The organism is Vibrio sp. IB15 (assembly GCF_016406055.1).
Lineage (GTDB): Bacteria > Pseudomonadota > Gammaproteobacteria > Enterobacterales > Vibrionaceae > Vibrio > Vibrio chagasii.
The window spans coordinates 1-57,439 of record NZ_JAEFCE010000017.1 but is presented as its reverse complement, the minus strand read 5'-3'; the positions used below and the strand labels follow the sequence as shown (position 1 = coordinate 57,439).

General features: G+C 45.0%; 59 protein-coding genes, 1 tRNA gene and 1 riboswitch (1 of these 61 cut by a window edge). Of the genes, 27 read left to right on the top strand and 33 right to left on the bottom strand.

All coding sequences use genetic code 11. The annotated features are described in order from the left end of the window. The 3 genes from cysN to cysC all read left to right on the top strand — a co-directional run. Positions 1-288, top strand: the final stretch of a protein-coding gene (gene cysN / locus JC606_RS08690) for a sulfate adenylyltransferase subunit CysN (protein ID WP_061033918.1). Its footprint begins 1,143 nt before the window's first position; only the last 288 of its 1,431 coding nucleotides appear in the window; its start codon lies off the left edge, out of view; it ends in the stop codon at positions 286-288. A gap of 65 nt (positions 289-353) precedes the next feature. Next, positions 354-2,078, top strand: coding sequence for an SLC13 family permease (locus tag JC606_RS08685; RefSeq protein WP_198778441.1), 1,725 nt, complete (start codon positions 354-356; stop codon positions 2,076-2,078). 24 nt (positions 2,079-2,102) lie between these two features. Further along, on the top strand, positions 2,103-2,723 hold the full coding sequence (gene cysC / locus JC606_RS08680; protein WP_102423962.1) for an adenylyl-sulfate kinase: 621 nt from the start codon (positions 2,103-2,105) through the stop codon (positions 2,721-2,723). Between the two features lie 146 nt (positions 2,724-2,869). On the opposite strand, the gene JC606_RS08675 is transcribed toward cysC, so the two are convergent. The 7 genes from JC606_RS08675 to JC606_RS08645 form a co-directional block, all read right to left on the bottom strand. Beyond that, positions 2,870-3,778, bottom strand: coding sequence for a TIGR03899 family protein (locus JC606_RS08675; protein WP_137407620.1), 909 nt, complete (start codon positions 3,776-3,778; stop codon positions 2,870-2,872). 426 nt (positions 3,779-4,204) lie between these two features. Continuing rightward, positions 4,205-4,720 (bottom strand): DUF3299 domain-containing protein, encoded by a 516-nt coding sequence (locus JC606_RS08670; protein ID WP_102423961.1) that lies wholly within the window; start codon positions 4,718-4,720, stop codon positions 4,205-4,207. A 14-nt stretch (positions 4,721-4,734) separates the two neighbouring features. Beyond that, positions 4,735-5,994 carry an ABC transporter permease gene (locus JC606_RS08665; RefSeq protein ID WP_198778440.1) on the bottom strand — a complete coding sequence of 420 codons (1,260 nt, stop codon included), beginning with the start codon at positions 5,992-5,994 and terminating at the stop codon, positions 4,735-4,737. Further along, positions 5,991-6,707: an ABC transporter ATP-binding protein gene (locus tag JC606_RS08660; RefSeq protein WP_198778439.1), complete on the bottom strand. Its 717-nt coding sequence runs from the start codon at positions 6,705-6,707 to the stop codon at positions 5,991-5,993. The genes JC606_RS08665 and JC606_RS08660 overlap by 4 nt, the downstream gene beginning before the upstream one ends. A 140-nt stretch (positions 6,708-6,847) precedes the next feature. Further along, complete coding sequence (zrgA, locus tag JC606_RS08655; RefSeq protein ID WP_198778438.1) at positions 6,848-7,645, bottom strand: zinc uptake protein ZrgA; 798 nt, start codon at positions 7,643-7,645, stop codon at positions 6,848-6,850. A gap of 41 nt (positions 7,646-7,686) precedes the next feature. Continuing rightward, a complete protein-coding gene (locus JC606_RS08650; protein WP_061033914.1) occupies positions 7,687-7,977 on the bottom strand; it encodes a DUF2607 family protein in 291 nt (96 codons plus the stop codon). 90 nt (positions 7,978-8,067) lie between these two features. Beyond that, positions 8,068-8,619, bottom strand: coding sequence for a YtfJ family protein (locus tag JC606_RS08645; protein ID WP_137407599.1), 552 nt, complete (start codon positions 8,617-8,619; stop codon positions 8,068-8,070). Positions 8,620-8,871: 252 nt separating this feature from the next. Here JC606_RS08645 and JC606_RS08640 point away from each other — a divergent pair, with 252 nt between their 5' ends. Beyond that, entirely contained in the window at positions 8,872-9,072 is a 201-nt protein-coding gene (locus tag JC606_RS08640; protein ID WP_008220470.1) for a DUF1107 family protein, read from the top strand. Between the two features lie 110 nt (positions 9,073-9,182). On the opposite strand, the gene msrA is transcribed toward JC606_RS08640, so the two are convergent. Beyond that, entirely contained in the window at positions 9,183-9,812 is a 630-nt protein-coding gene (msrA, locus tag JC606_RS08635; RefSeq protein ID WP_198778437.1) for a peptide-methionine (S)-S-oxide reductase MsrA, read from the bottom strand. Between the two features lie 193 nt (positions 9,813-10,005). Between msrA and tamA the strand changes: the two genes are divergently transcribed. From tamA to JC606_RS08620, 3 genes are all read left to right on the top strand, one after another. Beyond that, positions 10,006-11,718 carry an autotransporter assembly complex protein TamA gene (gene tamA / locus JC606_RS08630; RefSeq protein ID WP_102423882.1) on the top strand — a complete coding sequence of 571 codons (1,713 nt, stop codon included), beginning with the start codon at positions 10,006-10,008 and terminating at the stop codon, positions 11,716-11,718. Continuing rightward, entirely contained in the window at positions 11,715-15,473 is a 3,759-nt protein-coding gene (tamB, locus tag JC606_RS08625; RefSeq protein ID WP_137407602.1) for an autotransporter assembly complex protein TamB, read from the top strand. The genes tamA and tamB overlap by 4 nt, the downstream gene beginning before the upstream one ends. A gap of 74 nt (positions 15,474-15,547) precedes the next feature. Further along, on the top strand, positions 15,548-15,904 hold the full coding sequence (locus JC606_RS08620; protein ID WP_102423890.1) for a gamma-glutamylcyclotransferase family protein: 357 nt from the start codon (positions 15,548-15,550) through the stop codon (positions 15,902-15,904). 88 nt (positions 15,905-15,992) lie between these two features. Here JC606_RS08620 and fbp read toward each other — a convergent pair whose 3' ends face one another. Then, positions 15,993-17,003, bottom strand: coding sequence for a class 1 fructose-bisphosphatase (gene fbp / locus JC606_RS08615; RefSeq protein ID WP_008220458.1), 1,011 nt, complete (start codon positions 17,001-17,003; stop codon positions 15,993-15,995). A gap of 271 nt (positions 17,004-17,274) precedes the next feature. On the opposite strand from fbp, the gene mpl reads away from it, so the two are divergent. From mpl to thiQ, 5 genes are all read left to right on the top strand, one after another. Further along, positions 17,275-18,633, top strand: a complete 1,359-nt coding sequence (gene mpl / locus JC606_RS08610) for a UDP-N-acetylmuramate:L-alanyl-gamma-D-glutamyl-meso-diaminopimelate ligase (protein ID WP_137407603.1) — start codon at positions 17,275-17,277, stop codon at positions 18,631-18,633. Positions 18,634-18,670: 37 nt separating this feature from the next. Then, positions 18,671-19,294, top strand: coding sequence for a flavin prenyltransferase UbiX (locus JC606_RS08605; protein WP_004738720.1), 624 nt, complete (start codon positions 18,671-18,673; stop codon positions 19,292-19,294). A gap of 43 nt (positions 19,295-19,337) precedes the next feature. Continuing rightward, a riboswitch (TPP riboswitch) is annotated at positions 19,338-19,457 on the top strand. Positions 19,458-19,510: 53 nt separating this feature from the next. Beyond that, complete coding sequence (gene thiB, locus JC606_RS08600) at positions 19,511-20,503, top strand: thiamine ABC transporter substrate binding subunit (RefSeq protein ID WP_198778436.1); 993 nt, start codon at positions 19,511-19,513, stop codon at positions 20,501-20,503. Positions 20,504-20,585: 82 nt separating this feature from the next. Beyond that, on the top strand, positions 20,586-22,181 hold the full coding sequence (thiP, locus tag JC606_RS08595) for a thiamine/thiamine pyrophosphate ABC transporter permease ThiP (protein ID WP_198778435.1): 1,596 nt from the start codon (positions 20,586-20,588) through the stop codon (positions 22,179-22,181). A 10-nt stretch (positions 22,182-22,191) separates the two neighbouring features. Continuing rightward, positions 22,192-22,896: a thiamine ABC transporter ATP-binding protein gene (gene thiQ / locus JC606_RS08590; RefSeq protein ID WP_198778434.1), complete on the top strand. Its 705-nt coding sequence runs from the start codon at positions 22,192-22,194 to the stop codon at positions 22,894-22,896. A gap of 79 nt (positions 22,897-22,975) precedes the next feature. Here the strand turns inward: thiQ and yjgA are convergent, their stop codons facing one another. Next, positions 22,976-23,500: a ribosome biogenesis factor YjgA gene (yjgA, locus tag JC606_RS08585; RefSeq protein ID WP_102423887.1), complete on the bottom strand. Its 525-nt coding sequence runs from the start codon at positions 23,498-23,500 to the stop codon at positions 22,976-22,978. Between the two features lie 118 nt (positions 23,501-23,618). On the opposite strand from yjgA, the gene pmbA reads away from it, so the two are divergent. After that, positions 23,619-24,962, top strand: coding sequence for a metalloprotease PmbA (pmbA, locus tag JC606_RS08580; RefSeq protein WP_105057617.1), 1,344 nt, complete (start codon positions 23,619-23,621; stop codon positions 24,960-24,962). Between the two features lie 95 nt (positions 24,963-25,057). On the opposite strand, the gene mgtE is transcribed toward pmbA, so the two are convergent. The 12 genes from mgtE to JC606_RS08520 form a co-directional block, all read right to left on the bottom strand. Beyond that, positions 25,058-26,413, bottom strand: coding sequence for a magnesium transporter (gene mgtE / locus JC606_RS08575; RefSeq protein WP_004738711.1), 1,356 nt, complete (start codon positions 26,411-26,413; stop codon positions 25,058-25,060). Positions 26,414-26,561: 148 nt separating this feature from the next. Further along, entirely contained in the window at positions 26,562-26,837 is a 276-nt protein-coding gene (locus JC606_RS08570) for an HPr family phosphocarrier protein (RefSeq protein ID WP_137407606.1), read from the bottom strand. Positions 26,838-26,839: 2 nt separating this feature from the next. Then, positions 26,840-27,709 (bottom strand): RNase adapter RapZ, encoded by an 870-nt coding sequence (gene rapZ, locus JC606_RS08565; RefSeq protein ID WP_137407607.1) that lies wholly within the window; start codon positions 27,707-27,709, stop codon positions 26,840-26,842. A gap of 1 nt (position 27,710) precedes the next feature. Continuing rightward, positions 27,711-28,172 carry a PTS IIA-like nitrogen regulatory protein PtsN gene (ptsN, locus tag JC606_RS08560; protein ID WP_004738707.1) on the bottom strand — a complete coding sequence of 154 codons (462 nt, stop codon included), beginning with the start codon at positions 28,170-28,172 and terminating at the stop codon, positions 27,711-27,713. Between the two features lies 1 nt (position 28,173). After that, positions 28,174-28,461, bottom strand: coding sequence for a ribosome hibernation promoting factor (gene hpf, locus JC606_RS08555; RefSeq protein ID WP_004738706.1), 288 nt, complete (start codon positions 28,459-28,461; stop codon positions 28,174-28,176). 61 nt (positions 28,462-28,522) lie between these two features. Continuing rightward, positions 28,523-29,983, bottom strand: coding sequence for an RNA polymerase factor sigma-54 (locus tag JC606_RS08550; RefSeq protein ID WP_105025877.1), 1,461 nt, complete (start codon positions 29,981-29,983; stop codon positions 28,523-28,525). 54 nt (positions 29,984-30,037) lie between these two features. Then, positions 30,038-30,763, bottom strand: coding sequence for an LPS export ABC transporter ATP-binding protein (lptB, locus tag JC606_RS08545; RefSeq protein ID WP_004738702.1), 726 nt, complete (start codon positions 30,761-30,763; stop codon positions 30,038-30,040). A 2-nt stretch (positions 30,764-30,765) separates the two neighbouring features. Further along, positions 30,766-31,260: a lipopolysaccharide transport periplasmic protein LptA gene (lptA, locus tag JC606_RS08540; protein WP_004738701.1), complete on the bottom strand. Its 495-nt coding sequence runs from the start codon at positions 31,258-31,260 to the stop codon at positions 30,766-30,768. After that, positions 31,241-31,804 carry an LPS export ABC transporter periplasmic protein LptC gene (lptC, locus tag JC606_RS08535; RefSeq protein WP_137407608.1) on the bottom strand — a complete coding sequence of 188 codons (564 nt, stop codon included), beginning with the start codon at positions 31,802-31,804 and terminating at the stop codon, positions 31,241-31,243. Before lptC ends, lptA begins: the two co-directional genes overlap by 20 nt. Continuing rightward, positions 31,801-32,358, bottom strand: coding sequence for a 3-deoxy-manno-octulosonate-8-phosphatase KdsC (gene kdsC, locus JC606_RS08530; protein ID WP_102425640.1), 558 nt, complete (start codon positions 32,356-32,358; stop codon positions 31,801-31,803). The genes lptC and kdsC overlap by 4 nt, the downstream gene beginning before the upstream one ends. Next, positions 32,358-33,329, bottom strand: a complete 972-nt coding sequence (kdsD, locus tag JC606_RS08525) for an arabinose-5-phosphate isomerase KdsD (protein WP_102425639.1) — start codon at positions 33,327-33,329, stop codon at positions 32,358-32,360. The genes kdsC and kdsD overlap by 1 nt, the downstream gene beginning before the upstream one ends. A 34-nt stretch (positions 33,330-33,363) precedes the next feature. Then, positions 33,364-34,329 carry a calcium/sodium antiporter gene (locus JC606_RS08520; RefSeq protein WP_008220425.1) on the bottom strand — a complete coding sequence of 322 codons (966 nt, stop codon included), beginning with the start codon at positions 34,327-34,329 and terminating at the stop codon, positions 33,364-33,366. A 265-nt stretch (positions 34,330-34,594) separates the two neighbouring features. Here JC606_RS08520 and mlaF point away from each other — a divergent pair, with 265 nt between their 5' ends. The 8 genes from mlaF (at position 34,595) to JC606_RS08480 (ending at position 40,056) form a co-directional block, all read left to right on the top strand. Next, the gene (gene mlaF, locus JC606_RS08515; protein WP_008220421.1) at positions 34,595-35,389 is read left to right on the top strand and encodes a phospholipid ABC transporter ATP-binding protein MlaF; all 795 of its coding nucleotides are present in this window, start codon (positions 34,595-34,597) and stop codon (positions 35,387-35,389) included. 1 nt (position 35,390) lies between these two features. Then, entirely contained in the window at positions 35,391-36,170 is a 780-nt protein-coding gene (mlaE, locus tag JC606_RS08510) for a lipid asymmetry maintenance ABC transporter permease subunit MlaE (protein ID WP_008220420.1), read from the top strand. A gap of 2 nt (positions 36,171-36,172) precedes the next feature. Continuing rightward, entirely contained in the window at positions 36,173-36,664 is a 492-nt protein-coding gene (gene mlaD, locus JC606_RS08505) for an outer membrane lipid asymmetry maintenance protein MlaD (RefSeq protein ID WP_102426034.1), read from the top strand. Positions 36,665-36,713: 49 nt separating this feature from the next. Further along, on the top strand, positions 36,714-37,328 hold the full coding sequence (locus JC606_RS08500) for an MlaC/ttg2D family ABC transporter substrate-binding protein (RefSeq protein ID WP_137407623.1): 615 nt from the start codon (positions 36,714-36,716) through the stop codon (positions 37,326-37,328). Beyond that, complete coding sequence (locus JC606_RS08495; RefSeq protein WP_102426036.1) at positions 37,328-37,636, top strand: STAS domain-containing protein; 309 nt, start codon at positions 37,328-37,330, stop codon at positions 37,634-37,636. The genes JC606_RS08500 and JC606_RS08495 overlap by 1 nt, the downstream gene beginning before the upstream one ends. Positions 37,637-37,649: 13 nt before the next feature. After that, complete coding sequence (gene ibaG / locus JC606_RS08490) at positions 37,650-37,904, top strand: BolA family iron metabolism protein IbaG (protein ID WP_137407609.1); 255 nt, start codon at positions 37,650-37,652, stop codon at positions 37,902-37,904. Between the two features lie 8 nt (positions 37,905-37,912). After that, the gene (gene murA / locus JC606_RS08485) at positions 37,913-39,178 is read left to right on the top strand and encodes a UDP-N-acetylglucosamine 1-carboxyvinyltransferase (RefSeq protein ID WP_198778433.1); all 1,266 of its coding nucleotides are present in this window, start codon (positions 37,913-37,915) and stop codon (positions 39,176-39,178) included. A gap of 152 nt (positions 39,179-39,330) precedes the next feature. Beyond that, positions 39,331-40,056, top strand: a complete 726-nt coding sequence (locus JC606_RS08480) for a 1-acylglycerol-3-phosphate O-acyltransferase (RefSeq protein ID WP_198778432.1) — start codon at positions 39,331-39,333, stop codon at positions 40,054-40,056. A 107-nt stretch (positions 40,057-40,163) separates the two neighbouring features. On the opposite strand, the gene JC606_RS08475 is transcribed toward JC606_RS08480, so the two are convergent. The 5 genes from JC606_RS08475 to arcA all read right to left on the bottom strand — a co-directional run bounded on the left by JC606_RS08475 (position 40,164) and on the right by arcA (position 44,741). Next, positions 40,164-40,553, bottom strand: coding sequence for a RidA family protein (locus JC606_RS08475; protein WP_004738682.1), 390 nt, complete (start codon positions 40,551-40,553; stop codon positions 40,164-40,166). 135 nt (positions 40,554-40,688) lie between these two features. Next, entirely contained in the window at positions 40,689-41,150 is a 462-nt protein-coding gene (gene pyrI / locus JC606_RS08470) for an aspartate carbamoyltransferase regulatory subunit (protein ID WP_137407611.1), read from the bottom strand. A gap of 12 nt (positions 41,151-41,162) precedes the next feature. Further along, on the bottom strand, positions 41,163-42,092 hold the full coding sequence (pyrB, locus tag JC606_RS08465) for an aspartate carbamoyltransferase (RefSeq protein WP_102425524.1): 930 nt from the start codon (positions 42,090-42,092) through the stop codon (positions 41,163-41,165). Between the two features lie 269 nt (positions 42,093-42,361). Further along, positions 42,362-43,363, bottom strand: a complete 1,002-nt coding sequence (locus tag JC606_RS08460) for an ornithine carbamoyltransferase (RefSeq protein ID WP_198778431.1) — start codon at positions 43,361-43,363, stop codon at positions 42,362-42,364. A gap of 157 nt (positions 43,364-43,520) precedes the next feature. Continuing rightward, positions 43,521-44,741 carry an arginine deiminase gene (gene arcA, locus JC606_RS08455; protein WP_004738676.1) on the bottom strand — a complete coding sequence of 407 codons (1,221 nt, stop codon included), beginning with the start codon at positions 44,739-44,741 and terminating at the stop codon, positions 43,521-43,523. 576 nt (positions 44,742-45,317) lie between these two features. On the opposite strand from arcA, the gene rraB reads away from it, so the two are divergent. Beyond that, on the top strand, positions 45,318-45,734 hold the full coding sequence (rraB, locus tag JC606_RS08450) for a ribonuclease E inhibitor RraB (RefSeq protein WP_004738675.1): 417 nt from the start codon (positions 45,318-45,320) through the stop codon (positions 45,732-45,734). A gap of 123 nt (positions 45,735-45,857) precedes the next feature. Next, entirely contained in the window at positions 45,858-46,652 is a 795-nt protein-coding gene (locus JC606_RS08445) for a glycosyl hydrolase 2 galactose-binding domain-containing protein (RefSeq protein WP_198778430.1), read from the top strand. Positions 46,653-46,660: 8 nt separating this feature from the next. Here JC606_RS08445 and JC606_RS08440 read toward each other — a convergent pair whose 3' ends face one another. From JC606_RS08440 to pepA, 5 genes are all read right to left on the bottom strand, one after another. Further along, positions 46,661-47,566: a bifunctional helix-turn-helix transcriptional regulator/GNAT family N-acetyltransferase gene (locus tag JC606_RS08440; RefSeq protein WP_137407615.1), complete on the bottom strand. Its 906-nt coding sequence runs from the start codon at positions 47,564-47,566 to the stop codon at positions 46,661-46,663. Between the two features lie 89 nt (positions 47,567-47,655). Further along, positions 47,656-48,054 carry a DUF2061 domain-containing protein gene (locus tag JC606_RS08435; protein WP_004738671.1) on the bottom strand — a complete coding sequence of 133 codons (399 nt, stop codon included), beginning with the start codon at positions 48,052-48,054 and terminating at the stop codon, positions 47,656-47,658. 232 nt (positions 48,055-48,286) lie between these two features. Further along, the gene (locus JC606_RS08430) at positions 48,287-51,160 is read right to left on the bottom strand and encodes a valine--tRNA ligase (protein WP_198778429.1); all 2,874 of its coding nucleotides are present in this window, start codon (positions 51,158-51,160) and stop codon (positions 48,287-48,289) included. A 102-nt stretch (positions 51,161-51,262) separates the two neighbouring features. Further along, positions 51,263-51,712 carry a DNA polymerase III subunit chi gene (locus JC606_RS08425; protein WP_102424476.1) on the bottom strand — a complete coding sequence of 150 codons (450 nt, stop codon included), beginning with the start codon at positions 51,710-51,712 and terminating at the stop codon, positions 51,263-51,265. Positions 51,713-51,811: 99 nt separating this feature from the next. Further along, positions 51,812-53,332: a leucyl aminopeptidase gene (gene pepA / locus JC606_RS08420; protein WP_137407618.1), complete on the bottom strand. Its 1,521-nt coding sequence runs from the start codon at positions 53,330-53,332 to the stop codon at positions 51,812-51,814. 192 nt (positions 53,333-53,524) lie between these two features. Here pepA and lptF point away from each other — a divergent pair, with 192 nt between their 5' ends. Continuing rightward, positions 53,525-54,625, top strand: a complete 1,101-nt coding sequence (gene lptF, locus JC606_RS08415) for an LPS export ABC transporter permease LptF (RefSeq protein WP_137407619.1) — start codon at positions 53,525-53,527, stop codon at positions 54,623-54,625. A 3-nt stretch (positions 54,626-54,628) separates the two neighbouring features. Continuing rightward, positions 54,629-55,699, top strand: a complete 1,071-nt coding sequence (gene lptG / locus JC606_RS08410; RefSeq protein ID WP_105025884.1) for an LPS export ABC transporter permease LptG — start codon at positions 54,629-54,631, stop codon at positions 55,697-55,699. Between the two features lie 60 nt (positions 55,700-55,759). Here the strand turns inward: lptG and JC606_RS08405 are convergent, their stop codons facing one another. Next, the gene (locus tag JC606_RS08405) at positions 55,760-56,236 is read right to left on the bottom strand and encodes an RDD family protein (RefSeq protein WP_198778428.1); all 477 of its coding nucleotides are present in this window, start codon (positions 56,234-56,236) and stop codon (positions 55,760-55,762) included. 194 nt (positions 56,237-56,430) lie between these two features. Between JC606_RS08405 and JC606_RS08400 the strand changes: the two genes are divergently transcribed. Continuing rightward, positions 56,431-56,515 (top strand) — tRNA-Leu (locus JC606_RS08400). A gap of 360 nt (positions 56,516-56,875) precedes the next feature. Beyond that, positions 56,876-57,283, top strand: a complete 408-nt coding sequence (locus JC606_RS08395; RefSeq protein WP_137409210.1) for a VOC family protein — start codon at positions 56,876-56,878, stop codon at positions 57,281-57,283. Positions 57,284-57,439: the final 156 nt, after the last annotated feature.

Sequence of the window (57,439 nt, the reverse complement as noted above, 5' to 3'; positions counted from 1 at the left end):
CACGAAGTCGATGAGTTGCCACTGAATGGTATTGGCTTGTGTGAGTGGTCATTGAACGAGACTGTCGCACTGGATAAATACCGTGAAAGTGCCGATACCGGTGGCTTCATCGTTATTGACCGCCTAACTAACGTGACAGTTGGTGCGGGTTTGATTCGAGACCGTTTGGACTCTGTTGAACAGCAAGTCGGTAACTTCTCTGCATTTGAACTTGAGTTTAATGCATTGGTTCGCAAGCACTTCCCGCATTGGGATGCCAAAGATTTAAGTCAACTACTGAAGTCATAAACGACTGAGTAACAGCTTATTGAATCAGGCGGAAACTGATCGTTTCCGCCATAAAGGACGGGTATATGTGGCAACAAGGATTTGTATTAGCGATTTTGCTCGGCATTATTACTTGCCTGCTCGTTACCCGTATTAAGCCAAGTTTTATCTTTGCTGGCGCGGCGTTTATAGCTTTTATGGGCGGGATGATCGACCTTTCGAGCTTAGCCAATAACTTCACTAACTCTTCGTTACTGACGTTAATTCTTTTGATCCTCGCATCGAGTGCGTTGGAGAAAACTCGCTTGATCAGCTGGGTTAGCCGTAATATCTCTGAAGGTAGGCTAGGCACTGTGGTGGCAAAGTTGGGGATCTCTACAGCGCTGCTTTCTTCCTTTACCAATAACACGGCTGTAGTGGTCTCTTTGATCGGTGCGATCAAACGTAATCAGCAGCACGCGCCTTCTAAGTTACTTATTCCTTTGTCATACGCCGCTATTTTGGGTGGAACACTGACATTGATCGGCACCTCAACCAACTTGATCATCAATAGCTTTGTTGAAGATGCAGGATTGCCGAGCCTAAACTTTTTTACACCAACTTTGATCGGTTTAGCGGTCTTGGCTGGTGGCGTGTTGATCCTTATTCCTCTGAGTTACTTCTTACCTAGCTACGATGATGGATCGCAAGATGATCTACCTTATTTCTTAGAAGCCAGAGTTGAGCCAGGCTCTCCGTTGGTTGGTCGTAGTGTTAGTGAAAACAACTTAAGAGCTTTGAGAAAACTCTTTTTGGCGGAAGTGATTCGTGACGGTAAAACCACCGCCTCGATTGACCCTGATTTTGTATTGCAGGCTCGAGATCGCTTGCTGTTTTGTGGTGATGTCGAGAGCGTGGCAACACTGCAAGAAATCCGAGGATTAACCCTGTTTGGTCAGCACCATTTGAACGGTCAGAGCTTTGTCGAAGTAGTGGTGAGCTCATCGGCAAGCTTCTGTAATAAAACACTGAAAACCAGCCAGTTCCGAGACCGCTTTGATGCTGTGGTGGTGGCGATTCGTCGCGGTCATGAACGCCTTGAAGGTGGCTTGGGTAACATAACGCTGACGGCAGGCGATACCTTGATTCTGGTACCTGGCAAACGCTTTGAAGAGCAGCGCCAGCAACACAACAAAGAGTTTGTGTTGATGAATGATTTGGATTCAAGCGCCAAGCTTGATGCAGATAAATCGGCACTCGTGCTACTCGGTTTCACCAGTGTGATTGGCTTAGCGCTGCTTGATATGGTGCCGATAATTAAAGGCTTAGCTGGTTTTTTATTATTGCTGGTGGCATTTGGCATCGTGCAGCTGAGTGAGCTTCGTCGCCGCTTTCCTGTTGATATCGTTGTGATTGTTGGCTCTGCACTCTCTATTGCTCAGCTGATGATTTCATCTGGCTTATCTGAACGTATGGGGCAGATGTTTATGGAGGCCTTTAATGGCTGGGGCGTATTTGGTGCCTTGGTCGCGACTTATCTGATGACTCTGATTCTGACAGAGTTAGTCACCAATAACGCCGCTGCGGCACTTTCGTTCCCGATCGGCTACAGCATGGCGGTAGGCTATGGCGTCGACCCAATGCCATTCATCATGGCGGTGTTGTTTGGTGCGAGTGCCAGTTTCATTTCACCATACGGCTACCAGACTAACTTACTTGTTTATAGCGTAGGTAATTATCACCTCACAGATTATCTGCGCATCGGTATCCCAATCTCGATTGTTTATTCGGGCTTGGTACTGACCCTAATTCCTTACTTTTTCCCATTTTAATGCTGTTTATTTAAAGGACTATTTATGACCGCAGTACTCAAACACAAAGATGAGAATGTTGTGTGGCATCAACACTCGATTGATAAAGCATTCCGCGCGGATCTGAAATCACAAAAGCCTGCCGTGCTCTGGTTCACTGGGCTGTCTGGTTCTGGTAAGTCGACAGTGGCAGGTACGCTAGAGAATCGTTTGGCGCAACTGGGTTACCATACCTATTTGCTGGATGGTGACAATGTTCGTCATGGCTTATGTAGTGATCTTGGCTTTTCTGAGCAAGATCGCCGAGAGAATATTCGTCGTATCGGTGAGTTAGCTAAATTGATGGCCGATGCTGGTTTGATTGTGCTGTCTGCGTTTATCTCTCCTCACCAAGCGGAAAGACAACTAGTACGCGATTTACTGCCTGAAGGAGAGTTTCTTGAAGTGTTTGTGAATACGCCATTAGAGGTTTGCGAACAGCGTGATCCTAAAGGTTTGTATAAGAAAGCACGTGCTGGAGAGATTCCTAATTTCACCGGAATCAGTTCTACTTATGAAGCGCCACAGAACCCTGAGATCGATCTACCTGCAGGAGAGAAGACGATCGATGAATTGGTCGAGCTGTGTATTGATGCGTTAGAGAAGCGTAACATTTTAGCTAATTGAGACCGCTGGTATGACTAAGGCTGCGCATGTCCGCTAAAAGCAGGGCAGCCTTACTCTACCGAGACAAGAAACCTATCCTCTAGATTATCTTCATTCTTCTCAATGCTTTTCAATTTTTACGCCGTCTACTTACTAGACTCTATTATCTAGACGGTGTAATTCACACTGCTTTTCACTTCGGTTTGTACCGTGAATTTCTGGCTCAATAGGGCAATCAATTGGTCGTAATAAGGCATGTTAGGTTTATTGCCTAGTAGCGCACATAGCTCATTGCCAGTAGGGCTGAATCGGTAGTACACCAACTTAACGCCTTTTGATAGCGGCGCCAGTGACATGCTCTTACCTTGATACGTTAGATGTAATGCCGGGTCGAAGTCGATCTCTCCAGACTCTAACTCTGTACCTAGGATGATGCCAAGTTCAATCAGGTGGAGAAGGCTAGAGTAGGGAAGGTTATGCCCACCAAGGTTAATGGTGTTTGTGGTGTCTCTTTTACCAAAACTGAACAGCCCTGCGTGAGACTTAAAACCAAGCAACAGCTTTTTACTGTTGTCACTACCAAAGCTACAACCCAGTGAAGCAGCTCTTTGCAAGGTCAGTGCTTCCTTTGGTGTCATATCTTTGAGGATTTGTAGCGCCTTCATCGACGTAGAGCCTGGGTTGGTGACTTCTCGTTTCAGCACCTGAGCCCACAGCCTTTGCATTGATGTGTTGTGGATCTCTTGTGCCATATCGAAAAAGCGGTACAGCCAGTCCTGATCTGGATCTCCAGCCGCTTCATCTTTACATGAAGAGTGGGCCAGTTTCAGGATCTGCTCTAGGTTCTTCTGGCGCAGCTCCCTACGTTTCTTCTCTCGCAATAACGCTCGCTCAATCAGAGTGCTAGCGGCTTTATCGTTCGTTTTTTCGCTATGACTAATTAAGGAATCTAAACCGAAGCTTTGGGCAATGTGCAGCATTCGACTGGCACTGTCGGCAATATGAGGCTTTTTCTCATGCTTGTGCTGTGTGTCGCTAGCATGCTCAATGATCACTGGCTGTTTGGTTTCTGACATAAGAGTACCGTTAGGAGACGAATCAATACCAATCGTAGTCATTGCTCTCAAGGCTTTTCCCTACGCTATTGCAGATCACTGACTTACTGCGATTGGTATAACTGTCTAAAATGTAACTCTTTATCTGATTGGTGGCTAGATTTTGCGTGCAGAGTTGAAGACTTCAACAAAATTTTACTTTTGATAATGATAATAAAATGTTAAATTTGTTGTAATTATCAAGGAGGAGTTATGAATCAAGTCAATGATAACAAGCTGAAAAAGCAGCTTGGTATAGGTTTATTACTCGCGACTTATGTGGGTGTGCTAGCTTATTTATCTAATTACATTGCGTAATTTAGAGGAACAATATCGGTATTAAACTGTTATTGAATAACTTGATTTATTCAGTGACGGCGGCCCATCGCTGAGCCACCCTCCAAACGACTACATGTCGTCGTATTCTTCAATTGCATTACCTTCAATCAGATAGCCCGTTTGCGCTAGATCGTGACTGATAGATTCTGTTTTCAGCGTACCTACCAAATAGATAACATCCCACAATTGCTGGATTGGCGCGCCCTTAGGGAACTTAACGTAAATAATTTGGTTCGGTGGCGGTGGTGGAACATGGATACATGCACCAAAGTACGGCACTAACAGAAACTCAGTGATCATATTCTCATCGCCTTCCAATGGAATCACAAATCCTGGGATCTTAACCTTACTGCCGTTTAACTCCGGACGAACCGCACCCAGTGTCGACTGTTGAGGCTTTTCCATACTGTTATGGTCAACCATCGGCATGCCAAACGAATCTAGTTGAGCACGCTCTGATTCTGGAATCAAATCAATCCATTCGAGTGTTAATACCGATTCCTCATTCTGAGGCGTTTCAGCGTGAGCTGTACTGATAAATGGGAACATCATTAGCCCAAGTATCAGTAGGAATTTGCGTTGCATCGTAGGTTCCTATTTTAGATTCGAATTGTCATGCCATCAGACAATGACTGACGGTAAGCCCTGAAAGCGGGAATGAAGCCGATAATGATTCCGGCAATTTGCACCAGCATAAGCAATTTCCACTCGTGTGGTGTAATCGCAGATATCGAGATGTTGATACCATAACTTTGTTGCACAATAGGAGCAACTACTGCGATCAGAGCAAACAACACTGCAACGCCCAATGTGATACCTAAGAAGGTCAGGGCACTGGCTTCACTAATCAATAGACCAAACACATGGCGAGGCCTTGCGCCCATTGCACGCAGGATAGCCATCTCGCGACGTCTTTCTTGCAAGCTCGTTAGTAGGCTACTGAGCATCCCCAGTAAACCGGCGACCACTACAAACCCTGAAACAATCAGCAATGCTTGTTCTGCTACGGCCATCATGCCCCATAATTCATGCAGAGCAATGCCCGGCATAATTGCGCTCAACGGCTCTTGACGGTAGTTATTGATTTCTCTTTGCAGTGCGAAGGTTTGAATCTTCGAGTTCAGTCCAAGCATCATCGCGGTGATTTGCTGAGGCTGGAAATCGTAGGTTTTCAAGGTTTCGGCATCTGGGGTATGCCCTAGGTTGGCACCCGACTCCCAACCAACGTGAATCGCTTCGATCGCTTCTAACGATACATGCACGGTTTTGTCTACTGGCGTTCCTGTTGGTGCGAGTATTCCGACAATCTTGAAGGGTAGGTTATCGTGTCGGCTGAACGCCACATCACTGATACCGTGTGCAAGAATGATTTGATCGCCAATCTTGTAATCTAACTTTTTCGCGACATCGGCACCAATCACCACATCAAATAGCTCATTAAACTCTTTACCTTGCTGAAAAGTAAGTGGTTGCTTACTTCCATAACGGTAGTTTTCAAAGTAGCTATGGTTAGTACCCATCACACGGAAGCCTTTATGAGAATCACCCAATGAAATAGGGAACGCCCATTTTACGGCTTTATGTTGGCTGAATTCTTGATAGCTTTTCCAGTCGATATTGTTGGTCGCATTACCGATTCTAAATACAGAGTAGAGTAGAAGGTTTACCTGGCCTGAGCGGCCACCAACGATAAGGTCAGTGCCTGAAATGGTGTTTGCAAAGCTGCTCTTGGCTTCGGTTCTAACACGTTCTACACCGAGTAATAGAATAACCGAGACTGCCACAGTAAGGATGGTGAGAATCGCCGTGGCTTTACGGTTGAGTACGCTTTTTAGGGCTAAGTGAGTAATTACTTTCATACGACAACCTTAGCTTGGTTAACGGTTTTTAGATCTATGGTTCGAGTGAACAGTTTTTCTAATGTTGGATCATGGCTGACAAATATCAGAGTAGAGCCTGCTTGATTGGCTTGTTCTAGTAATAGCTCGATAAAAGCTTCTCGGTTGTCATGATCGAGTGCCGAGGTAGGTTCATCTGCAATGATGATTTTAGGTTGCCCCATAAGTGCACGGGCAGCGGCAACACGCTGTTGCTGACCAATACTAAGTTCAGTCACTGGCTTATCCATTAAAGCTTGGGGTAGCTTCAATCGGAGCAGTAGTTCTTGAGCTGTTTCTTGCAAACTGTTGTTGCTATCAGTGACTTGCTGCTTACGTGTTTTTGAGAATTGGCAAGGAAGCGTGACGTTATCGATCACTGATAAATAAGGAAGAAGGTTAAATTGTTGGAAAATATAACCAATGTGATCGGCTCGAAACGTGTCTCTTTGGCGAGGTGTTAGCTGAGTCAGATCTTGACCCAAAATAGAGACTTCGCCTTGCTCTGCTTGGTTGATTCCAGTCAGCAGCCCTAGCAATGTAGATTTGCCACAGCCACTTGGCCCTTTTATGAAGAGGTGCTCTTGGGCTTGGATATGCAGAGAAGGGATCTCTAGAGTTGGGGGTAACTCTGGCTTCCAGCTAAAGCTGATATTTTCGAGTTTGACCACAAGTGATGAACTGTCAAAAGACATGCTAGCTCCAATAATTAAAGCGGTGTATCTACTGGACAGCAGTTCGCGACATAAATTCCCAGAGCACACCGATTTGAACAGCCAAGTAAGTAGCCACTTACTTGGCTGCTTGTTTTACGTTTAATCCGATCTAGGAGTGGTTAGAATCGAAAACTAATGCGCTCTGCGTTAAGAACTTCTTGTACTTGAGCGGTATTTGTTAGTAGGTTCACCGTCATTTTTTCAGTGTTGCTGAACTTAGAGAACCACTGAGTGTTAACTGTGTCTAGCTTAGCTACATCTGAACATTGGTAGTGGTACTCAACCGTGAACTCACCGTGGCCACCTTCAGAGTGGTCATGACCTTCATGATCGTGGTCGTCATGATCATGTTCAGCGTGGTCATGGTCTTTGTGGTCGTCATGATCGTGCTCAGCGTGGTCATGGTCTTTATGGTCATCATGATCGTGCTCAGCGTGGTCATGGTCTTTGTGGTCGTCATGATCGTGTTCAGCGTGGTCATGGTCTTTATGGTCATCATGATCGTGCTCAGCGTGGTCATGGCCTTCGTGGTCGTCATGATCGTGTTTAGCGTGGTCATGGCCTTCGTGGTCATGTCCTTCATGCTCATCATGATCGCTTTCTAACGTGTTCGACACTGATTTAAATTTCAGAGTACAGTTCGCGTTGTTAAAGCTAAATAGCTCGTCTGGCTTGTTTAGTTGCGCGATAGCTTGTTCAAACACTTTCTTTTGCTCTGCTGTTTCTGGAGCATGTTCAAAGCCAACTACGTCTGCACCCGGGGCTGTCACTTCAACAAGTAGTTCTTGTCCGTCTTGAGCAATGTTTACTTCAACCTGACCATGCACGTGTGCACCGTGAGAGCGGAACTCTTCGTTAGCTAGAACATTAGTAGAGACAGTCATGCCGATAACAACGGCTAAAATAGAAGGTTTCATGTTTTTTTCCTGAATAAAGGTTAATTAAAAAGTGGTGGTAATTAAATAGTTTTGACAGGAGGAGAGCGCGCTAGATAAGCGAAATACAGGCGCTGTAGTGAGGTTACTGACTCCGTGATAACAACAGTAAACTCTGAATGAAACTCTGGAACTTGTGGTAACGAGTGCGAGGTAATGAACTGATTTATGGAAAACAGCTCACAGTGGTGTGAGGTGTGATGCTCTGGGTCAATATCCACCATATGTGTTGCTGCCAACACGCTTAGCATGAGCATAAGCCCAAGCAAGAAGCCTGTTTTTCGTTTCACATTGTTGGGTGTGTCTTGCCACATCAGGATGATTAACCACAGAATTAAAAAAGGATACTGTTATAATATAACAATATCCTTTGATAAGGTCTCGAAAAAGACGCGAATATCTGATTAAAGGCTCGCTTTAATCAATTCAATAACTTGCGTTACCTCTGATTCGTTAAGTGCGCCTTCTTTCACAAACAAGATTTTACCTTGTTTGTCTTGCACGATAATCGCTGAGCTCTCTTCTTTTAGAGCCCATGACGAAGCAACGGTGCCATTTTCATCAAGAACCATAGACGACCATGGAAATTCTTCTTTGCTGCTTTCAGCTGATGATTTTACAAAAGAGCCTGTGCCCCAAATGGCATCATCTTGGTTGATAATGGTGGTAGTTTGGTAGCTATCTTCTGAAAATTTGGATGCTGTAATTGCTGCCATCAGTGGTGCATTGAGCTCTTTAGAGCTGCTGCGGCCTGCGATAGCTTGAACGACACGAACTTTACCCAGAAGATTCTTGGTTGCCCAAGCTTGATATTCTGTAGCTCCGTCTTTTAGAACGATCTCACCATAGTTGCTAACATCAACGGCAGGAAGAGTTGAACCTACAGATAAGTTGTGAGCATTGGCGAAGAGTGGAGAGGCTGCGGCTAATAAAGCCAGTAGAGTTTTGTTTTTCATTATATTTTTGTTCCGCTTGTTGGTTTGCATTGGAAGTATAATATGAAATCTGAAAAATGCCTCTTTAACTTTTTTATCGTACGACGTAGAAATAAGTTGCAGGCTTGTTACCAAAAGGTATAATGCAACAATATCAAGATAAACAACAGATTATCTTGCTGTTTGCTAAAGGAATTAGCGATTAAATGTGCTTCGAACTTGCCAGAGTTCAGGTGCGTGGCTGTAGTACTCAAATGGAATTGAGGTTGTAATATGTTAAGAAAATTTTCTACTTACCGCCCACATCAGGTGGCGCGTTTCGTTAAAGTCCTATTCAAAGGCCAGTTTGCCATCGAAGGTGTCGGAGAGTTCCGTTTTGACCATGGTAAAGTGCTGCTCCCTGAAGTTTCAGATAAACAAAAGCTCACTATTTTTAAAGAAGTTAACGGCACGATTGCTGCTATGCCGATGTAATTAAGCTTTATTGATTGGTCTTGCTTCAAATAGATTAACAGCGAAAAGGGCTTCCGAATGGAAGCCCTTTTTTATGGATATCGTTTAAGGTAGTACAGCCTAACTGCCCTTTATTGTGGTGGGAAGCAAACCCCTGTTCCGTCCAATCCACAGTAGCCGTTAGGGTTTTTGGCTAGATATTGCTGGTGGTAGGTCTCAGCAAAAAAATATTTCCCTGCAGGCAGAACTTCCGTTGTGATTTCGTTGCCTAAAGAATCGGTAATGGCTCTTTGGTAATCTTGGCGAGATTGTTCAGCAATGGCTTGTTGCTCTTCACTGAAGGTGTAGATAGCCGAGCGGTATTGTGTACCTAAATCATTACCTTGGCGCATCCCCTGAGTTGGGTCATGACGCTCCCAGAATGTCTCAAGTAGTTGTGCTAAAGACGTTTTCTCGCTATCAAAAATGACACGAACGACTTCAGTGTGGCCAGTTTGTCCGGTACACACTTGTTCATAGGTTGGATTCACTGTGTAGCCGCCTGCGTAGCCCACTGATGTAGATACCACACCGTCTAATTGCCAAAACAGACGTTCAGCTCCCCAGAAACATCCCATGCCTAACAACACTTCTTGTTGGGAGCCCACAGGGGCTGCTAGCAAGTCAGTTTGATTAACGTAATGGTGCTCTGTGATTTGAATTGGAGCAGCATTTCCCGGTAATGCGGTGGCTGCGGAAACCAGTTGTTGTTTGTTTAGCATGTCATATTCCTTTTCGCATACGTTGACCACGTTGGCTTTTGTGAACTGTGGGCGTATTAACGCTTGGTTCATATTAAATAAGTCTTTAAATTAGACCGTGTTATTGCAGGATTACTTACAGACTCAATGCCTTTTTAGCGGTATTATTTCTTTTTGATTATTAACGTATTGATAACTTCTTCACCAATTAAGCATGATAAGAAAAACTTTACCAGTTCTGATTGGCACTCTATTGTCATCGACGCTCGCTTTTGCTGACGTTTCCCTTGAAATTAAAGGGCTTGATGGAGCGCTTGAAGATAATGTAGATGCTTATCTAAGTGCTGTGCCTGAAGAAGAGTATGCGGTATCACTAAGATTCCAGTCTCGTTTGGAGTCTATGATTAAAGAAGCCCTCAATGCGTTAGGTTATTACCAACCCACCATTACTTTTTCCCACTCTGAAGATGAAACTGAGCTCACGGTGACGGTTGAGCAGGGAGAGCCTGTTCGTATCTATGAATCAGACATCGTACTGAGCGGTGAAGCCAAAGATGATCCAGACTTTTTAGCCTTAATTGCCAAGAGTAAGCTCTCTAAAGGCACTATTTTAAATCATGGTAATTACGACTCTTTGAAGTCTTCGATTCGTAATCTCGGTCTGGCTAAAGGTTACTTTGATGGCACATATGAAGTCAGTAAGCTAGAGGTTGCGCCTGAATTGAACCGTGCTTATGTTCGCCTTCATTACAACAGTGGTATTCGCTACCACTTTGGCAAAACCACAGTGACTGGAAGTCAAATCGAGGACGATAAGGTTCAATCTCTCAAGACCTTTGAAGATGGTGAGCCTTATTCGATTACTAAAGTGGGTGAGTACAACCAGAACTTGTCCAATACGGATTGGTTTTCTTCGGTTTTTGTTGCGCCTGATTTAAGCCAATTAGGTGAAGGTAGAGAAATTCCGATGAAGGTTAGCCTTGCTCCGCAAGCGCGTAACCAGATTGAAACGGGTATTGGTGTCTCTACCGACCTTGGTGTGAAAGGTACGCTCAAATGGAAGAAACCTTGGGTTAACGAACTTGGTCATAGTTTTAATAGTAGTTTGTCGATATCCAAACCTGAACAGACGATTACTGCGACTTATAAAATTCCACTAGATGATGTGCTCAACGACTATTACCAAGTTAAGTACGGGATGAAGAACCTCGATAATCGTGATACCAAGAGTTTGGAGTCGAACTTAGCGCTAGAGAGGTATTGGCGTCTTGATAACGGCTGGCAACGTACTGTCTTCATTCGATACTTGGTTGAAAACTATGAGCAAGGTTTACAAGACGATTTGGCGCAATTCGTCTTGCCGGGTATTTCGTTTTCACGAACTCGAACACGTGGTGGTTCGATGCCGATGTGGGGTGATAAACAAACCATCATGGTTGAAGCGGGTGATGACACCTTATTGTCGGAAACCAAGGTGGTACGTTTTCAAGGACGAACGGCTTGGATCAGAAGTATCGGGAACAATCACCGCGGTCTAACCCGCCTGCAGTTTGGTGGTAACTTTGCTGATGAATTTGAGAAACTGTCTCCCTCACTAAGATTCTTCGCCGGTGGTGACAACAGTATCCGTGGTTATGGCTACGAATCGATCTCTCCTCGTGATGAAAGTAACGCATTAACGGGTGCTAAGTTTATCGCAACCAGCTCGTTTGAATATCAATACCGTTTAGTTGGAAACTGGTGGGGAGCAGCCTTTTACGATATAGGTGATGCGTTCAACGATAAACCAGAGTGGAAACGTGGTACAGGTGTTGGTGTTCGTTGGGCGTCGCCTGTTGGGCCTGTCAGCCTTGACTTTGCATGGGGGCTAGATGCAGAGAAAGGTGACGAGTTCCAATTGCACTTTAGTTTAGGACCAGAGTTATGATCAAAGTGATGGGCAAATGCATAAAATGGACGTCGATTTCACTGACGTCCATTTTGCTGTTGTTAATAGCCCTGTTAGGTTTTGTATTGTTTACAAACCCTGGCTTAAACACTGTGTTGTGGGGCGCTGAAAAAGCTCTGCCACAACTTAAAGTGGGGAGCACAAAAGGTGCTCTGTTCCCGCACTTCACACTTAATAATGTTCAATTCAAAGATGATAGCCTCCATATCGATACCAAAGTGGAAAAACTGGTATTGGCTATTAATCCTCGTTGTTTGCTCGATCCTAAGTTGTGTGTTGATCGCATTGCAATTCAGGGGCTAGATTTTGCTTTTACGGAGCTTCCTCCTGCCTCTACAGAAGAGACTGAGCCAACGCCACCTCTTAAGTCGGTAAAAACGCCACTTCCAATCACCATCAATCGCATCGCTTTATCTGATATTAAGCTGAACATCTTGGGTAATGAGATTGAATGGAGCTTGTTCTCAACAGCTTTGAATATGCAAGGTGAAAGGCTGACAGTATCGCCAACCTTGTTCAATGACCTAAAAGTTAAACTTGCTGAATCAACTGAAGAGCAAAAAACAGAAGTCGTTGAGCCTGAACCTGCCGTTAAAACCGCGATAGAGCTGCCTGAGGTTTGGATTCCATTACAGGTTGTACTAGAGCGCTTTGATCTCAATCGTTTCACTTTAGAGCAAGAGACGCCCATCGTTGTTAATCACCTTGGGCTTGAAGTGCGAGCTGGAAAAAATACTGTTGATGTATCCACTCTTGAACTCGACATGCCACAGGCGAGCGCGAACCTTTCTACTAAGGTTGAGCTGAAAGATGGCTACCCATTAGAGCTTTCATTGGACGCTAAGGTGAAGGAAACCGACCTTGCTGGTCAGAAGTTATCACTGAAAGCACAAGGCAGTGTGGCCAAACTACAGCTCGACTCGCAGTTTTCTGACTTGATAGAAGCCAAACTCTCTGGAGAACTTCAACCTTTAGAGCCAACATTGCCATTTGATTTACTGCTAGAAGATGGGCAAGCGCAATGGCCTCTAACTGGTAAAAGCGATTATCAAGCCGAAATTGAACGCTTTAAAGCCGATGGTTCATTAGATGGCTTTAATGTTCAGCTTAAAGGTGAGGCGGACGGTAAGGAGATTCCAGCCCTAGCCATCGACTTACAGGGTAAAGGTACCACTGAACAAATAGAGCTTGAGCGACTGAAATTGAACACCTTGGGCGGTGAGCTCAACGGTACGGTCAAAGCTAACTGGGCAAAGCTTGTTAACTGGCAAGCGGATGTATCCCTAAAAGACATTCAACCTGGTCTACAGTGGCCTGAAGCGGAAGGTAAAATCAGCGGTAGCTTAGTGACCTCGGGTGAATTGACTGAGGCTGGCGGCTGGGCGATTGAGTTACCTAAGCTTGATATCGAGGGTATCTTGCGTGATTACCCTCTGGATATTGAAGGTCAGTTGTCGGCGTCCGATCGAAGTGCAAGTGGTGAGCCTAAACTGAAAACCAGTGGCTTGAGTTTGGCGCACGGTGTGAACTCGATTAAGGCTCAGGGGCAGCTTGATAAACAGTGGGATATGGGTGTTGATATTTATTTCCCTGAGCTGGTGAAAAGTGTTCCTGATTTGAAAGGACAAGTGATTGGTAACATCCAACTTAGCGGTCCAACTCAAGAGCCTAAGGTCGACCTGACACTGAATGTAAATAAGGTGGACTGGAATAACGAGGCAACGCTTGAGTCATTATCACTTAATGGTTCTGTGGTCCCACTTCCGTTACCCGAAGCGCAAGCTGACCTTGCTTTAAAGGCTAAAAATTTAACTTATCAAGAACAAAACGTAGAAAGCATCGACTTGACGGTAAGTGGCGGTGAGAAAAAGCACACTGTGACTCTAGATGTGATATCTGACATTGTCTCTACAAGCCTAGCAATTTCTGGCGAGTTGATTCAGAAGCCTTCTCTCATTTGGGATGGCTCGTTAGACCGAGTAAAAATCACGACTCAACAAGGCCCTTGGGTGCTTGATAAACCTGTCTCTATTAAGGCGGATGTCGACAAGCAGTTTGCTGATGTTCAAGCGCACTGTTGGAAGCAAGCTGGTTCGAGTGTGTGTCTGGACGAAGACATCCGTGCTGGGAAGTCGGGTGAGGCTAAGATTGCAATCAATCAGTTCGACTTCGATCAGATTAAAGCCTTTGTTCCAAAAGAGACTGAGCTACAAGGCTTAGTAAATGTTAAAGCTCATGCTAAGTGGTCGGAACAAGGCCAGCCAGAGGTAACAGTAAACCTTGATATGCCAAAAGGTCAGGCTGTACAGCAAGTGGGTGAACCAATCACAATCGGTTGGGAGAGCGTTGCCCTAAACGCTCAACTGAAAGACAACAAGCTAGATGCAGACTTCAAACTGGATGTTTCCGATAACGGTGACCTGTCTGGTACCGTGTCGCTGTCTGATGTTCTTGCACAAGATAAAATGGTCGATGCTGCGATTAAGTTGACGACCTTCCATTTGGATTTCTTACAGCCAATTTTAGGTGAATACAGCTTGTTGAAAGCCGACCTTGCGAGTGACCTGCAGGTGAAAGGTTCTTTGATGCACCCTCAAGTTTTTGGTCAATTCTCTGTGGATGGAATTCAAGTCAAAGGTGATGTAACTCCTATTGATGTGAAGGATGGCCGCATTGCTCTCGACTTTAATGGTTATAGCGCTAAGCTTGACGCTAACGTGGAAACACCAGATGGTCAGTTGGATATCGAAGGCTCTGGTGAGTGGCAAGATCTCCAAGCATGGCATTCGAATGTTAGGGTGTTTGCTGATGAGTTGATGGTGGTTGTTCCACCTATGGTCAAGGTTAAGGTCGTCCCTGATATGACCATAGACGTTACGCCTGAGCTTGCAAAAATTACTGGTGACATTGCATTACCGTGGGGCCGCATTGTCGTTGAAGACTTGCCACCGTCTGCAGTTGGTGTTTCTTCTGATCAGGTCATTTTGAATAAAGACCTGCAACCTGAAGGCGAATCGACCATTCCATTTAATGTGATGACCAATATTAATATCTCAATCGGTGATGACTTCAAATTGTCTGCTTTCGGCCTTGAAGGTGAATTGGTCGGTAAACTGAATGTGGCTCAAAAAGACCAAGGCCCGTTTGTGACGGGCGAGGTCAACATCGTTAACGGTACCTACCAATCGTTTGGACAAGACCTGCTTATCGAAGAGGGAAAAATCTTAATGAATGGGCCACCGGATCAGCCATACGTTGCGATCAATGCGATTCGTAATCCTGACAATACTCAAGATGATGTGACAGCTGGTATTCGAGTGACAGGCCCTGCGACAGAACCAGCTATTGAGATTTATTCTGATCCTGCGATGCCGCAAGCAAATGCTCTTTCATACATCTTGCGTGGTCAAGATATTGATGGCGAGTCGAATGGCTCAATGACAACGACCTTAATTGGCTTGAGCTTAGCGAAGAGCGGTAAGGTCGTTGGTGAGATTGGTGAGGCCTTTGGTGTACAAGATTTGCAACTGGATACCGCAGGCTCTGGCGACGACTCACAAGTCACGGTAAGTGGTTACATCCTGCCTGGTTTACAGGTTAAGTATGGCGTTGGTATCTTCAATTCGCTTGGTGAGTTTACCGTTCGTTATCGATTGATGCAGGATCTCTACGTTGAAGCCGTTTCGGGTCTCGACAGCGCGGTCGACCTTCTCTATCAATTTGAGTTCGAGTAGAGCTGTTTGAGTTCGATCGGCAATGTTTTAGCCATTCATTTAACGCGCTTGCGTGAATGGCTTGTGGGGGATTTATGAAGCATCTTGTTTTTGTTTATGGAACCTTGAGACAGGGTCAATCGAATCATCATTATTTGAAGGGCTGTGATTTACTTGGGCGATTTGATACTCCTGAGGAATACGCTCTTTTTGACCTAGATGCCTATCCCGCGATGATTTTTGGAAAGAAAAGTGTCGCTGGGGAGGTCTATATGATTAACGACGAAGTTTTGGCGTCGCTCGATCGGCTAGAAGATGTGCCTGTCGAGTATCGTCGCGAGCAAATAGAGACTATATTTGGGTTAGCATGGGTATATTTGTATCAGCTTGATCTAACAGCTAATAAAGAAATACTTTCGGGTGACTGGTGTCAGCGGAACAATGATTCCTAACTAGTTAATCACCTTACGAGACAACAAAAAGCCAGCACTGAGGTGCTGGCTTTTTTAATGGCGTTAGTTTGAGAATGAAATGAGAGGGTTACTCAGGGTTCAGCTCAAGAAACTCTTCTACTTTACGTACCATTTTTGTTGAACCAACGAAGAAAGGCACACGTTGGTGTAGCTCTGTTGGTTTGATATCCATAATACGTTGTGCACCGTCTGATGCTATACCGCCAGCTTGCTCCATAAGGAAAGCAATAGGGTTGCATTCATAAAGCAAACGCAATTTACCTTGAGGGTGGCTCTCTGTACTTGGGTACAAGTAGATGCCGCCTTTTAGCAAGTTACGGTGGAAATCAGACACAAGAGAACCAATGTAACGTGACGTGTAAGGGCGGTTATCGCTTGGCTCGCTTTCCTGACAGTATTTGATGTACTTCTTAACTCCGGTTGGGAAGCGGATGTAGTTACCTTCGTTGATCGAGTAGATCTTACCTTCGTCTGGAATCATCATGTTTTCATGAGATAGACAGAAAGTACCCAGAGATGGATCGTAGGTGAAACCATTTACGCCAGCACCCGTTGTGTAAACCAGCATGGTTGAAGAACCGTAAATTACGTAACCGGCAGCTACCTGTTTGTGGCCTGGTTGCAGGAAGTCTTCTTGAGTCGGTGGTGTTCCGATTGGAGAGACACGGCGGTAGATAGAGAAAATCGTACCAACCGATACATTTACATCGATATTTGATGAACCATCAAGCGGGTCCATCAACACGACGTATTTTGCGTTTTTGTTGAGCTCTTTATTGAAGGCAACCGCTTCGTCTTCTTCTTCACTTGCTACACCACAAACTTGGTCACGAGCTTCTAGAGCCGCTTTAAATTTGTCGTTCGCATAAAGGTCTAGCTTCTGCTGCTCTTCACCTTGAACGTTGTCTGTACCAACAGCGCCAGTAATGTCGACAAGACCTGCTTTGTTGATTTCACGGTTAACAATTTTTGCAGCAAGACGAATTGATGACAAAAGGGATGATAGATCACCACTTGCATGGGGAAAGTCACTCTGTTTCTCAACAATGAACTCACCAAGGGTGCGCATCTCAGACATGTTATTTCCTTAAACTTCTCTGAATATTAGGGGGGATTTGAGCACCATAGAATTTGCCTCTTAAGTGGGCTTTATTCATCTAGACGCTTACCTAAATTCTAAGGCTTAGATCTTTTTAATGGTAATGAACTAAGCGACACAGATCTCACTTACTATGTCGACTCAATTTGTTTTGCATTGCTGCTCGCTTTTAAGCGTCATTTAATGATAATGAGTACAAGCCGTTTTAATTAGGCACTGTTTATTTAGCCAAGCGTTTTGGAAGCAATTTATGCATATTCATATCTTAGGAATTTGTGGCACCTTCATGGGTGGTGCTGCGGTATTGGCTCGTCAATTAGGTCACAAGGTTACGGGTAGTGACGCGAATGTTTACCCACCAATGAGCACCTTGTTGGAGTCGCAAGGGATTGAAATTATTGAAGGGTTCGACCCAAGCCAACTAGAGCCTAGGCCTGACCTGGTGGTTATCGGTAATGCGATGAGCCGTGGTAACCCATGTGTTGAGTATGTTTTGGATAACAACCTTAGATACACCTCTGGTCCACAATGGCTGCAAGAGTTCTTACTGCATGACCGCTGGGTTCTTGCGGTGTCCGGTACTCACGGTAAAACTACAACTTCCAGTATGTTGGCTTGGATCTTAGAAGACTGCGGTTATGCGCCAGGCTTTTTAGTTGGTGGGGTATTGGGTAACTTTGGTATCTCTGCTCGCTTAGGTGACAGCATGTTCTTCGTGGTAGAAGCCGACGAATACGACAGTGCTTTTTTCGACAAACGCTCTAAGTTCGTTCATTACCATCCAAGAACCTTGGTAATGAATAACCTTGAGTTCGATCATGCCGACATCTTTGACGATCTTGAAGCGATCAAACGCCAATTCCATCATTTAGTGCGAACTGTGCCAGGCAATGGTCGTATTTTCTCACCCAAGCAAGACACCGCGATTCAAGATGTTTTATCACGTGGCTGCTGGAGTGAGACAGAATCGAGTGGCGAAGCTGGCGATTGGGATGCCAAAAAACGAGTTAAAGATGGCTCTCAATTTGAAGTTTACTTCCAAGGTGAGTGTGTTGGTACAGTAGTTTGGGACTTGGTTGGTGATCATAATGTCAACAATGCTCTTATGGCGATTGCTGCGGCAAGGCATGTGGGTGTGACACCAGATTTAGCGTGTGAATCGTTGGCGAAATTCATCAATACTAAACGTCGTCTAGAGTTTAAAGGCGAGGTAGCTGGTGTGTCTGTTTATGATGATTTTGCTCATCACCCAACGGCGATTGAACTTACGCTCGGCGGCTTACGTAATAAGGTCGACTCGAAAAAAATCATTGCCGTTTTAGAGCCTCGTTCCGCCACCATGAAACGTGGTGTGCATAAAGAAACCTTGGCTGATTCGCTTAAACAAGCGGATTCCACCTACTTATTCCAACCGGACAACATTGATTGGTCGGTGCAGGATGTCGCAGATGCTTGTCATCAGCCTGCACATGTTAGTGACGATATGGATGTATTTGTTGCTAAAATTGTTTCAGAGGCGCAAGCGGGCGACCAAATTCTGGTAATGAGTAATGGTGGCTTTGGTGGTATTCACCAGAAATTGTTGGACGCGTTAGCTCTTAAAGGTTAACCCAGTCCACGACTTTATAATTGAAGTAACTGAGAACATGACAAAACACGATAAAGCGATAACTCTTGCTTTTACTGGCGCATCTGGTGCGCCTTACGGACTGCGCTTGCTTGAATGCTTGTTGGCAGCAGACTATCAGGTCTATCTGTTGATCTCGTCGGCAGCGCGAGTGGTGTTGGCAACAGAGCATGAGCTCAAGTTACCTGCCGGACCGGATGCGGCAAAGCAAGCCTTGGTTAAGCACTTGGGCTGCGATCCAGAAAAGCTGGTGGTATGCGGCAAAGATGACTGGTTCTCTCCAGTTGCATCAGGTTCTGCAGCGCCGAAGCAGATGGTGGTCTGCCCATGTTCTGCGGGCAGTTTGGCATCGATTGCCCATGGGTTATCGGATAACCTGATTGAGCGCGCAGCAGATGTGGTGATGAAAGAGCGAGGCCAGCTGTTATTGGTGGTTCGTGAAACGCCATTCTCAACGCTACATCTAGAGAACATGCACAAGCTATCGACGATGGGTGTAACCATCATGCCAGCCGCTCCGGGGTTTTATCACCAACCTAAGTCAATAGAAGACTTGGTCGATTTTATGGTGGCGCGCATTCTGGACCATCTTGGTATTGACCAAGGTTTAGTGCCTAGATGGGGCTACGATCAACGTAATTGATCCAAACTTGATAGCTTATTGTTAAAAATCGAATTACAATTCTGAACACTCATCGGGGAGCAAACCATTCAAATAATGAATGCGAGCTGAGATCAAGCAGGTGCTTGGGACCCGTAAACCTGAACCAGATAATGCTGGCGTAGGAATTGAGTTAGGAACAACCTCCATCGTTCTCCTCCCTCAAACCTGTGCCGCTCAGACCATGGAGAGCGTCCAGTGAAATTCACATTAACTACCCTTGCTGTTACTACAGCTATCTCTTTTTCTGCCTTTTCTGCAGACGATACGTTAACCGTCTACACCTATGACTCTTTTGCTGCGGATTGGGGCCCTCGTCCTGCCGTCGAGAAAGCGTTTGAAGAAAAGTGTGGCTGTGATGTGAATTTTGTCGCGCTCGAAGATGGTGTCTCTATCTTGAACCGTTTACGCCTTGAAGGCGGCAACAGCAAAGCTGACATCGTTTTGGGCTTAGATAACAACCTCATGGCTGAAGCGAAAGCGACTGGCTTACTGGCTGAGCATAATGTTGATACATCATCAGTAACACTGCCAAATGGTTGGGACGACAATACATTTGTACCTTACGACTTTGGCTACTTCGCTTTTGTCTACAATACAGAGAAGCTAGCAAACCCACCGAAAAGTCTGAAAGAGTTGGTTGAGCAACGTGAAGACCTGAAGGTTATCTACCAAGATCCACGTACATCAACCCCAGGCCAAGGCATGATGCTTTGGATGAAATCGGTATACGGTGATGAAGCGACAGCGGCGTGGAAGAAGCTAGCTCAGAAAACGGTGACGGTAACTAAAGGCTGGTCTGAAGCTTACTCTATGTTCCTAGAGGGTGAATCTGATTTAGTATTGTCTTACACCACTTCTCCGGCTTACCACATCATTGCGGAGAACGATTCTAAGTACGCTGCCGCGAACTTTGAAGAGGGGCATTACACTCAAGTGGAAGTGGTAGCAAAGGTCAAAGGCAGCAAGAATGAAAAGCTTGCTGATGAGTTTATGGCGTTTATCCTAAGTGATGAATTCCAATCGGCGATGCCGACAGGCAACTGGATGTACCCAGTGACAGATGTTGAGCTACCTAAAGGTTTCGAACAACTGACGGTACCTCAGCAAGCGCTAAGCTTTAGCTCTGAAGAGATCGCCGAGAAGCGTAAGCCTTGGATTCGTGAATGGCAGAGTGCACTTACTTTTTAATTTACCTTTAAAAGAATGAACGACCTGTATTTAAAGCCATTCTTTATGTTTGGAATGGACTTTTTACGGTAAAAATCAATTTATGATAAAGAAAACGCCTAAGGTCGGTATTTGGGTCGCGATACTCATTACCGCCTTCGTGGTTTCAGCAGTAGGGGCATTGCTTAGCAATGCCCCTTCTCTTGATATCAGCCAAGTATGGTCCGATCCCTACTATTGGCATGTAACGAAGTTCAGTTTTTATCAAGCGACACTCTCAACGGTGCTGAGTGTTGGCTTTGCTATACCTATTGCACACGCCCTGTGTCGCAGACAGTTTTTTGGGCGAGTACTACTGTTAAGGCTCTTTGCGTCGACCTTAGTTCTGCCTGTGTTAGTCGGTGTATTCGGCTTGCTGGCGATTTACGGTAACAGTGGTTGGTTAGCTAAGTTCTTGGCGAACTTCGACATTGAGTTACCATTTTCGATTTATGGCCTGAATGGTATTTTGTTGGCACACGTCTTCTTCAATCTGCCTTATGCCTGTCGCTTACTTCTGCAAGCCTTAGATACCGTGCCCGCTGAGCAACACAAGTTGTGCGCGCATTTAGGCATGAGTCATTGGAACAAATTCAGATGGGTTGAGTGGCCTCGCTTAAGGCAACAGTTACCCCATGTATGTGGTTTAGTTTTCATGCTGTGCTTTACCAGCTTTGCAACTGTGATGGCGCTAGGCGGTGGACCTAAATCAACCACTATCGAGCTTGCTATTTATCAGGCGATTAAATTCGACTTTGATCTGCAAGCGGGGGCTTTACTAGCGATATGGCAAATGCTGTTGTGCGGCGTGTTAGCGGTGAGTATTCAGCGCCTATCTAAGCCTATCTCAGTGACCGCGAGTCAGCTGTCGGAAGAGAAGTATTTGGTTAAGGACAGCTGGTGGTCAAAAGCTTGGGATAGCTTTTGGATCATCATGGTATCAATACTCGTATTACCGCCACTGTTGATGGTGCTTGTTAGTGGTATTAACGCTCAAGCCTTGACAGTACTGGTCAGTGAGTCGTTTTGGGCGGCGTTGATGACGTCGGTAAGAGTCGCTTTATTGGCGAGTGTTATTGCTGTTGGCATAGGTATCGCGATATTACTCACGAGCCGTGCATGGCGCTTGCAAAACAAGACGATCAGAGCTGATAAGATCGAGTTGATTGGCACTATTATCTTGGTGACGCCGGGATTAGTGATCAGCACAGGTATCTTCTTATTGTTACGTTCATTTACCGATGTGTTCAGCTTGGCTTTCTTTATTGTGATTGCCGTAAATAGCCTAATGGCACTGCCTTATGTGATTAAGACACTTGCCCAACCTATGTTGCATCTGTCTCAGCAATATCAATATGTGTGTGCCAGTTTAGGTATGACCGGCTTTACTCGCTTTAGGTTAGTGGAGTGGCGTGCACTGCGCAAACCGATGGCGCAGGCTTTCTCTATCAGCTTTATGTTGGCGATGGGCGATCTAAGCGCGATTGCCTTGTTTGGTAGCCAAGATTTTAGAACTCTTCCTTTGTATCTATTCCAATTATTAGGTAGCTATCAAATGGAAGCAGCGGCAGTGGTGTCAGTGAGTCTACTGTTGTTGAGTGTTGGCAGCTTTAGCCTGATTGAATTTTTGTTTACTCGAAGCTCAAAGCTAAAGAGTTAAGGAACCGATGATGTTAGTGATGAAAGATGTGGATTACCACTATCACCAAGAGTTGTTTAGTTTTGATTTCCAAGCAGAGCAGGGCGATATTGTTGCTCTGATGGGGCCAAGTGGTGCGGGTAAATCAACGCTACTCGCATTGGTTGCTGGGTTTATTGAGCCAACATCGGGTGAGATTTCAGTGGCCGGCCAGTCGCTTATTGGCAAAGAAGCACATCAGCGACCTTTGGCAATGCTGTTTCAAGAACACAACCTATTTGCTCATCTCACGGTACGTGAAAATATTGGTTTAGGTTTGCATCCTGGGTTAAAGCTTACCGCAACCCAAAAGCAATCTGTGGAACAAGCCGCAGCGCAAGTTGGTGTTGCTGAGTATTTGGATAGATTGCCTGAGCACTTATCAGGCGGTCAACGCCAACGTGTCGCCTTAGCGCGTTGTTTTGTTCAGCCTCATGATATTTGGCTGCTTGATGAACCTTTCTCTGCGCTTGATCCTTTGCTGCGAGAAGAGATGCTTAGCTTAGTGAAGCGATTAGCGGCAGAGCGAAATATTACGGTTTTGATGGTGACGCACCATTTAGGTGATGCGCGTAGCATTGCGAATAAATTTGTGTTCGTTACTTTGGGGAAGGTATTGGTTGAGGACTCAATTGAGGTACTCACTGTCGACCACCCTCAGCCAGAGCTGAGCTCGTTTGTTAGAGCTGGCGAGTAGTACTTAATTACCGGCAGAATCAAAAAAAGACCTAGCACGTGCTAGGTCTTTTTTTGGTAACTGATAAAGCGATGACGGATTAGTCTTCTTGTTTTAGCTCTTTCAGAATTTGGAAGATCTCACGGAAAGCCTTTGCTGGCTTGTTTGCTTTCTTCTCTTTGTTAGCTTGACGCGCCAATTGGCGAAGACGTTGACGGTCTGCTTCAGGATACATTTCCATGACTTCTGAAATAGCAGCATCACCTTCTTCAACGATACGGTCACGCAGTTGCTCAAGCTTGTGTAGCTCAGCTGTTGCTTGTGAGTGCTTGTTACGTACCTTGTCCAAAGCCGCTTGAATCGGCTCTGGGTCGATGTTACGCATGATCTTACCAATGTATTGAAGCTGGCGACGTTTTGCTTCGTTCTTAAAGCGTTGTGCGTCTTTAATCGCGAGTGCCAAATCTTCAGACAGAGGGAATTTCTCTAATACTGATGGCTTTAGGGTAACAAGTTCTTCCCCTAGTTTCTGTAGGGCTTCCATGTCCGTTTTCATTTCGGTTTTACTTACCCAGATGATTTCTTCTTCTGGTTCCCATGGAGCTTTTTGGTTTTTGCGAGCCATCTTTTCTGCCTATGTCACTATCTCAAACGAATATATTGCCTATTTTAGCAAGAATCTTGGGGAGAAAGCGAAATTCTTGTTATCCTACGTAATATTGACCTACAAAATTAGAATAGATATGGATGTAAAACAGCAAGTCGCCCAGCAAAGAGTTGATCTAGAAGCCGCAGTTGCAAAAGCGTTGGACATGGCCTCTGTGAGTGCCGACGCCGCTGAGGTCGCTATTACTAAGTCAACGGGTTTGAGTGTTTCAACACGCATGTGTGAAGTGGAAAACGTTGAATTTAATAGTGATGGTGCGCTAGGCATTACTGTTTATCGCGGCCAGAAAAAAGGCAGTGCATCTACATCTGATCTGAGTGAAAAAGCGATTGCTCAAACAGTCGCAGCTGCACTCGATATCGCTCAGTACACCTCAGAAGATCCGTTCGCTGGCCCTGCAGCAAAAGAATACATGGTGAAAGAGATTCCAGACTTGGACCTTTTTCACCCTGATGAACCAAACCCAGACTATGCCGCTGAGATTGCGATTGCTGCTGAGAAGCAAGCATTAGCTTATAGCGACAAGATCAAACAAAGTGATGGCGCGAGTTACGACAGCCACTACGGTGTTAAGGTCTATGGTAACAGCCACGGTTTGCTAGCAAGTTATGCATCTAGCCGTCATAGTACGAGCTGTTGCGTGATTGGTCAGGGTGCTAATGGTGAAATGGAACGTGACTACAGCTATACCGTTGCACGTCACCGTGATGAGCTATGGACGCCTGAGCGCGTAGGTCAAGAAGCAGCAGAAAAGACCATTAGCCGCTTAGATGCGAAAAAGCTAGCAACAGGTCAATACCCGATCATGTTCGCTAATGATGTGGCAACTGGCCTTATTGGCCACCTAGTGATGGCGATCAGCGGTGGTAACCTGTATCGCAAAGCGTCTTTCCTATTGGATCATCTAGGTCAGAAAATCTTGCCAGATTGGTTCAACATCTCTGAGCGCCCACACATCTTACGTGGCTTGGCGTCGAGCCCATTTGATAGTGAAGGGGTATTTACTCAAGATCGTGAAATCATCACCGATGGTGTGCTCGCAACTTACCTCCTAACGAGTTACGCAGCACGTAAAATGGATATGACACCGACAGGTCATGCTGGTGGTATTCATAACTGGTTCGTTAAGTCGACAGGCCAAAACTTTGAGCAGATGCTTAAAGAGTTGGGTACTGGCTTCCTCGTAACTGAAGTGATGGGCCAAGGCGTAAATACTGTCACTGGCGATTATTCTCGTGGCGCTGCAGGTTTCTGGGTTGAGAATGGAGAAATCCAATACCCAGTATCGGAAGTGACGATCGCGGGTAACCTAAAAGACATGTTCAATCAGATCGTTGCAGTGGGTAACGACGTTGAAACACGCTCTCAAATTCAGACGGGGTCGATCCTGCTTGAGTCTATGAAAGTGGCAGGCGAGTAATTCACTTAACGCCAACTTGAAGAACTAAAAAAGGGAGCCGATGGCTCCCTTTTTGTATTCAGTGTTTCGCAGTTAAAGCGGTTTATGACGACAACTTAGATAAGTATGGTCGCTAAGCCTAAGAACACCGATAGGCCAATAACATCAGTTACTGTTGTGAGTGCCATACCACCGGCTAATGCTGGGTCGATATTCATCTTCTTCAGCATCACTGGAATGGTTACACCGGCGATACCAGCCACTATCAAGTTGGTCATCATTGCGGCTGAGATGATGCCTCCCAGTATCCAGTTGCCTTTCCAAGCTACCACAATACCACCAATGATAACGGCCCATAGAACGCCGTTGAGGAAGCCGATAGCTGCCTCTTTGAATAGTAGTTCGCGTTTGTTACTGTCACCGATGTGACCGAGTGCTAAACCACGAATCACTAGAGCAACGGTTTGGTTACCAGCAACACCACCCATCGACGGTACAATCGTCATCAGAACCGCAATCGCAGCCATTTGGTCGAGCGTTGCTTCAAACATGTTGGACACAGATGCGGCAGCAAGCGCTGCTAGAACGTTAGCACCAAGCCATACGCTACGACGACGAGCCGATTTTACGACCGGTGCGAAGGTATCTTCGTCATCGTCCATACCTGCCATACTCATCATTGAGTGTTCGGCATCTTCACGGATAACATCAACCACGTCATCGATGGTGATACGACCAACGAGATGTTGGTTGCTATCGACAACCGGTGCTGAAACCCAGTTACGACGCTCAAATAAGCTCGCGATATCCGACGCGCTGGTCTCTACTGAGATGGCTTCATCTGCATCGTCCATCACTTCTGAAACGGCGATATCAGGCTGAGTCGTAATCAGTGTCGTAAGTGACAAGTTACCAATAAGGCGCTCTTCTTCATCAATGACATACAGAGCATCGGTTGCATCAGGCAGTTCGCCACGCATACGTAAATAACGCAATACAACATCGACATCGACATCACCACGAATCGTGATTACGTCGGTATTCATGATCGCACCGGCAGAATCTTCTGGGTACGACAGGGCGGTTTCAACTAGTGCACGATCGGCGGAGTCCATTTGAGAAAGGACTTCGCGAGATACATCGTCGGGCAGGCTTCGAAGTACGTACGCGACGTCATCGGTCTCCATGCCTTCGGTTGCTTCGGCCAAGGTCTCTGGTGCCATTTTTGACACAAGAGCATCTTTGACGTCTTCGTTTAGTTCATCAAGAATTTCACCGTAGTCTTCTGGATCGGTGAGTTGCCAGAGTACGTCACGACTTTTGCGAGGGGAGGCTTCTAAAAGGTGTGCAATATCCTCAGGTTCCATGTCCTGAAGTTGTCGGCGTACGTGAACAAATCGGCCGTTTTCTAGGGCTTCGCTGACTTCTTGGAGGGTTTGGTGAGCTTGGTCGAATTCTAATTGCTCTGCCATATTTTCCTCCTATCTCATTATTCTTACAATGCTTGGAATAGTAACTTAATTCTAGGGCTTATTTAAATCATAAACTTAGGTAGAACTAAGATTTAATATAGGTTGGTTCACCGTTTGAGTTTGCGGCGTTACGAGTTAAGGGTCTTGGTTACTCACCCTCATCAAATTTATCTTCGATAAGGTGGCAAACGGCATCAAGTGCTTGTTGTGAATCAGCACCCGAAGCTTGAATCGTGATGTGTTGGCCTTGGGCTGACTCCAGCATCAATAGTCCCATTACGCTGTCTGCGGTGGCACTTTTATCTTCTTCACTATGAATTGTGATAGTGGCATCAAAGCTTTGTGCAAGCTCAACCAACTTTACGGCCGCTCTAGCGTGAAGACCCAAACGGTTTTGGATCAGTACAGTTCGAGTTAATTCCATGGTTAGCCCTGTTGGTGCTTTTCTAAAGAGGTATGTCTGATTTGAACTTGATGACCAAGTTGTTCGAAGTATTCGCCAATTTTCTGCGTTAGATACACCGAGCGGTGCTTACCACCAGTACAACCAATGGCTACCGTTAGGTAACTACGATTGTTTTTCTCTAACATTGGTAGCCACTGCTCAACAAAGCCTTGAATTTGTTGTTTGAGTTCAATCACTTCTTGATGCTGCTCTAGGAAGGAGTGAATCGGAGCATCAAGGCCTGTCATTGGTCGTAAGTCAGGTTCCCAGTGAGGGTTTGGTAAGAAGCGAACATCAAACACGTAGTCGGCATCGCTTGGCAGACCAAATTTAAAGCCGAAAGATTGAAAGACAATGATTAGTTCTTGCTTCTCTTTGCCTTCGACTTTAAAGCGCACTTTTTCACTCAACTCGTAGAGGTTACAGTCACTGCTATCAATCACAATGCTGGCTTGCTCTGCTAGAGGGCTGAGAAGTGTCTTTTCTAAATCAATAGCCTGCTCTAGAGAAAGTTTCTCTTGGCCAATTGATAAAGGGTGGATTCTGCGGGTTTCGCTGTAGCGCTTCAGGAGTGTCTGCTTGCTGGCATCGAGGAACAATACATCAACATCGATGTTTGTAGCTAACTCGAGTTGCTCGAGCGTGTCGGTGACTAACTGAGGCTCTTTCGGTAGGTTACGTATATCAATACTTACCGCAACGTTTTGGTTGCTTTCGCGTACCGATTCGACAAAGTTGTTGAGCAGGTTTACTGGTAGATTATCGACACAGTAATACCCCAAGTCTTCTAGGACTCGTAACGCAACACTTTTACCGGCCCCTGATTGGCCACTAACCACGATTAATCGCATGTTATTGCTCGCAAGTTGGCACTTGAATCATGATGTCGTAAAGCTCTTGATCGCTCTGAGCATTACGCAGCTGTTTAAGAGTCTGCTTGTCGTTTAGTCGTTCTGCCATACAAGAAAGGGTTTTTAGATGCTCTTTACACTGTTCACTTGGAACCAGTAGAGCAAATAGTAGGTCGACAGGACGGTTATCAATCGCATCAAATTCGATCGGATCTTGGCATTGCAGTAATACAGCAATCGCTTTATCACTGACATTCATACGAGCATGGGGAATGGCGATACCATTACCAATACCGGTACTGCCCATCTTCTCGCGGCTCAACATGCATTCGAATAGCTCTGTTGAATCTTGACCACAGCTCTCTGCTGCGATTTGACTGATGAGCTCAAGAGCTCTCTTTTTGCTTGTGCATTGGACTGCACTTTTGGTGCAGTCCAATGAAAGTACTTCGCTTAATTGCATGTTAGTGACTACTTAGCTTTTCTTTGTGCTTGTTGAGTTGGCGAACGAGTTTATCAACCAACGCATCAATCGCAGCATACATGCTTTCATCTGTTGCTGTTGCATGAATCTCGCCTTGGTTTACGTGAAGGGTCGCTTCTGCAATTTGATTGATTTTCTCAACTTTTAAAACAACCTGAACACTATTGATATGATCAAAGAAGCGTTCAAGCTTGTCGAATTTGGTGTGAACATAGTCTTGCATTGAATCGGTAAGATCAACGTGATGGCCTTGAATATTGATTTGCATAGACTTTCCTTTTCAGTTGGTGCCCGATAATAGCGATTGAGTTAAGAGTGACTCAATTTGCTTATAGTAGGCGTTTACGCTGACTCGATGGGGCAATGCCCAGAGACTCACGGTATTTCGCTATCGTACGTCTAGCTACCTGAATTCCTTGGTCAGCCAGTAAAGCAGCTATCTTGCTATCACTGAGAGGCTTAGCGGTATTTTCTGCCGCAACAAGCTTCTTAATGAGTGCTCGAATTGCTGTCGATGAACATTCACCGCCATTGTCAGTACTGACATGGCTCGAGAAAAAGTATTTCAGTTCGAAGATGCCACGAGGCGTATGCATGAACTTTTGAGTCGTCACACGAGAGATCGTGGACTCGTGCATATCAACGGCTAAAGCAACATCGTTGAGTACCATCGGCTTCATCGCTTCTTCGCCATGTTCGAAGAAATCGCGCTGATGTTCAACAATGCATCGCGCAACTTTGAGTAGCGTCTCATTTCGGCTTTCTAAGCTTTTGATTAACCACTTCGCCTCTTGCAAGTTCGAGCGAATGTATTGGTTATCGGCGCTGTTACCTTTACTACCTAAGTCTGCGTACTGCTGATTGACTTTCAGCTTTGGCACACTGTCAGGGTTAATGGTTACTAACCATTTGCCTAGGTCTTTAAATACCGATACATCTGGAACCACATATTCGGTTTCGTCTGGCGTAATCTTGCTGCCTGGTCGTGGGTCCAGTTGTTGAATGAGTTGCAGAACCTCACGTAGCTCTGCTTCTTTCAACTTAGTTTCTTTGATCACCAGTTTGTAATCACGGTTACCGAGTTGGTCGATATGGCTAGTAAGTACTAACTTAGCTTCTTCAAGCCAAGGTGTGTCTTGTGGGAAAGTCGCCAGTTGTAGCAGTAAGCAATCTTGAAGATTTAGTGAACCAACACCCAATGGGTCAAACTGTTGGATTCTTTTGCGCACAGCTTCGATTTCATCAAGCTCTACGTCTTCACTGTCGAAGTTTTCAAGGATGTCTTCACAAGATACGGTGAGATAGCCATAGTCATCGATGGCATCAATCAACGCGAATGCAATGCTTCGGTCTGTTTCTGTGAATGGTGTGAGGTCGAGTTGCCAAAGTAGGTAATCGTGCAGGCTTTGGGTGGTTTCACCTTGATATACAGGCATATCGTCATCAATTGCGATACCAGTGTTACCTGTATTTGCGCTGTAGACATCTTCCCAAGTTGTGTCGATCTCGAGTTCGTTACCAATCTCTGATTTTTCGATTAAGTCTGAGCTGTCAGGTAAGTCTTGCTCTGCGGCTTCAACTGTTTCTTTCTCGTCACTGCTAGGCTTTTCTTCCGATGATGGCGTTTCTTCATTGCCTTCTTCGACATCGAGTAGTGGGTTAGATTCAAGTGCTTCTTGGATCTCTTGTTGCAAATCTAAAGTAGACAACTGCAACAAACGAATCGCTTGCTGCAATTGAGGAGTCATTGCTAACTGTTGGCCTAGCTTAAGTTGTAATGAGGGTTTCATTCAGTGTTACTTACCTAGTTATTATTCTTAGAACTCTCGATACTCTCTATATAATCATAGACGGAATTGTTCGCCTAGATAAACTTGTTTAACTTGTTCGTTATTGAGAACATCTTCAGGAGTACCCTCTGCGATCAGGTGTCCTTGGCTCACGATGTAGGCCTTTTCACACACGTCTAATGTTTCACGAACGTTGTGGTCGGTAATCAAAACACCCAAACCGCGATCGCGCAGGTGTTCAATGATTTTCTTGATATCGATAACCGAGATCGGGTCAACACCAGCAAACGGTTCGTCTAGCAAGATAAACTGAGGGTTCGCTGCAAGAGCGCGAGCGATTTCAACACGACGACGTTCACCACCCGATAGGGCCATACCATTACTGTGACGGATATGTTGGATGTGGAACTCTTCTAGAAGGTCTTCTAGCTTATCCTGACGCTGCTCATTGGTCATCTCATCACGGGTCTGTAACACCGCCATGATGTTGTTCTCTACAGACAGCTTACGGAAGATAGACGCTTCTTGAGGCAAGTAACCGATACCAAGTCGCGAACGGCTATGCATTGGTAAGATACTGATATCTCGGTCATCAATGCTGATGGTACCTTCGTCACGTGCAACTAAGCCTACAATCATGTAGAAAGAAGTCGTTTTACCGGCACCATTAGGACCAAGCAAGCCGACAATCTGGCCTGACTCAACCTGCAGGCTTACGTCAGTCACTACTTTACGTTTGCTGTATGTTTTCGCTAGGTTTTGTGCTTTTAGAACGGCCATGGCTACTTATTCACTTCCGTTGGTTGTAAAACCGTTGATACTCGTTTGTTCTCACCACTGTCAGCGACTAGCTTCTGAGAGCCAATCTGGTAAGTGATTTTAGAGCCTCGGATGATACTGCCATCTTGAGATAGCATCGCATTCTTGGTCATGATCAGTTTGTCAGCAACAAGCTGGTAATGTAGGTCGTCAGCTTCACCGTAGAGCGTCTTTCCATCATCAGTCAGTTGAGAGAAGGTCGCCGGTTTACCGAAGCCTTGAATCTCTTCAATCTCACCATTTACGGCGTTGCGGGTAACAATCACCTTATCTGCATTGATATTGATGCTGCCTTGTTTCAGGTTTACATCACCAATGAAGGTTACTTGGTTACTTTTCATATCCAATTGCTGGCTGTCTGAGTCAATGTAGACAGGTTGCTCGCTATCCGAAGATAGGGCGTAGACATTTGGTGCCGCAAGAGTCAAAGCGAATAAACTAAGGTGTAAGAGTTTCATATCTACCTTGAACAGAATTAAAGAGAGTCGCATTGTTGGTACCGAAGTTACCTTTTATTGCTTGACCCTCATTTTCAAAAAATGTACCGATCATATGGACCGGAGTATCTGAATAAAAATCTCGGCTTTTCAGCTCAATCACCATTTTTTCAGTGGTCATTGTATCGAAGCTTGCCCCTGGCAGTAGATTCTTTGCCACAACGTTGTCATAAAAAGTGACAACCTGATTTTCATCCATAATCGCGCGATCAGCGGTGACTTGCCATTCAATCGTATGCCCTTCACGGAATACCGAGAGAACAGGGTTTTGAAAGTGCGTGTTGCCAACCACTGAGAAGTGTTCTAAATACGTCGATTCAACTTGGTAGCTGCGAATACCTGACTCATCGTAACTGATGTTGTTGAGGCTGTTGCCGCTAAAAGCAGGTAGCTCCAAATTCGGAGCCACTTGTATCGTCGATGTTTGCTCTTTGTCGAACAAGTAGTAGGTCGACCAAGAGGCAATAAATATTAGTATTAAATAGATAATACGAGTAAAACTCATATGCTTAAACCTTTATGCACGTCGAGTTCATTTCTTGCTTGTAAAATAAGGTCGCAGACTTCACGTACTGCACCGTGACCACCATTGATGGTTGTCACATAGTTTGCTCGCTGTACAAGTAGCGGGTGACCATCTGCTACACAAACCTTCAAGCCAACTTTTTCCATTACCGGCCAGTCGATCAGGTCATCGCCGATGTAACCAGTGTTCTCAGGATTAACAGAAAGCTTATCGCAAATGTCTTGGTAAGCCTTAACTTTATCGTCTTGGCCTTGATAAATAAGTTTGATACCGAGAGCTGTCATTCGATTTTCAACAATCTGAGATTTACGGCCTGTGATGATTGCGATTTCAATGCCCGCGTTCATCAGTGATTTGATGCCGTAACCGTCACGAGTGTGAAAGGTTTTCAGCTCTTCACCATTGTTGCCCATGTAGATACGACCATCAGAGAATACGCCGTCTACATCGCAAATTAGGAGTTTGATGTCTTTTGCGATAGCAAATACATCTGAGTCAACAGTGCCGTAGAGAGTTTCGACTGTCTGTGTCATTACATTACTCCAGCTTTCAATAAATCATGCATGTTTAGAGCACCAACTAGTTTGCCATCTTGGCATAGCATCAAGCCATTGATGCTTTTAGCTTGCATTAAGTTTAAACCCTCAACCGCAAGCATGTTCGGATCGGCAACCGTAGGGTTTAGCGTCATCACATCGCCAATTTGAGTGCTATGAATATCAACGCGTTTATCTAAGATACGGCGTAAATCACCATCGGTAAAAATACCGGCCATTTGACCATCCTGATCAACGATGGCCGTCATGCCCAAGCCTTTCTGAGATATCTCTAGTAAAGCATCTCTTACTAGAGCATCAGGTGCAACGACAGGGAGTGCATTGCCTGTGTGCATGATGTCGTCTAGTTTCAATAGTAGCTGACGACCTAAAGCGCCACCTGGGTGAGATAGGGCAAAGTCTTGAGCCGTGAAGCCTCGAGCTTGTAAAAGTGCAACGGCTAATGCATCACCCATTACTAGGGTAGCAGTGGTGCTGGTTGTTGGGGCTAAACCTAGCGGACACGCTTCTTCCGGCACCGAAATTTGTAAATGGATATCAGACAAGGTCGCCATATTCGATGCAGGCTTACCTGTCATGCTGATGATCTTGATGTTCAAACGCTTCAACACAGGAAACAAGCTAAGAATTTCACCTGATTCACCTGAGTTCGAAATTGCAATCACGATATCACCCGGTTCGATCATGCCTAAGTCACCGTGTGCCGCTTCACCTGGGTGAACGAAGAAAGCTGATGTACCCGTACTTGCTAGCGTTGCTGCGATTTTGTTGCCGATATGACCGGATTTACCCATGCCCATCACAACCACTTTACCCTTGTTGTTTAGGATTAAGTCGCAAGCTTTGCAAAAATCATCATTAAAATATTGGTCCAATTGAGTGAGACCTGCAACTTCAGTTTCCAAAACTTGTTTGGCAACACTGCGATAATCAAATGGCTGAGACATCAAATACTCCAAGTACGGAAAGTTAAGTCAACAATTAAGCCGACATGTTCATTAGTAGGTAGCTTTGGTAAGCCACGAACGTCACGATTAACACGCCACCTTCAATACGATTCACACTGCGTGATTTACCTAGCGCCATCACAACAAGTAGCAGAGATACACCTAGCATTACCCAGAAGTCACGACCCATCGCAAATTCGCTCAAGATAGAAGGGTTTAGGATGCCTGGAATACCCATAACAGCCAGAATGTTGAATACGTTTGAGCCAATGATGTTACCCACGGCCATATCGTCTTCGCCTTTCATTACACCTGCAAGTGATGCAGCAAGCTCAGGTAGACTCGTACCAACGGCAATAATGGTTAAACCAATCACAAGGTCGCTCATGCCGAAGAACTTAGCGATGATCACGGCATTATCAACCAGCATATCAGCGGCTAAAGGAAGGATGATAAGACCAATTACTACCCACATTGCAGCTTTCGGGTTACTAACGCCCTCTGGAATCTCTGATTCTTGTTCATCAAGAAACGCATCGCCGTTCTTTTTCTCACTGCGGCTGATTTGCAGCATGGCAAACAAAAACGCACCGAATAGAACAAATAGCAATACGCCTTCGTAGAAACCTAAGTGGTTATCCCAAAGCAGTGCGCCAGCTAGTAAAGTGACACCAATCATGAGTGGTAGTTCACGGCGAATCACAGCGGAGCTGATTGATAGCGGCTTGATAAGCGCAGTGATACCTAAAATTAGCGCAATGTTGGCAATGTTTGAGCCTAAAACATTTCCGACCGCAGTATCTGTTTTGCCATCAAGTGCAGCGGTTGCAGAAACCATCATTTCTGGAGCTGAAGAGCCCATTGCAAGAATCGTCATACCGATAACTAATGGTGAGATACCGAAGTTGCGAGCAAGAGCTGCGGCGCCGTAAACCAGCTTATCTGCACTCCACACCAAAAAACCTAGACCGATAATAAGAAACGCAATCGCTTCAAGCATGATGATTCCTAAAAAATTAATAAAAAACGGAGAATTAACCGCTAATTTTGACCTGTTGGTAGATAAAAGGGAAGTCACTCAGTAAATTAATTACCACTTAGCGACTGAGAAAGAGATCTGAAAAGATAATTTTCTAATGCTTTCAAATCCCTGCATAGATTCCTGTTTAATATGAATTAATTGAACAGTGCTTTTAATTCTAAAGTAGACTCATTATTATTGCAGCCATAATTGGCGTTTTTTAAAGCAAGGAAACTACAAGAGTATGTCGAATACTGAACTTGTAAAAGTTAAGAACCTTAGCTTCTCACGCGGTGATCGCGTTATTTTTGACGACATCAGTTTAGAGGTCCCTCAAGGCAAGATTACTGCCATCATGGGGCCATCAGGGATCGGTAAAACAACTTTACTGCGTTTGATTGGTGGACAATTGCCTCCAGATAACGGTGAAGTTTGGTTTGATGGCGACAATATCCCAACTCTATCTCGTCGAAAGCTTTATCAAGCACGTAAAAAAATGAGCATGCTCTTTCAATCGGGTGCACTTTTTACGGATCTCAATGTCTTTGATAATGTGGCGTTTCCACTGCGTGAGCACACTGAACTTAACGAAAAATTTATTCGTACCATCGTTTTACTTAAGCTTGAGGCTGTAGGATTACGTGGTGCAGCGCAGTTAATGCCGAGTGAGTTGTCTGGCGGAATGGCTAGGCGTGCCGCATTGGCGCGTGCTATTGCACTGGATCCAGAACTGATCATGTACGATGAGCCCTTTGTCGGCCAAGACCCAATTACAATGGGTGTGTTGGTTGAACTTATTCGCAACCTCAATCAAGCCTTGGGCTTAACGTCTATCGTCGTTTCTCATGATGTTCCTGAGGTGATGAGTATCGCGGATTGGGTTTACCTACTCGCAGATGGCAAAATCATTGCTGCTGGGTCACCGGAAGAGTTGTACAACAATGACGATCCGAGAGTGCAGCAATTTTTGCAAGGCGAAGCTGATGGCCCTGTGCCATTTAGGTTCCCAGCGCAAAGTCTTGAAAAGGATTTGTTTTAATATGATTGCTAAAACTATTGCAGGTGTCGGTAAGCGAACACTTGCGATCTGTGAGTCATTTGGTCGAGCAAGCCTGATGTTATTCGGGGCTTTGTTTGGCATCCCGCGACTAAAAAACTTCCCTTTATTAGTTAAACAACTTTATAGCGTTGGCGTTCAGTCATTGGCTATTATTTTAGTTTCGGGCTTGTTCATTGGCATGGTATTAAGCCTGCAAGGTTATGTCGTGTTAATTGACTACGGCGCTGAGGGCAACCTTGGCCAAATGGTCGCGCTTTCATTACTACGAGAGCTTGGCCCTGTGGTCACGGCGCTGCTGTTTGCAGGTCGCGCGGGTTCAGCACTGACCGCTGAAATCGGTTTGATGAAAGCAACGGAGCAGATCTCCAGTTTAGAAATGATGGCCGTTGATCCTCTAAAGCGCATTATTGCACCACGCTTGTGGGCTGGACTTATCTCTATGCCTCTACTGGCGATGATCTTTATGGCGGTCGGTATTTGGGGCGGCCAGTTAGTCGGTGTTGATTGGAAAGGCATTGACCACGGCAGCTTTTGGTCTGCGATGCAGTCTTCTGTTGAGCTAGGTCGAGATATCGGTAACAGCATGATCAAATGCATGGTCTTTGCTATCACCGTAACTTGGATCGCTCTTTTCAATGGTTATGATGCGGTACCGACCTCTGAAGGTATTAGTCAAGCAACCACACGTACAGTAGTACACTCTTCTCTAGCGGTATTAGGGCTAGATTTTGTTCTTACCGCATTGATGTTTGGGAATTAATCATGCAACAAACTCGAAAGTTAGAATTATGGGTCGGCACCTTTGTTATAGCCGGAATTTGCGCAATCTTAATCATGATCTTTCAAGTCGCTGACGTAAAAGGGCTGGGTTCAAACCATACTTACAATCTGAAAGCGACCTTTGACAACATTGGTAGCCTAAAAGTTCGTTCTCCAGTGAAGGTTGGTGGCGTAGTTGTTGGTCGTGTGAAAAGCATTGAGCTTGATACCGAAAGCTATCTGCCTGTGGTTGAAATGTCGATTGATGCGAAGTATTCACAGTTTCCTGATACCTCTAGTGCTCAAATCTTAACGTCAGGTTTAATCGGTGAGCAGTACATCAGTTTAGTTCCAGGCTTCATTTTTGACGATGAAGAGATGTTGGTTGATGGTGATTCGATTGAAGACACTAAATCGGCATTGGTACTCGAAGATTTGATTGGCCAAGTGCTGTATAGCGTTGGCGGCTCTGATGACAATAAAGCTGAGGAATAGGATGATGTTGAAAACGATGAAACACTTGAAAATAGGGTTTTTCGCTGTAATGGCCTTGTTGGTTTCAACTCAAGCTTTTGCGGATGCAACTATTGATAAAACGCAGCCTTACCAAATGATGACGCAAGTCGCTGAGGTGGCATTTGAGCGTTTGAAGAGCGAACAAGACAATGTCCACAAAGATCCAGAATTACTCAAAGTGATCGTGGAAGAAGAGTTGATGCCTTATGTGAATGCTCAATATGCAGCACTTAAGTTGCTGGGGTCAAACTTGAAAGGCGCGGATAGAAAAGATGTGCGTGTATTTATCGATGCATTTCGCAAGTACCTAGTGTCTTCATACGCACAAGTGTTAACTCAATACACGGACCAAACCATCGAGTTTGGCCCTGAACCAAAAATTAAAGCAGACAGCCGTATCACCAATATCAAGGTTGATATCATTGATACGCCAAGACCTAACATCAAATTGGAATTCAAACTTCGTAAAGACAAAAAGTCTGGCGAGTGGAAAGCATTTGATATGGTTGCGGAAGGGATTAGCCTGCTGTCGAGCAAGCAATCAGAGTGGAATACTAAGATTCGTCAAGACGGTATCTTAGCGGTTGCTGACGAGCTAGAGAAACTGGCTGCACAGCCGATTCGCTTTGAGAGTAATAAATAATGAGCCAATCTCAATGGCAAGCGCTAAGCTCTATAGAGTATCAGCTTCTCGGAGATATCGACCGAGACAGCGTTCCTGCAATCTGGCGTATATTGGAAAAGTGGCAAACAACGGAATCGAGCGTTGAAATTGACCTTAGCCATATAAATCGAGTCGATTCAGCAGGAATGGTGATGCTAATTCACTTATTAGAGCATGCAAAAAATCAAAACTGTCATATAATGCTCAGTTTCGTGCCAGAACAATTACGAACGTTGTTCCAATTGAGCAATATCCAGCCAATGATGGCAGAACACATAAAAAATTAGGCAGGAGCTATTTGTGGACAGCACAAAAGTACAAGAATTATTAGCAGAGGCACTGAACCTTCAAGAGATTATCGTGAAAGGTGAAGGCAGTCATTACGAAGTTGTTGCGGTTGATCCATGTTTTGACGGCATGAATCGAGTTAAGAAGCAGCAACTAATCTACGGCCCACTAATGGAACACATTCAACGCAATGACATCCATGCTCTTTCTATCAAGGCATTCACGCCGGAAGAGTGGGAACGTGATAAGAAACTGATGTCACTTTAAGGTTTATGATGGAAAAGTTTCGAGTTATTGGATCAGACAAGCCGTTAAGCGGTGAAGTGACGATCTCTGGCGCAAAGAACGCAGCGCTACCAATCCTATTTGCTTCAATTCTTGCTGAAGAGTCAGTGGAAGTAAGTAACGTTCCTCATCTACGTGACATCGATACTACGATGGAACTGCTAAAGCGTTTAGGCGCGAAAGTATCACGTAACGGAAGCGTTCATGTTGATGGCAGCGAAATTAATGAATTTTGTGCGCCTTACGATTTAGTAAAAACAATGCGTGCTTCTATCTGGGCTTTAGGTCCTCTCGTTGCTCGTTTTGGTGAAGGCCAAGTGTCACTTCCTGGCGGTTGTGCAATTGGTGCTCGCCCTGTTGATCTGCATATCCATGGCCTAGAGCAACTAGGTGCAACCATTACATTGGAAGATGGTTATGTGAAAGCAAGTGTTGATGGCCGTTTGAAAGGCGCGCACATCGTGATGGATAAAGTAAGCGTAGGCGCTACGATCACTATCATGTGTGCAGCAACACTCGCAGAAGGTAAAACGGTATTAGATAACTCAGCGCGTGAGCCTGAGATTGTTGATACGGCTGATTTCCTTAACAAACTGGGTGCGAAGATTTCTGGCGCAGGTACAGATACGATTACTATCGAGGGCGTTGAGCGTCTAGGTGGTGGTCAACACTCTGTGGTTGCAGACCGTATTGAAACGGGTACTTTCCTTGTTGCTGCAGCGGTTTCTGGCGGTAAAGTCGTTTGTCGTAACACTAACGCTCATCTTCTTGAAGCTGCCTTAGCGAAGCTTGAAGAAGCGGGTGCGAAGGTTGAAACGGGCGAAGACTGGATCAGTCTTGATATGACAGGTCGTGAGCTTAAAGCGGTGAAAATCGTAACGGCACCACACCCTGGTTTCCCAACCGACATGCAAGCTCAGTTTACTCTGCTTAACATGATGGCGAAAGGTAGCGGTGTGATCACTGAAACCATCTTCGAAAACCGTTTCATGCATATTCCTGAACTTCAGCGAATGGGCGCAAAAGCGGAGATTGAAGGTAATACAGCTATCTGTGGTGAAACCGAGCAGTTGAGCGGCGCTCAAGTAATGGCAACGGATCTTCGTGCATCAGCGAGTCTTGTTATTGCTGGTTGTATCGCACAAGGCGAAACCATCGTTGACCGTATCTATCACATCGATCGTGGCTACGATAAGATTGAAGATAAGCTTTCAGCGCTGGGCGCAAACATTACCCGATTTCGTGACTCAAACTAACTTAGGTTAGTAAATTCATGAATCAGTAAAATGAAAACACAAAAGTCGGAACCTTGGTTTCGGCTTTTTTATAGTTGTATTTACCGCAAGTGAACCTGTTTGCTTATTATAAAGTGAATAGGTGGGTAAGCTTTGCGGTTGTGAGGAACAAAATGATAGCAATATTACGTATTTTCGCATTGGCGATATTTGCGATTCTTATGTTTGTATTCGGCTGTGGCTATTGTCTACTTAGCCCACGTAACCCAAAGCACGTATTTACCTTTGGTCGTTACTTCGGTCGTATGTCGAAAGTGTTTGGTATCAAGCTAGAGCTGCGTATCCCTGAAGATGCTTACTCTCGTGGCCAACATGTTTATGTTGCGAACCATCAGAATAACTGGGACCTGTTCACGGTATCATCGGCTGTGACGCCTAAAGTGGTAACAGTTGGTAAGAAAAGCCTAGCGTGGATGCCTTTGTTTGGTCAGCTTTACTGGTTGACGGGTAATATCCTAATTGACCGTGCAAACCGCAGCAAAGCGGTTGGTACAATCGATCAAGTGGTTGATAACCTGAAAGGCAGTGATGTTTCGGTATGGATGTTCCCTGAAGGAACGCGTTCACGAGGCCGTGGTCTGTTGCCATTTAAAACTGGCGCTTTCCATGCTGCGATTGGCGCTGGCTTACCAATTATCCCTATCGTGTGTAGTTCTACAGGTGGCGTTAAGCTGAACCGTTGGAACAATGGCCACGTGATTGTGGAAATGCTAGACCCAATTAATACTGAAGGCTACGACAAGTCGAACGTTCGTGAATTAGCAAACCTAACTCGTGAACAGATGGTGGCTAAGTTGGAAGAGCTAGACAAAGAAGTGATTGAGCTTAATAAGAAGTAGCTTAAACGCAGAAAACGAATAATAAAAAAGGTTGCCTAGTTGGCAACCTTTTTTTATCTCATCAGGGCTTAGTTCAGCACTAAGCCACTGATTAAATAGGGTGAAACCTATTTGCGAACTGCAATAGCTTCGATCTCGATACCAACATCTTTTGGTAGACGAGCTACTTCAACACATGAACGTGCAGGGTAGTTTGCAACGCCGTGCTCATCAAAGAATTTACCGTAAACTTCGTTTACTGTGCCGAAGTCGTTTAGGTCTTTAACGAATACAGTTAGCTTAACGATGTCTTTTACAGTCAGGCCAGAAGCTTCTACAACCGCTTTAACGTTGTCTAGAGATTGGCGTGCTTGCTCTGCGATATCAGCAGATACTTCACCAGTTGCTGGGTTTACTGGGATTTGACCAGAAGTCAGTACCATGTTGCCAAGGTCAACGCCTTGTACGTATGGGCCGATTGCAGCTGGAGCCGATTCTGTGTGAAGTACTTTAGTCATTGGTTTATTCCATCAGTTATTAGATAAAAATCGTTTTTCAGTGTGCCTACAAACCGTGGCTAGGTAAAGCGCAAAATACCCCGCACGGGCGAGGTATTTCATAGTTTTTACATTTATTGCGTGCTACGCGAAAGCTTATCTTTCGGTTACGATCTCGCGAGAGAAGACTTTTTCGCAGTACTTACATTTCAGGCGAATGTCTTCATTCTTTTCAAAGATCATAAAGCTGCTCTCAACCGGCTCGTTGTGAGTAATGCAGTTGGTGTTGGGACACTCAAACACATCGTTGATCTGCTCAGGCAGTTCAAGCGCTAGCTTCTTAACCACTTCGTAATCTTCGATTTGGTTTACCGTCGCATGAGGTGCGTACAGTGCTAACTTGTTTGCTTGCTCTTCGGTGATAAACACATTCTCAATTTTAAGTAAGTCTTTACCGCCAAGTGCTGAAGAAGGCAGGTTCAAACCAATAGTGACACGCTGATGAGAGTTGTGCATATCAAACAGTTTTAGCACCTTGATCCCGATGTTTGCTGGGATATGGTCGATAACGGTACCGTTCTTGATTGCTTCAACTTTTAATTGAGTCTCTTTAGACATGATATCTCTCCTCTACAGCGTTTCGTTAAGAACAAGGGCTAGTAATGCTTCACGCGCGTAAACACCATTTTCAGCTTGCTGGAAGTAGTAAGCGTAAGGTGTTTTATCGACATCGACAGTGATTTCATCAACGCGAGGAAGTGGGTGCAGTACCTTCAAGTTATCACGTGCATTTTCTAATAGAGCAGCCGTTAGGATGTAGGCTGACTTGATGTGTGCGTATTCCGACTCATCAAAGCGTTCTTTCTGTACGCGAGTCATGTATAGAACATCCAGCTCAGGAATCACACCTTCCATGTCGGTCAGTAGTTGGTATTTGATGCCAGCTTCATCAAGCTCTTCACAGATGTAATCAGGCATAGCCAATGCTTCTGGCGCTACAAAGTAGAAACAGATGTTATCGAACTTAGCCAGTGCTTGAGTGAGAGAGTGAACCGTGCGGCCGTATTTAAGGTCACCAACGAACGCCACATTAAGGTTGTCTAGGCGGCCTTGTGTCTCTGCGATAGAGAACAGATCAAGCAGAGTCTGTGTTGGGTGTTGGTTAGCACCATCACCAGCGTTGATGACAGGGACACCATTTGAGAACTCTGATGCTAGGCGCGCTGCACCTTCTTGTGGGTGACGCATTACGTAAGCATCAACGTAGGAAGAGATAACCTGTACTGAGTCTGCTAGCGTTTCGCCCTTTTTTGCCAGTGAGGTGTTACCGCCGCTGTCGAAACCAATCACATCACCACCGATGCGTTGAATCGCAGTTTCAAAAGAGAGACGAGTTCGTGTTGAAGGTTCGAAGAAGCAGCTCGCCACAACTTTGTTCTTGATAAGTTCTGGGTTTGGTTCTGCTTTAAGCTGACCAGCCGTTTGAACAATTAATTCTAGCTCTTCACGAGAAAGCTCTGGAATTGAGATGATGTGCTTTTGATAGAGCGAATTCGCCATGATCTTCTTCCCCACAATAATGTATTGGCCACAAAAAAGCCCCCCATAATGGGAGGCTTTAAAAAAGTGCTGAAAAGCAGAATAGACCGCCTGGCAAGCATGCTAGCTTGCGAGCAATATTAGGTGTTTTCACAATCTTATTATGTGTGATCACAATATTGGTTGGCGTCATTTTCACTACTCTCAGACAAATTGCCGAGAATTATACGCTTTCAATTTGTGAGCGCAAGCGATTACATCAAGCTTTTGTTTACTTTCACTATTCTCAATTAACCGAGTGTTGCGACCATAACGGCTTTGATGGTGTGCATGCGATTTTCTGCTTCATCAAACACAATAGAGTAGTCAGATTCAAACACTTCATCCGTCACTTCCAAACCGTTCATACCATATTTATCAGCTACTTGCTGACCGATAACGGTCTCATTATTGTGGAAAGCGGGTAAGCAATGCATGAATTTCACTTGAGGGTTGCCCGTCAGTTTAATCACATCCATATTCACTTGATATGGTTTCATCACTGCCACACGTTCATCCCAAGCTTCTGGTGCTTCGCCCATCGATACCCAAACATCGGTGTAGAGGAAGTCACAGCCTTTTACGCCTTCAGCAACGTCTTCAGTCAGCGTGATTTTAGCGCCGGTACTTTGCGCGATAGCTTGGCACTCTTCGACAAGTTGTTCTTCTGGCCAGAAGGCTTTTGGCGCGACAAGACGAATATCCATGCCCATCTTGGCAGCTCCTACTAATAGAGAGTTACCCATATTGTTACGAGCATCACCCAGATAAGCAAAGCTGATTTGATACAGCAGTTTACCGCGACCGTGTTCTAACATGGTCAGGAAGTCAGCCAAGATCTGAGTTGGGTGAAATTCATCAGTAAGGCCATTCCACACTGGAACGCCAGCATAAGCGCCAAGGTCTTCGACGATACTCTGACCAAAGCCACGGTACTCGATGCCATCGTACATACGACCTAATACGCGTGCAGTATCTTTCATTGATTCTTTTTGACCGATCTGAGAGCCAGAAGGACCCAAGTAAGACACTTGAGCACCTTGATCAAAAGCGGCGACTTCAAACGCACATCGAGTTCGTGTTGATGCCTTTTCAAAGATCAAAGCGATGTTTTTACCAGTAAGCTTCTTCTGCTCAGTACCTGCATACTTAGCTTTTTTAAGGTCAGCTGACAGGTCGAGTAAAAACTGAATCTCTTTAGGAGTAAAGTCGAGTAGTTTTAGAAAGTTACGATTGCGAAGATTAAAGGCCATCTTTCGCTCCTTGCGTATATAGAATCAATGAAGAACTTAGTTAAACATAAAAATGCTATATTTGTGAATATTTATTTTATTTATTTCATGAAAAAGGCCAGTACAATGGTACTGGCCTAGTTGAGTTATTGTATTTTTACTCTATTGAGCTATCGGCTTAGATACCGTCTCTTTCGATAGGGCAGCTCATACAACGAGCGCCACCACGGCCACGCCCCAGTTCATTACCTGGAATCGTCAGAACTTCGATACCTGCCTTGTCGTACTTCTCGTTGGTGTAAACATTACGTTCGTAACCGATAACCGTGCCCGGTTTCACTGTCAGTACGTTGTTGGCGTCATTCCACTGCTCACGCTCAGCTTCGTAGTTGTCACCACCTGTAGTGATGATCTTAAGCTGATCAAGACCTAGCGCACCTTCAATCGCTGACAGGTAGTTTTCCGCTTTCTCTACGCGCATCTCACCATTCTCTTTTGGTGTTAGGCGCCATGTGTCTAAATCTTTACGAACGATTTCTGGATACACAGAGAAGGTATCGATATCCATGTGTGTCATTACCGTATCAAGGTGCATACATGAACGGTGCTTTGGTAGATCGATAGCGATCACTTCGGTTGCTTGCCCTGACTTAAATAGGCTCGCCGCTAAGTTCTCAACGCCTTGTGGTTTGGTACGCTCAGAAATACCGATAAGTACCGCGCCTTTACCAATAACCAGTACATCGCCGCCTTCAATGTTGGCGTTGTCGTAATGAAGGTCCTCATCACCAAAGTACTTAATGAAGTCTTGCCCTGCAAACACTGGGTGCCAGCGATAGATAGCGCGTAGATGGTTTGTCTCACGTTGACGTGCTGGCTTCATCATAGGGTTTAGCGACACACCGCCATAAACCCAACACGAAGTATCGCGTGTAAATAGGTGGTTAGGCAGTGGCTCGATAACGAAATCAAGTGGGCGATGCATTTTAGGAAGCATCGATGATGATTTGATAGGAAGCTCTGAATACGCCAAGCCACCCAGTAAGATTGTTGCTAGATGCTCATTATCCATTTGAGCAAGATAGTTTCTTAAGTCACGAGCAAAGGTAGGCCCATAACGGAAATCTGAGATTTGAGTGTTTAGCAGCCATTCGCGTGCTTGAGGTACGGCAAGCGTCTCTACCAATAAATCGTGCAGTAGCAGTACTTCTACGTCTTGATTACGTAGTGTCTCTGCAAAGGCATCGTGTTCTTCACCAGCAGCTTCCACAGCCAATACATCATCAAATAGAAGGTCATGACAGTTAGAAGGGGTGAGGTGGGTGAGTGCTCTTTCAGGTCGATTTAGGAGAACTCGTCTTAATTGACCGACTTCGGAGCCAACGTACAGCTTACTCATTTTGCATCCTTACTTTTAATCCAGCGTCTATTTATGACAAGCTTGATCGTAATATGCAAGTTTTAGAGTTCGTGTAAAAATGAAGTATTTTTGAAATTATCCGAACTAAAAACCATTTTTGGTTGAAAGTTAGGTGTTAAATTCCAATTGAGTGCGTTTGGCATGGAACAACATTTTTGAGGATCTATGCTCAATCTGCGCTATGTCTGAAATCTATTTTGCTTATTATTAGTGATTTTCTATTCACTATTATGCATTTTTTGAAAGTAACTTGAGGTTTTATGCATCTCAAAACCAGTTCAGCGTATGCATTCACCATGACTAAGCACGCAATTTCTATTTAATATGCTCAAAAGTGACATTAGAGACGAAATGCTGAAATAGTCACCGGTTAATAAAATGTTGAAAATTTGTTTCTGTGATTTTGGTTTCACTTTTGAATTGATATTACTTCTGCTATCTAGCGATAAACTTATCTTTCTATGCCTGATCTGGGTGGCTTTTCTGGACGATCCGTGCCATATTTCGTGGCAATCAAATTTGATCTTTTCATAGTCAACACTCTGGAGCAGACACATGTCTCACGAAGATGAATATCTATCAGTAGCGGAATTAATTGAATTTCAAAAGGAAGAGACTCGCGACATCATTGAAGCACTAATTGAAGATGGTAGCGATCCTGAAGCTCTATACGATATCGAGCATCACCTATTTGCTGAAGATTTCGAAGTGCTTGAGAAAGCCGTTGTTGAAGCATTCAAAATGGGTTTTGAAGTACTTGAAGCTGAAGAGACAGAAGACGAAGATGGCAACAAGCTACTTTGTTGTGATGCGACTATGCAGTCAGCTCTAGATGCAGAAGCGATCGATGCACAAGTTGAGAAGCTTGTGAACCTTGCAGAGAAATTCGACATAATCTACGACGGTTGGGGCACTTACTACGAAGGTGAAGATGCTATCTACCCTGAAGAAGATGATGAAGGTGAAGAGTAATTTCTTCCCAGTTTGAAAAGTGCCAGCCTTGAGCTGGCATTTTTTATCCTCAGAAAAATAAATGTCTTTAAATGCATTCATTCATTATAATGCGGTCAAAATTGATCTAGCTCAAGGAATGATATGCGGCTGCAACTTGACGGTCTTTGGCAAATATCGCCACTGACAGACCTCTCTATACCCCAAGATGATATTACTTTTCCTGCACCGCTGAGCACAAAACTTCCTAACACATTAAGTGAAGAAGAGATTGCGGCACAAGAGTGGCATTTAATGCACGACATTGAAGTCGATGATGCGATGCTGGCTTGCCCCTTTGTTGAGCTAGTCGTTGCGGGTGTGGATTACTTTGCTGAAGTGCGACTCAATGGTGTGGCAGTCTTTGATTGTGATGGCAGCCAAGAAGAGTACCGTAAAGATATTCGCCCTTACATGCAGCCAGGCCGAAATCGCTTTGAGATCCTGTTTCTTGAAGAAGAGGAAGGGTTGTTGCTCGAAGAAGATATGGATGAGCCATTATCTCCGCTAACCATTGCGAGATCAGACTCTCGAATGGGTATTTGGCAAGCTCCTTATCTGCAGTTTGTTCGTAATGTGAAGCTGGACCAAGTCGTCACTGAGCAGATCTGGCACCACGGCGGTGGTTGTGAGTTTAAAGTGGATGTGATCTACCAGACGCTTAAAGCTGGGCTGGTATCGGCATCAATTAAGTTCGATGGTATGACACTGGTGATGCCGATAGATGTACGTGCAGAACACACTGGTGTTGTGTTCCAAGTTGAAGCACCGATTGTCTTTAATGTTGATAAGCCCAACCCTAAGCATTTATATCAATTAGAGGTTGAGCTCGATGGGCAAAAGGAGAGTTCTTTTGTTGCTCTTAATCCTGCATCTTGTGTGAGTAATTTTTTACGCTAGAAGCTGCACTACAACGTTTTGGCCATGACCACTTCACAAGCGTCGTGGCCTGTTTCTCCCCAAGCACTCTCTAGGTGCTCAAAGCCTAACGCTTCATAAAGCTTAATCGCAGCTCCCAAACACTCTGTTGTTTCTAAGTACATCTGTTGATAACCCAATTGCTTGGAAAGCTTTAAACTTAAAGCGACGATGCGTTTTGCCAGCCCTTGTCCGCGAGTCTGTTTTAAGAAATACATCTTTTGTAGCTCACATACGTCTGGTCGGCCTGCTAGTGGGGCAAAGCCGCCGCCGCCCACAACCCCACCTTGATGCTCAATCACCCAGTACATCGCATTGTCTTGGCTATATACAGAGTACATGTCATCAAGCGTTGGGTCAGACACACCATAGCCTTTGTCTGCGGTTAGGCCATGTTCGGCAGAGACTTGTCGAATGACATCGGCAACTTGTTTATTGTCAGCTTGAGTGAGTGGGCGCAATACAAACTCGTCAGCTTGGCAGACTTTAGTTAGCCCTTTGAGGTAAACCTCTAACCCAAGCTTTAACTGTTGCTGTTCATCTTCACTCAGGGCTTCTAGCATATTGTCGAAGAAGGTATTTTGCTGTTGGTCTAGCTCTGACAGCACCTGCTGTCCTCTAGTGGTGAGTATGACCTTTTGACTGCGCTTGTCATTCGGATTCTCGATACTGTCGGTCAACTCTAACTTGTTTAGCCCTGCGACAGTACGACTGGCATTCGACTTGTCGACATTCAATCGTTGTGCGAGTTGGTTGATCGTCAGCGGTTGGAGTTGAATTTCTCCTAATGCATGAGCTTGGACTGGGGTTAGGGCTATTTCGCCACATTGCTTATCGAGCATACCCAGTAAGCGAACGGCTTGGCGGGAGTAGTGTCTTAGTTGTCGAGCATTCATAATTACTTACCTCAAAAATAAAGTTGCGCACCGCAATCAATTTAATTGCGGTGCGCAACTTTGTCAATGGGTAAGATTCGATTCTCTGTTTAAGCGTGCTGGTGGACGCAAAACTGTGGTGCTTGAGCGTCTGATTTACGTAACCACACTTTCTCATGGAAGTAGTACGCGACTGTATTTAGAGCGGGCTCTAGCATTGCCATCACACCACCAACAAAGGCGTCACCAGTCAGCAAGTAGACCACGGTAAAAGCAACACTGAAGTGGATGGTCGCAAAGCTGGCGGTTTTTAATTTGGTCATCCACTGACGAGCTTTAAGCGCTGGAACTTGAGCCCACGCCTTTTCATGAAAATAGAAGGCGACCGTATTTACAGAGGGCTCAATCATGGCAATTAAGCTACCAATTAAGATGTCGCCTGTTAGTACGTAAGCGACACTAAATGCGATAGTAAAATGTAATGCAGCAAAGGTTAGTGTCTTTTTCATGATAATTACTCAATCGTTGTGTTGTTTCGATAGAGCTATTATTGAGAATTATTATCATTAAATGAAATGGGTATTAGAGATTAATTTGATAGGCAAAAGCTATCAAACTGCCGGCGAAGTTTGGAAAGTGCTGTTATTGGGTGATAAGTCCAATGGCATAAAAAAAGGCTGACCATAAGGCCAACCTTTTTATCTGTAACGAGAAGTTTAAAGGCTTCTCATTGAGCGAGGATTAAAGAGCTGCAATGGTCGCTTTTTGCTCTTCAAGCTTAGTTAGTGTCTCTTGGTAACCCACTAGCTTCTCACGCTCTTTCGCGATAACCGCTTCAGGTGCTTTAGCAACGAAACCTTCGTTACCTAGCTTGCCTTCGATACGCTTGATTTCGCCGTGAGTTTTCTGCACTTCTTTATCAAGGCGAGCAAGTTCTGCGTCCTTGTCGATCAGACCGGCCATTGGGATCATCAGCTCAGATTGACCCACTAGCTTAGTCGCACATGCTGGAGTCTCAGCATCTTGAGCAAGAACAGTTAGGCTATCTAGTTTAGCAAGAGAGTTTAGAACTACCTTGTTCGCTTCGATACGTGCCGCGTCTTTCTCACTAGCAACTTTGATCATTACTTCTAGACCTTTGCTAGGTGCAATGTCGTACTCTGCGCGTAGGTTACGGATAGCAGTAATGAAAGTCTTAACCCATTCGATGTCTTCTACGATCTCAGCGTCGAAGTTCTCTTCGTTAAACTGAGGAAGCGCTTGAGTCATGATAGTGTCGCCTTCAACACCGTCTACTAGTGGCTTAACGCTCTGCCAGATAGATTCAGTGATGTAAGGAAGTACTGGGTGAGCAAGACGTAGTGTCTTCTCTAGAACCGTGATCAGCATGTAGCGAGTCGCTTGTTGCTGAGCTTCTGTACCTTTCCATAGAACTGGCTTAGTTAGCTCTAGGTACCAGTCACAGAATTGGTTCCAGATGAATTCGTAAAGCGTGTTTGCTGCCATGTCTAGACGGTAGTTGTCTAGGTGAGCGTTAAACTCTTTCGCTGCTAGCTCAAACTGAGATTCAATCCACTTATCTGCTAGAGAGAATTCCATGTTTGCACGGTCTTCTGCAGATAGTGACATGCCACAATCGTGCTCTTCTGTGTTCATCAGCACGTAACGGCTTGCGTTCCATAGCTTGTTACAGAAGTTACGGTAACCTTCAAGACGCTTCATATCCCAGTTGATGTCACGGCCAGTTGAAGCCATAGCAGCAAGAGTGAAACGTAGCGCGTCAGTACCGTATGGTTCGATACCGTTTTCGAAAGTCTTACGCGTGTTCTTCTCGATCTTCTTCGCTAGTTGAGGCTGCATCATGTTGCCACAACGCTTCTCTACCAGAGACTCAAGGTCGATACCATCGATCATGTCGATAGGGTCAAGAACGTTACCTTTAGACTTAGACATCTTGTCGCCGTTTTCGTCACGGATTAGGCCCGTAACGTAAACTGTCTTGAATGGTACTTGCGACTTACCGTTTTCATCCTTGTTGAAGTGCATGGTCATCATGATCATACGCGCAACCCAGAAGAAAATGATGTCGAAGCCCGTTACTAGAACGTCTGAAGGGTGGAATGTCTTCAGGTCTTCAGTTTGCTCTGGCCAGCCTTGAGTACCGAAAGTCCATAGTGCAGAAGAGAACCATGTATCTAGTACGTCGTCGTCTTGGCGAAGTACTACTACAGGTGCAAGGTTGTTGTTTGCACGTACTTCTTCTTCAGTACGGCCTACGTATACGTTGCCATCGTTGTCGTACCATGCTGGGATGCGGTGACCCCACCAAAGTTGACGAGAGATACACCAGTCTTGAATGTCACGCATCCAAGAGAAGTACATGTTTTCGTATTGCTTAGGAACGAATTGGATCTCACCATCTTCAACCGCTTTAACAGCAGGCTCAGCAAGAGGTGCAGCACGTACGTACCATTGGTCAGTTAGCATTGGTTCGATAACCACGCCACCACGGTCGCCGTAAGGAACGGTTAGGTCGTGATCTTTGCTCTCGTCTAATAGACCAAGTTCTTCGAATTCAGCAACGATCGCTTTACGAGCAGCAAAACGCTCCATGCCGTGGTACTTAGCAGGTAGCTCAGTTGAGTAAACATCGCTCGCTTCACCGTTAGTAGTGAATACTTCAGCCGCATCACGGATGTCTGCGTTGAACGTTAGGATGTTGATCATTGGTAGGTTGTTGCGCTTACCAACTTCGTAATCGTTAAAGTCGTGAGCAGGAGTGATCTTCACACAACCTGTGCCTTTTTCCATGTCCGCGTGCTCATCGCCTACGATAGGGATTAGACGGTTAACGATAGGAAGTAGGATCTCTTTACCGATAAGATCTTTGTAACGTGGATCTTCTGGGTTTACTGCAACACCAGTATCGCCAAGCATGGTTTCTGGACGAGTTGTCGCAACAACAATGTAGTCTTTACCTTCAGCGGTTTTCACACCGTCTGCTAGTGGGTAGCGGAAGTGCCACATGTGGCCTTTTTTGTCTTTGTTTTCAACTTCAAGATCAGAAATTGCTGTGTGCAGTTTAGGATCCCAGTTTACTAGACGCTTACCACGGTAGATTAGGTCATCTTCGTATAGGCGAACAAACACTTCTTGAACAGCGTTTGATAGGCCATCATCCATAGTGAAACGCTCACGGTCCCAGTCTACCGATGCGCCTAGACGACGAAGTTGCTTAGTGATTGTGCCACCAGATTCGTTTTTCCATTCCCAGATCTTGTCGATGAAAGCGTCACGACCGTAATCGTGCTTAGTTTTGCCTTCTTCTGCCGCGATCTTACGCTCAACAACCATTTGAGTTGCGATACCAGCGTGGTCAGTACCCACTTGCCAAAGCGTGTTCTTACCTTTCATACGCTCAGCACGGATTAGAGTATCCATGATAGTGTCTTGGAACGCGTGACCCATGTGTAGGCTACCAGTGACGTTCGGTGGCGGGATCATGATGCTGTAAGCTTCTTTTGATGTGTCACCGTGTGGCTTAAAGTAGCCTTTCTCTTCCCAAGTCTGATATAGAGCTTGTTCGATTGATGTTGGGTTGTATGTCTTTTCCATAGTGCTCTTAAACGGATACTGTGAATGGTTAATCGTGGTCAAACTTCATAAGTGAAGCTTCTTGAATCTAAATTCAAAGATAGCTTTATCTATGAGGTTTGACTATGGATGTTGAATCTCGATAGTCTGCAGCTGATATCCAGCCTGACGGTAAATTTTATACCTTTCTCGAGCGAGTTGCTTAGCTTTTTCTTCGCAAGGGACGAAGTCTATCACCTGAGCAAAGGCGTTCGCAAAGGTTGTATGATTATCGGCCAGATTAATTACTAGCTGACGATTCCAATTGTGCTTTACGCCTTGGTAGCCAATCTCAATGTTGGTTGAATACTTCGGGCCTTCGCCAACCAAGTTATGCGCAATAAATTCACTGGGATCGACTTGCCAGAAAACTTCTGCGATACGCTCGGCATGGGCTTTGTCATTACAGTTGAGATAAAGTTTAGCGCCTTGTTTTGCAAAGTGCTGAGCAAGAAACAGTACATAGTTAGCGAAACCTTCTTCACTCGCTTGTGGGCTGTCTGATGACACTATGTAAAACGTAGCTGTTTGCATACTTAATACTCGAACTAAAAATCGTGGCTATTTATCTTACTTGGTCAATAGACCCTAACAAATAGCGCTTATTAAAAAAGGGCCCGTAGGCCCTTTTTACTATTTTGAAGATTGCTCTTCAGTCTCTTGGCCGCTGCGGTTCAATAAGAATTGGACTAGCATTGAGACAGGACGACCTGTCGAGCCTTTTGCTGCGCCAGATTTCCAAGCTGTACCTGCGATATCTAGGTGAGCCCAGTGATATTTCTTAGTGAACTTAGACAGGAAGCAACCAGCAGTGATAGTACCGCCTGGGCGGCCGCCGATGTTCGCCATATCTGCGAATGGGCTGTTTAGCTGCTCATGGTACTCGTCTGCCATTGGTAGACGCCATGCACGGTCACTTGCTTGCTCAGAAGCATTCACAAGTTCGTGAGATAGCGGGTTGTGGTTTGATAGAACGCCACTGATGTGGTGGCCTAGAGCAATAACACACGCGCCTGTTAGTGTTGCAACGTCAACCACACAATCTGGTTCGAAACGCTCAACGTAAGTTAGCGCATCACAAAGAACCAAGCGACCTTCAGCATCAGTGTTTAACACTTCAACTGTTTGGCCTGACATCGTCGTTAGGATGTCACCTGGGCGGTAAGCATTGCTACCTGGCATGTTTTCACAACCAGCAAGAATACCAACAACGTTGATTGGTAGGTTCAGTTTAGCTAGCGCTTTCATCGTACCGAATACAGATGCAGCACCACACATGTCGTACTTCATCTCATCCATACCTTCGCCAGGCTTAAGTGAGATACCGCCTGAATCGAACGTTAGGCCTTTACCAACAAGTACAATCGGTTTTGCATCAGAATCTGGTGCGCCCTTGTACTCCATGATAGACATCATAGATTCGTTCTTTGAACCACGACCAACCGCTAGGTAAGAGGTCATGCCCAATTTTTCCATCTCTTCTTCACCGATGATCTTAGTCGTTACGGTATCGAAGTCGTCAGCTAGGCGACGAGCTTGAGATGCAAGGTAAGCTGGGTTAGCGATGTTTGGCGGCATGTTGCCAAGATCTTTAGATGCTTTCACACCTGAAGCAATAGCAAGACCGTGAGCAATCGCTTTTTCACCTAGGCTCAGTTCACGACGTGTTGGTACGTTGAATACCAATTTACGTAGTGGGCGACGAGTCTCTGGCTTGTTGCTCTTGAATTGGTCAAATGTGTAAAGACCATCTTTAGTCGCTTCTACCGCTTGACGAACTTTCCAGTAAGTATCGCGGCCTTTAACGTGCAGTTCTGTTAGGAAACATACTGCTTCCATAGAACCTGTTTCGTTTAGTGTGCTGATGGTTTTCTGAATAATTTCTTTGTATTGACGCTCGCCTAGCTCACGCTCTTTACCACAGCCTACAAGTAGAACACGTTCTGAAAGTACACCAGGTACTTGATGCAGCAGTAGCATCTGGCCAGGTTTACCCTCTAGGTCACCGCGACGAAGCAGTGAACTAATGTAGCCATCGCTAATCTTATCTAATTGCTCGGCTACTGGAGAAAGGCGGCGCGGTTCGAATACACCGACAACGATACATGCGCTGCGTTGTTTCTCTGGGCTACCACTTTTTACACTGAACTCCATGCGTACTCCTACATCCTGAAGACAAATCGAACTAAATGTTAGATAATGGGTTCTTACTTGTTGGATCCTATAATGGAACTAACCTTAAAGAAGAACGCTAACACTTAGCTAAAAATTTAAAAAAATAAAAGGTTCAACGGGAAATTATAGTGATTCAATCAAAAAAACAAGTTTTGTATAGGTAATTTGAGCGTGATTATTGTTAGATATTTGATCCGCGAGACAATCAAGAGCCAATTTGCGATCTTTTTTGTTCTCTTTCTCGTGTTTCTCAGCCAAAAATTCATCAGTGTGTTAGCGGACGCCTCTGATGGTGCTATCCCTGCGAGTCTAATCTTGTCGATCGTTAGTCTAAATATGCCAGCGATGGGCTTATTGATGCTTCCGCTCAGTATCTATATTGGTATTTTGCTTACTTTTGGTCGTCTTTACGCTGAAAGTGAAATAGTGGTCATGAACGCGACCGGTATCGGTAACAAATTCCTGATTCAATCGGCACTGTACTTAGCTTTGATTACTGCATCGGTTGCCGCTTTTAACTCATTCTGGTTGTCCCCTTGGTCGCAAGACAAGGTTGAACAGATGTATGAGGAAGTGGCAGCAGAGAACAGTGTTGATTTGCTACCAAAGGGAAAATTTGAAGGAACGCCAGATGGTTCGTCAGTGGTGTTCATCGATGATATCGACGGTAATAAGCTAGAAAACGTGTTCGTTGCTCAAATGCGTCCACGTGATTCTGTGCTTCCAAGTGTGATGTATTCGAAGTCGGGCGATGTAAAAGAGCTCAGCGACGGTCGCCAAGTTATCGTGATGTACGATGGTACTCGTCATGAAGGTGTCCCAACTCGTCTTGATTATATGGTGACACACTTCGAAGAGTATGAAGGCTTGATTGGCCAGCGAGAAGTCGAGAAGAAAGGTCGTGATTGGGAAGCGATTCCGACACTTGACCTTGTCGGTAATCCAAACAAAAGCGCAAAAGCTGAATTGCAATGGCGAATTTCATTGGTACTCTGTATTCCGTTGTTGACCATGCTTGTTGTGCCACTCTCGGCGGTAAACCCAAGGCAGGGACGCTTCGCTAAGATTGGTCCTGCAATATTGATTTACCTGACTTACTTCTTGGCAATCAGTGCAACCAAATCAGCAATAGAAGAGGGCACTATCCCTGCAGTAGTCGGCATGTGGCCAATCAATGCGCTGTTGTTAATTGTCGCGATTGGTGCAAACTTTATGGATAGCGTGCCAGTAAGGCGTTTGAAAGAAAAATTCAAGAATAAGAGGTTGGCTTAAGCCGTGTTTAAGATTCTCGATTTATATATAGGCAGAACCATCATCGCAACCACGTCACTGGTATTGGTGACGTTTGTTGGCCTCTCAGGGATAATCAAGTATGTGGAGCAGTTGAGAAAAGTGGGTCGTGGTACCTACGATCTCCTCCAAGCTCTGTACTTTGTTTTGTTAAGTATCCCGCGTGATATCGAAATGTTTTTCCCAATGGCAGCCTTGCTTGGTGCGTTGATTGGATTGGGTATGCTTGCGGCGAGCTCTGAGCTAGTAGTAATGCAGGCGGCGGGTTTCTCTAAACTTGATATCGGTTTGTCGGTACTTAAGACTGCGATTCCATTAATGATAGTGGTGACGCTATTAGGGCAGTGGGGTGCACCTCAAGCACAAAAGATGGCTCGTGACTTAAGAACCATATCGATTGCAGGGGGGAATATCATCTCCACGCAAAGCGGTGTCTGGGCTCGTGATGCCAATGATTTCATCTTTATTGTCAAAATCGACGATGACAAGCTATATGGCATGAACATGTGGCGCTTTGATGAAAACAAGGCTCTGAAAACCGCTATCTATTCTAAAGAAGTCGATTACGTTGGAGACAACGTTTGGACGATGAAAGATGTTGTCGTCACTTCGTTTGAAAATGAACTGCAGATAACGAAAGAGAATTTGCCCACATACACTTGGAAAACATCACTCGCACCAGACAAGCTTGCAATCGTGACGGTTAAACCAGAAGAGCTGTCATTGAGTGGGTTGTATGATTACGTATCTTACTTGAAAGCGTCAGAACAAGATGCTGCTCGTTACGAACTGGCGTTGTGGAGAAAGATAACCCAGCCAATCTCGATCGCGGTGATGATGTTGATGGCACTGTCGTTTATCTTTGGTCCATTGCGTAGCGTGACCATGGGGGCAAGAATCCTATCTGGTGTTATCGCAGGCTTTACCTTCTATATATCCAGTGAGTTCTTTGGCCCTGTGAGCTTGGTGTATCAGATACCACCGGCCTTTGGTGCTATAGCCCCAAGTGTGGTATTCCTCGGAATAGCCGTGATGCTCTTGAGGCGGAAATTATAAATACAAAAGGAAGGCATAACGCCTTCCTTTTTTGATCTTGATTGAAGCTGTTTAGAAATACTATCGCGCTTGAGGTAATACAACCACTTCTGTTTTTGCCCAGATATCGTGAAAGCCACGCTTTTGAGGATCTAATGGAACGCACAGATTGGCTAGACCAAAACTAGAAGTTCCTAAGCGAATTAGAGCTTGAGTGACAGTAATCGCAGAGCCATCTTTGTTCTGAACGCGAAGTTTCCACGCTCTCATTCCCAGAGTTTGACCAGCTCGAGTCCAGAAGAACACAAAGAAGTAAACCCAAACCGCTACTAGATAAAATGTGTAAACCGGGCTCCAGATAGGGTGGTTGGTTAGGAAGTCACTGACATCGGCATAACCACTGTGGTCAAAAATGCCAAGAGCCATAAGCGCATGCAGTAAAGCGATAATGACGCCAGCTGCCATCATTTCAATAGCGATCACGATAAGAGCGTCATAGAACAAAGCTCCGAATCGGCGCATCATTCCAGCTGGTGGCAGTGTGTTGGTAGATGTCATGGTGTTATTACTTCTTCAAAAATTTAGGCGTCAGAATATAGTTTAAGGCAGAGCGTGAAAAGAGACATGACGCACAGCTTATGACTTAGTGGCGAAATTATCGGCAAACACACGTGAATTCAAGTTTTTATGCTTGCCACATCAGCTTGCTTACGTATAATGCCAAACATCGACAGGGCAATGCCCACGATAATGCCGGTATGGTGAAATTGGTATACACGACGGATTCAAAATCCGTTGCCTTCGGGCGTGGCGGTTCAAGTCCGCCTACCGGTACCATATTCCAAGACAGAGCCTCGAAGAAAGTCGGGGCTTTGTTGTATCTGGAGTCTGTAAAGCGCTGCCTTCGTGGTAGCGGCAGGAATGCCTGTCCAATCAGTCCGCCTAAACCGGTACCATAAATAGAAAGGTCGCTTTTATAGCGACCTTTCGTCGTTTTGAGCGTTTGTGAATTTGAAATCCAGCTTGTTGGCTCGGATGCAAGTTACGAATCAGTCAGATCTTGATGTTTCATTCATAAATCTCATCAATTCCCATCGTAGTAATAACCTTCAATAAATTAATCATCTGAAATCAGCCTGTTACCTGTAATTCTTGTTTCTATTGTCTATGTTTAAAGTAGCAATAGAGGAGAAAGATATGCTGACAGTAACCCCTTACTTATTTTTCGATGGTCGTTGTGGCGAGGCGTTGGATTTTTATCATAAATGCTTTGGTGGAGTGGTCTTATCGAAACAACTCTTTAGTGATGCTCCACAGGTAATAGAGGGAGCGCAGCCTGATTGGATCATGCATGCTGAATTCGAAGCCTTTGGTATGAAGCTGATGATGTCTGATGGGGTTAAAGCTAAAGAACTTGAAGGGAACAACCTTGCACTTTCTCTTGTTATAGATGATACCGCGACCCAAGAGCAGATCTTTGAAAAACTAACACAGGGTGGGCGAATCATGACGCCGCTTGCAGACACGTTTTGGGGCGCTAGGTTTGGCAAAGTTGAAGATAAGTTCGGTATAAGATGGATGGTGCATTGCGACTCTTTAAACTGAACCTGTGAAATAGGATAGTGAAATTGCTGCTTGGTTTTATTAGAATTATAAATAGGGATTATTAATCAACGTTATATATAAAAATGGGTAGCATAAAAATTGGTTCATCGCGGATTAGCGGGAACTAAAAACAAAAACGGTAGTAAGTGATATGGT

Coding starts and splice junctions, on each gene's coding strand:
- JC606_RS08685 (WP_198778441.1), top strand. CDS start 354: ATGTGGCAACAAGGATTTGTATTAGCGATTTTGCTCGGCATTATTACT.
- cysC (WP_102423962.1), top strand. CDS start 2,103: ATGACCGCAGTACTCAAACACAAAGATGAGAATGTTGTGTGGCATCAA.
- JC606_RS08675 (WP_137407620.1), bottom strand. CDS start 3,778: ATGTCAGAAACCAAACAGCCAGTGATCATTGAGCATGCTAGCGACACA.
- JC606_RS08670 (WP_102423961.1), bottom strand. CDS start 4,720: ATGCAACGCAAATTCCTACTGATACTTGGGCTAATGATGTTCCCATTT.
- JC606_RS08665 (WP_198778440.1), bottom strand. CDS start 5,994: ATGAAAGTAATTACTCACTTAGCCCTAAAAAGCGTACTCAACCGTAAA.
- JC606_RS08660 (WP_198778439.1), bottom strand. CDS start 6,707: ATGTCTTTTGACAGTTCATCACTTGTGGTCAAACTCGAAAATATCAGC.
- zrgA (WP_198778438.1), bottom strand. CDS start 7,645: ATGAAACCTTCTATTTTAGCCGTTGTTATCGGCATGACTGTCTCTACT.
- JC606_RS08650 (WP_061033914.1), bottom strand. CDS start 7,977: ATGTGGCAAGACACACCCAACAATGTGAAACGAAAAACAGGCTTCTTG.
- JC606_RS08645 (WP_137407599.1), bottom strand. CDS start 8,619: ATGAAAAACAAAACTCTACTGGCTTTATTAGCCGCAGCCTCTCCACTC.
- JC606_RS08640 (WP_008220470.1), top strand. CDS start 8,872: ATGTTAAGAAAATTTTCTACTTACCGCCCACATCAGGTGGCGCGTTTC.
- msrA (WP_198778437.1), bottom strand. CDS start 9,812: ATGCTAAACAAACAACAACTGGTTTCCGCAGCCACCGCATTACCGGGA.
- tamA (WP_102423882.1), top strand. CDS start 10,006: ATGATAAGAAAAACTTTACCAGTTCTGATTGGCACTCTATTGTCATCG.
- tamB (WP_137407602.1), top strand. CDS start 11,715: ATGATCAAAGTGATGGGCAAATGCATAAAATGGACGTCGATTTCACTG.
- JC606_RS08620 (WP_102423890.1), top strand. CDS start 15,548: ATGAAGCATCTTGTTTTTGTTTATGGAACCTTGAGACAGGGTCAATCG.
- fbp (WP_008220458.1), bottom strand. CDS start 17,003: ATGTCTGAGATGCGCACCCTTGGTGAGTTCATTGTTGAGAAACAGAGT.
- mpl (WP_137407603.1), top strand. CDS start 17,275: ATGCATATTCATATCTTAGGAATTTGTGGCACCTTCATGGGTGGTGCT.
- JC606_RS08605 (WP_004738720.1), top strand. CDS start 18,671: ATGACAAAACACGATAAAGCGATAACTCTTGCTTTTACTGGCGCATCT.
- thiP (WP_198778435.1), top strand. CDS start 20,586: ATGATAAAGAAAACGCCTAAGGTCGGTATTTGGGTCGCGATACTCATT.
- thiQ (WP_198778434.1), top strand. CDS start 22,192: ATGTTAGTGATGAAAGATGTGGATTACCACTATCACCAAGAGTTGTTT.
- yjgA (WP_102423887.1), bottom strand. CDS start 23,500: ATGGCTCGCAAAAACCAAAAAGCTCCATGGGAACCAGAAGAAGAAATC.
- pmbA (WP_105057617.1), top strand. CDS start 23,619: ATGGATGTAAAACAGCAAGTCGCCCAGCAAAGAGTTGATCTAGAAGCC.
- mgtE (WP_004738711.1), bottom strand. CDS start 26,413: ATGGCAGAGCAATTAGAATTCGACCAAGCTCACCAAACCCTCCAAGAA.
- JC606_RS08570 (WP_137407606.1), bottom strand. CDS start 26,837: ATGGAATTAACTCGAACTGTACTGATCCAAAACCGTTTGGGTCTTCAC.
- rapZ (WP_137407607.1), bottom strand. CDS start 27,709: ATGCGATTAATCGTGGTTAGTGGCCAATCAGGGGCCGGTAAAAGTGTT.
- ptsN (WP_004738707.1), bottom strand. CDS start 28,172: ATGCAATTAAGCGAAGTACTTTCATTGGACTGCACCAAAAGTGCAGTC.
- hpf (WP_004738706.1), bottom strand. CDS start 28,461: ATGCAAATCAATATTCAAGGCCATCACGTTGATCTTACCGATTCAATG.
- JC606_RS08550 (WP_105025877.1), bottom strand. CDS start 29,983: ATGAAACCCTCATTACAACTTAAGCTAGGCCAACAGTTAGCAATGACT.
- lptB (WP_004738702.1), bottom strand. CDS start 30,763: ATGGCCGTTCTAAAAGCACAAAACCTAGCGAAAACATACAGCAAACGT.
- lptA (WP_004738701.1), bottom strand. CDS start 31,260: ATGAAACTCTTACACCTTAGTTTATTCGCTTTGACTCTTGCGGCACCA.
- lptC (WP_137407608.1), bottom strand. CDS start 31,804: ATGAGTTTTACTCGTATTATCTATTTAATACTAATATTTATTGCCTCT.
- kdsC (WP_102425640.1), bottom strand. CDS start 32,358: ATGACACAGACAGTCGAAACTCTCTACGGCACTGTTGACTCAGATGTA.
- kdsD (WP_102425639.1), bottom strand. CDS start 33,329: ATGTCTCAGCCATTTGATTATCGCAGTGTTGCCAAACAAGTTTTGGAA.
- JC606_RS08520 (WP_008220425.1), bottom strand. CDS start 34,329: ATGCTTGAAGCGATTGCGTTTCTTATTATCGGTCTAGGTTTTTTGGTG.
- mlaF (WP_008220421.1), top strand. CDS start 34,595: ATGTCGAATACTGAACTTGTAAAAGTTAAGAACCTTAGCTTCTCACGC.
- mlaE (WP_008220420.1), top strand. CDS start 35,391: ATGATTGCTAAAACTATTGCAGGTGTCGGTAAGCGAACACTTGCGATC.
- mlaD (WP_102426034.1), top strand. CDS start 36,173: ATGCAACAAACTCGAAAGTTAGAATTATGGGTCGGCACCTTTGTTATA.
- JC606_RS08500 (WP_137407623.1), top strand. CDS start 36,714: ATGGCCTTGTTGGTTTCAACTCAAGCTTTTGCGGATGCAACTATTGAT.
- JC606_RS08495 (WP_102426036.1), top strand. CDS start 37,328: ATGAGCCAATCTCAATGGCAAGCGCTAAGCTCTATAGAGTATCAGCTT.
- murA (WP_198778433.1), top strand. CDS start 37,913: ATGGAAAAGTTTCGAGTTATTGGATCAGACAAGCCGTTAAGCGGTGAA.
- JC606_RS08480 (WP_198778432.1), top strand. CDS start 39,331: ATGATAGCAATATTACGTATTTTCGCATTGGCGATATTTGCGATTCTT.
- JC606_RS08475 (WP_004738682.1), bottom strand. CDS start 40,553: ATGACTAAAGTACTTCACACAGAATCGGCTCCAGCTGCAATCGGCCCA.
- pyrI (WP_137407611.1), bottom strand. CDS start 41,150: ATGTCTAAAGAGACTCAATTAAAAGTTGAAGCAATCAAGAACGGTACC.
- pyrB (WP_102425524.1), bottom strand. CDS start 42,092: ATGGCGAATTCGCTCTATCAAAAGCACATCATCTCAATTCCAGAGCTT.
- JC606_RS08460 (WP_198778431.1), bottom strand. CDS start 43,363: ATGGCCTTTAATCTTCGCAATCGTAACTTTCTAAAACTACTCGACTTT.
- arcA (WP_004738676.1), bottom strand. CDS start 44,741: ATGAGTAAGCTGTACGTTGGCTCCGAAGTCGGTCAATTAAGACGAGTT.
- rraB (WP_004738675.1), top strand. CDS start 45,318: ATGTCTCACGAAGATGAATATCTATCAGTAGCGGAATTAATTGAATTT.
- JC606_RS08445 (WP_198778430.1), top strand. CDS start 45,858: ATGCGGCTGCAACTTGACGGTCTTTGGCAAATATCGCCACTGACAGAC.
- JC606_RS08440 (WP_137407615.1), bottom strand. CDS start 47,566: ATGAATGCTCGACAACTAAGACACTACTCCCGCCAAGCCGTTCGCTTA.
- JC606_RS08435 (WP_004738671.1), bottom strand. CDS start 48,054: ATGAAAAAGACACTAACCTTTGCTGCATTACATTTTACTATCGCATTT.
- JC606_RS08430 (WP_198778429.1), bottom strand. CDS start 51,160: ATGGAAAAGACATACAACCCAACATCAATCGAACAAGCTCTATATCAG.
- JC606_RS08425 (WP_102424476.1), bottom strand. CDS start 51,712: ATGCAAACAGCTACGTTTTACATAGTGTCATCAGACAGCCCACAAGCG.
- pepA (WP_137407618.1), bottom strand. CDS start 53,332: ATGGAGTTCAGTGTAAAAAGTGGTAGCCCAGAGAAACAACGCAGCGCA.
- JC606_RS08405 (WP_198778428.1), bottom strand. CDS start 56,236: ATGACATCTACCAACACACTGCCACCAGCTGGAATGATGCGCCGATTC.
- JC606_RS08395 (WP_137409210.1), top strand. CDS start 56,876: ATGCTGACAGTAACCCCTTACTTATTTTTCGATGGTCGTTGTGGCGAG.